The 54,047-nt window shown below is 60.4% G+C and carries 58 protein-coding genes (1 of these 58 only partly in view); 34 read left to right on the top strand and 24 right to left on the bottom strand.

Annotation, left to right across the window (positions count from 1 at the left end; all coding sequences use genetic code 11):
* The 5 genes from ASD70_RS14250 to cysB form a co-directional block, all read left to right on the top strand.
* Window positions 1–154, top strand: partial view of a hypothetical protein gene (locus tag ASD70_RS14250; RefSeq protein ID WP_046071586.1) — the 3' portion only. It extends 233 nt beyond the left edge of the window; the window shows 154 of its 387 coding nt (coding positions 234–387); its start codon lies beyond the left edge, outside the window; the stop codon is at window positions 152–154.
* Complete coding sequence (locus tag ASD70_RS14245) at window positions 151–1,113, top strand: putative 2-dehydropantoate 2-reductase (RefSeq protein ID WP_056846762.1); 963 nt, start codon at window positions 151–153, stop codon at window positions 1,111–1,113. Before ASD70_RS14250 ends, ASD70_RS14245 begins: the two co-directional genes overlap by 4 nt.
* A gap of 14 nt (window positions 1,114–1,127) precedes the next feature.
* Window positions 1,128–2,045: a 5'-nucleotidase gene (locus tag ASD70_RS14240; RefSeq protein WP_056846761.1), complete on the top strand. Its 918-nt coding sequence runs from the start codon at window positions 1,128–1,130 to the stop codon at window positions 2,043–2,045.
* Between the two features lie 48 nt (window positions 2,046–2,093).
* Window positions 2,094–2,594, top strand: a complete 501-nt coding sequence (locus tag ASD70_RS14235; RefSeq protein ID WP_046071589.1) for a universal stress protein — start codon at window positions 2,094–2,096, stop codon at window positions 2,592–2,594.
* Window positions 2,595–2,698: 104 nt separating this feature from the next.
* The gene (gene cysB / locus ASD70_RS14230; RefSeq protein ID WP_003189876.1) at window positions 2,699–3,673 is read left to right on the top strand and encodes an HTH-type transcriptional regulator CysB; all 975 of its coding nucleotides are present in this window, start codon (window positions 2,699–2,701) and stop codon (window positions 3,671–3,673) included.
* A gap of 117 nt (window positions 3,674–3,790) precedes the next feature.
* Here cysB and ASD70_RS14225 read toward each other — a convergent pair whose 3' ends face one another.
* Window positions 3,791–4,273, bottom strand: a complete 483-nt coding sequence (locus ASD70_RS14225; protein ID WP_046071590.1) for a GreA/GreB family elongation factor — start codon at window positions 4,271–4,273, stop codon at window positions 3,791–3,793.
* 5 nt (window positions 4,274–4,278) lie between these two features.
* Window positions 4,279–4,647 carry a hypothetical protein gene (locus ASD70_RS14220; RefSeq protein WP_046071591.1) on the bottom strand — a complete coding sequence of 123 codons (369 nt, stop codon included), beginning with the start codon at window positions 4,645–4,647 and terminating at the stop codon, window positions 4,279–4,281.
* 131 nt (window positions 4,648–4,778) lie between these two features.
* Between ASD70_RS14220 and earP the strand changes: the two genes are divergently transcribed.
* A complete protein-coding gene (gene earP / locus ASD70_RS14215; protein ID WP_056846760.1) occupies window positions 4,779–5,912 on the top strand; it encodes an elongation factor P maturation arginine rhamnosyltransferase EarP in 1,134 nt (377 codons plus the stop codon).
* 49 nt (window positions 5,913–5,961) lie between these two features.
* Window positions 5,962–6,534, top strand: coding sequence for an elongation factor P (locus ASD70_RS14210; protein WP_003172723.1), 573 nt, complete (start codon window positions 5,962–5,964; stop codon window positions 6,532–6,534).
* A 66-nt stretch (window positions 6,535–6,600) separates the two neighbouring features.
* Here ASD70_RS14210 and ASD70_RS14205 read toward each other — a convergent pair whose 3' ends face one another.
* The 3 genes from ASD70_RS14205 to ASD70_RS14195 all read right to left on the bottom strand — a co-directional run bounded on the left by ASD70_RS14205 (window position 6,601) and on the right by ASD70_RS14195 (window position 8,793).
* Window positions 6,601–7,020 (bottom strand): organic hydroperoxide resistance protein, encoded by a 420-nt coding sequence (locus tag ASD70_RS14205; protein ID WP_046071593.1) that lies wholly within the window; start codon window positions 7,018–7,020, stop codon window positions 6,601–6,603.
* A gap of 289 nt (window positions 7,021–7,309) precedes the next feature.
* Entirely contained in the window at window positions 7,310–7,762 is a 453-nt protein-coding gene (locus ASD70_RS14200; RefSeq protein ID WP_046071594.1) for a MarR family winged helix-turn-helix transcriptional regulator, read from the bottom strand.
* Between the two features lie 80 nt (window positions 7,763–7,842).
* Window positions 7,843–8,793 carry a LysR family transcriptional regulator gene (locus ASD70_RS14195; protein WP_056846759.1) on the bottom strand — a complete coding sequence of 317 codons (951 nt, stop codon included), beginning with the start codon at window positions 8,791–8,793 and terminating at the stop codon, window positions 7,843–7,845.
* Between the two features lie 108 nt (window positions 8,794–8,901).
* Between ASD70_RS14195 and ASD70_RS14190 the strand changes: the two genes are divergently transcribed.
* A complete protein-coding gene (locus tag ASD70_RS14190; RefSeq protein ID WP_046071596.1) occupies window positions 8,902–9,651 on the top strand; it encodes a sulfite exporter TauE/SafE family protein in 750 nt (249 codons plus the stop codon).
* Here ASD70_RS14190 and ASD70_RS14185 read toward each other — a convergent pair.
* Window positions 9,641–10,522, bottom strand: a complete 882-nt coding sequence (locus tag ASD70_RS14185; protein ID WP_056846758.1) for a LysR family transcriptional regulator — start codon at window positions 10,520–10,522, stop codon at window positions 9,641–9,643. The two genes, ASD70_RS14190 and ASD70_RS14185, sit on opposite strands and share 11 nt — an antisense overlap.
* A gap of 70 nt (window positions 10,523–10,592) precedes the next feature.
* On the opposite strand from ASD70_RS14185, the gene ASD70_RS14180 reads away from it, so the two are divergent.
* Together ASD70_RS14180 and ASD70_RS14175 are read left to right on the top strand one after the other, a co-directional pair.
* Window positions 10,593–10,799: a DUF1127 domain-containing protein gene (locus ASD70_RS14180; protein WP_046071598.1), complete on the top strand. Its 207-nt coding sequence runs from the start codon at window positions 10,593–10,595 to the stop codon at window positions 10,797–10,799.
* Window positions 10,800–10,844: 45 nt separating this feature from the next.
* Window positions 10,845–12,056 (top strand): winged helix-turn-helix domain-containing protein, encoded by a 1,212-nt coding sequence (locus ASD70_RS14175; protein ID WP_056846757.1) that lies wholly within the window; start codon window positions 10,845–10,847, stop codon window positions 12,054–12,056.
* A gap of 89 nt (window positions 12,057–12,145) precedes the next feature.
* Here ASD70_RS14175 and ASD70_RS14170 read toward each other — a convergent pair whose 3' ends face one another.
* Entirely contained in the window at window positions 12,146–13,492 is a 1,347-nt protein-coding gene (locus ASD70_RS14170) for a class II 3-deoxy-7-phosphoheptulonate synthase (protein WP_056846756.1), read from the bottom strand.
* A 123-nt stretch (window positions 13,493–13,615) separates the two neighbouring features.
* Between ASD70_RS14170 and ASD70_RS14165 the strand changes: the two genes are divergently transcribed.
* A complete protein-coding gene (locus ASD70_RS14165; protein WP_056846755.1) occupies window positions 13,616–14,371 on the top strand; it encodes a spermidine synthase in 756 nt (251 codons plus the stop codon).
* Between the two features lie 143 nt (window positions 14,372–14,514).
* Here the strand turns inward: ASD70_RS14165 and ASD70_RS14160 are convergent, their stop codons facing one another.
* The gene (locus tag ASD70_RS14160; protein ID WP_056846754.1) at window positions 14,515–15,306 is read right to left on the bottom strand and encodes a crotonase/enoyl-CoA hydratase family protein; all 792 of its coding nucleotides are present in this window, start codon (window positions 15,304–15,306) and stop codon (window positions 14,515–14,517) included.
* A gap of 410 nt (window positions 15,307–15,716) precedes the next feature.
* Between ASD70_RS14160 and ASD70_RS14155 the strand changes: the two genes are divergently transcribed.
* A complete protein-coding gene (locus tag ASD70_RS14155) occupies window positions 15,717–17,390 on the top strand; it encodes a DEAD/DEAH box helicase (protein ID WP_043050461.1) in 1,674 nt (557 codons plus the stop codon).
* 83 nt (window positions 17,391–17,473) lie between these two features.
* On the opposite strand, the gene ASD70_RS14150 is transcribed toward ASD70_RS14155, so the two are convergent.
* The gene (locus tag ASD70_RS14150; protein ID WP_056846753.1) at window positions 17,474–18,241 is read right to left on the bottom strand and encodes a DODA-type extradiol aromatic ring-opening family dioxygenase; all 768 of its coding nucleotides are present in this window, start codon (window positions 18,239–18,241) and stop codon (window positions 17,474–17,476) included.
* Window positions 18,242–18,344: 103 nt separating this feature from the next.
* Between ASD70_RS14150 and ASD70_RS14145 the strand changes: the two genes are divergently transcribed.
* Window positions 18,345–19,001 (top strand): thiopurine S-methyltransferase, encoded by a 657-nt coding sequence (locus ASD70_RS14145; RefSeq protein WP_056846752.1) that lies wholly within the window; start codon window positions 18,345–18,347, stop codon window positions 18,999–19,001.
* 56 nt (window positions 19,002–19,057) lie between these two features.
* Here the strand turns inward: ASD70_RS14145 and htpX are convergent, their stop codons facing one another.
* Both htpX and ASD70_RS14135 read right to left on the bottom strand, forming a co-directional pair.
* Window positions 19,058–19,945 (bottom strand): protease HtpX, encoded by an 888-nt coding sequence (htpX, locus tag ASD70_RS14140; protein WP_043050458.1) that lies wholly within the window; start codon window positions 19,943–19,945, stop codon window positions 19,058–19,060.
* Window positions 19,946–20,248: 303 nt separating this feature from the next.
* Entirely contained in the window at window positions 20,249–21,460 is a 1,212-nt protein-coding gene (locus ASD70_RS14135) for a pyridoxal phosphate-dependent aminotransferase (protein ID WP_056846751.1), read from the bottom strand.
* A 202-nt stretch (window positions 21,461–21,662) separates the two neighbouring features.
* Between ASD70_RS14135 and msrB the strand changes: the two genes are divergently transcribed.
* Together msrB and ASD70_RS14125 are read left to right on the top strand one after the other, a co-directional pair.
* Window positions 21,663–22,055, top strand: coding sequence for a peptide-methionine (R)-S-oxide reductase MsrB (gene msrB / locus ASD70_RS14130; RefSeq protein WP_046071605.1), 393 nt, complete (start codon window positions 21,663–21,665; stop codon window positions 22,053–22,055).
* Between the two features lie 89 nt (window positions 22,056–22,144).
* Window positions 22,145–22,630 (top strand): glutathione peroxidase, encoded by a 486-nt coding sequence (locus tag ASD70_RS14125; RefSeq protein WP_043050455.1) that lies wholly within the window; start codon window positions 22,145–22,147, stop codon window positions 22,628–22,630.
* A 19-nt stretch (window positions 22,631–22,649) separates the two neighbouring features.
* Here the strand turns inward: ASD70_RS14125 and ASD70_RS14120 are convergent, their stop codons facing one another.
* Window positions 22,650–24,959 (bottom strand): hybrid sensor histidine kinase/response regulator, encoded by a 2,310-nt coding sequence (locus ASD70_RS14120; protein ID WP_046072686.1) that lies wholly within the window; start codon window positions 24,957–24,959, stop codon window positions 22,650–22,652.
* A 165-nt stretch (window positions 24,960–25,124) separates the two neighbouring features.
* On the opposite strand from ASD70_RS14120, the gene ASD70_RS14115 reads away from it, so the two are divergent.
* Window positions 25,125–26,015, top strand: a complete 891-nt coding sequence (locus tag ASD70_RS14115) for an ATP-binding protein (protein ID WP_043050454.1) — start codon at window positions 25,125–25,127, stop codon at window positions 26,013–26,015.
* A complete protein-coding gene (locus ASD70_RS14110) occupies window positions 26,012–26,494 on the top strand; it encodes a GAF domain-containing protein (RefSeq protein ID WP_056846750.1) in 483 nt (160 codons plus the stop codon). Before ASD70_RS14115 ends, ASD70_RS14110 begins: the two co-directional genes overlap by 4 nt.
* A gap of 66 nt (window positions 26,495–26,560) precedes the next feature.
* Here the strand turns inward: ASD70_RS14110 and ASD70_RS14105 are convergent, their stop codons facing one another.
* The 7 genes from ASD70_RS14105 to ASD70_RS14075 all read right to left on the bottom strand — a co-directional run bounded on the left by ASD70_RS14105 (window position 26,561) and on the right by ASD70_RS14075 (window position 34,205).
* Complete coding sequence (locus ASD70_RS14105) at window positions 26,561–30,196, bottom strand: transporter substrate-binding domain-containing protein (protein WP_056846749.1); 3,636 nt, start codon at window positions 30,194–30,196, stop codon at window positions 26,561–26,563.
* 8 nt (window positions 30,197–30,204) lie between these two features.
* The gene (locus tag ASD70_RS14100) at window positions 30,205–30,831 is read right to left on the bottom strand and encodes a response regulator transcription factor (protein ID WP_046071609.1); all 627 of its coding nucleotides are present in this window, start codon (window positions 30,829–30,831) and stop codon (window positions 30,205–30,207) included.
* A gap of 248 nt (window positions 30,832–31,079) precedes the next feature.
* Complete coding sequence (locus ASD70_RS14095; RefSeq protein ID WP_046072687.1) at window positions 31,080–31,481, bottom strand: response regulator; 402 nt, start codon at window positions 31,479–31,481, stop codon at window positions 31,080–31,082.
* Window positions 31,482–31,645: 164 nt separating this feature from the next.
* Window positions 31,646–32,977 carry a deoxyguanosinetriphosphate triphosphohydrolase gene (locus ASD70_RS14090; protein WP_046071610.1) on the bottom strand — a complete coding sequence of 444 codons (1,332 nt, stop codon included), beginning with the start codon at window positions 32,975–32,977 and terminating at the stop codon, window positions 31,646–31,648.
* A gap of 165 nt (window positions 32,978–33,142) precedes the next feature.
* Window positions 33,143–33,484, bottom strand: a complete 342-nt coding sequence (locus ASD70_RS14085; protein WP_046071611.1) for a hypothetical protein — start codon at window positions 33,482–33,484, stop codon at window positions 33,143–33,145.
* Window positions 33,481–33,885: a phage holin family protein gene (locus ASD70_RS14080; RefSeq protein ID WP_043050447.1), complete on the bottom strand. Its 405-nt coding sequence runs from the start codon at window positions 33,883–33,885 to the stop codon at window positions 33,481–33,483. The genes ASD70_RS14085 and ASD70_RS14080 overlap by 4 nt, the downstream gene beginning before the upstream one ends.
* Window positions 33,886–33,890: 5 nt before the next feature.
* Window positions 33,891–34,205, bottom strand: coding sequence for a DUF883 family protein (locus ASD70_RS14075; protein ID WP_046071612.1), 315 nt, complete (start codon window positions 34,203–34,205; stop codon window positions 33,891–33,893).
* 344 nt (window positions 34,206–34,549) lie between these two features.
* On the opposite strand from ASD70_RS14075, the gene ASD70_RS14070 reads away from it, so the two are divergent.
* Window positions 34,550–35,758, top strand: a complete 1,209-nt coding sequence (locus tag ASD70_RS14070) for an ammonium transporter (protein WP_056846748.1) — start codon at window positions 34,550–34,552, stop codon at window positions 35,756–35,758.
* Here the strand turns inward: ASD70_RS14070 and ASD70_RS14065 are convergent.
* On the bottom strand, window positions 35,745–37,481 hold the full coding sequence (locus ASD70_RS14065) for a cation:proton antiporter (protein ID WP_046071614.1): 1,737 nt from the start codon (window positions 37,479–37,481) through the stop codon (window positions 35,745–35,747). The genes ASD70_RS14070 and ASD70_RS14065 overlap by 14 nt on opposite strands.
* Before the next feature lie 154 nt (window positions 37,482–37,635).
* Between ASD70_RS14065 and ASD70_RS14060 the strand changes: the two genes are divergently transcribed.
* From ASD70_RS14060 to ASD70_RS14050, 3 genes are all read left to right on the top strand, one after another.
* On the top strand, window positions 37,636–37,872 hold the full coding sequence (locus tag ASD70_RS14060) for a glutaredoxin family protein (RefSeq protein WP_046071615.1): 237 nt from the start codon (window positions 37,636–37,638) through the stop codon (window positions 37,870–37,872).
* A 74-nt stretch (window positions 37,873–37,946) separates the two neighbouring features.
* Window positions 37,947–38,282: a hypothetical protein gene (locus ASD70_RS14055; protein ID WP_003189932.1), complete on the top strand. Its 336-nt coding sequence runs from the start codon at window positions 37,947–37,949 to the stop codon at window positions 38,280–38,282.
* 69 nt (window positions 38,283–38,351) lie between these two features.
* On the top strand, window positions 38,352–39,242 hold the full coding sequence (locus ASD70_RS14050) for a pseudouridine synthase (RefSeq protein ID WP_046071616.1): 891 nt from the start codon (window positions 38,352–38,354) through the stop codon (window positions 39,240–39,242).
* A 55-nt stretch (window positions 39,243–39,297) separates the two neighbouring features.
* Here ASD70_RS14050 and ASD70_RS14045 read toward each other — a convergent pair whose 3' ends face one another.
* Both ASD70_RS14045 and mobA read right to left on the bottom strand, forming a co-directional pair.
* Complete coding sequence (locus ASD70_RS14045) at window positions 39,298–39,519, bottom strand: YgdI/YgdR family lipoprotein (protein ID WP_005786486.1); 222 nt, start codon at window positions 39,517–39,519, stop codon at window positions 39,298–39,300.
* Window positions 39,520–39,598: 79 nt separating this feature from the next.
* Entirely contained in the window at window positions 39,599–40,201 is a 603-nt protein-coding gene (gene mobA, locus ASD70_RS14040; RefSeq protein WP_046071617.1) for a molybdenum cofactor guanylyltransferase MobA, read from the bottom strand.
* 76 nt (window positions 40,202–40,277) lie between these two features.
* On the opposite strand from mobA, the gene moaB reads away from it, so the two are divergent.
* Together moaB and ASD70_RS14030 are read left to right on the top strand one after the other, a co-directional pair.
* Window positions 40,278–40,817 (top strand): molybdenum cofactor biosynthesis protein B, encoded by a 540-nt coding sequence (gene moaB / locus ASD70_RS14035; protein WP_010211803.1) that lies wholly within the window; start codon window positions 40,278–40,280, stop codon window positions 40,815–40,817.
* Window positions 40,801–42,027 carry a molybdopterin molybdotransferase MoeA gene (locus ASD70_RS14030; RefSeq protein WP_056846747.1) on the top strand — a complete coding sequence of 409 codons (1,227 nt, stop codon included), beginning with the start codon at window positions 40,801–40,803 and terminating at the stop codon, window positions 42,025–42,027. The genes moaB and ASD70_RS14030 overlap by 17 nt, the downstream gene beginning before the upstream one ends.
* 125 nt (window positions 42,028–42,152) lie before the next feature.
* Here the strand turns inward: ASD70_RS14030 and ASD70_RS14025 are convergent, their stop codons facing one another.
* Both ASD70_RS14025 and fliK read right to left on the bottom strand, forming a co-directional pair.
* Window positions 42,153–42,482 (bottom strand): EscU/YscU/HrcU family type III secretion system export apparatus switch protein, encoded by a 330-nt coding sequence (locus tag ASD70_RS14025; RefSeq protein WP_046071619.1) that lies wholly within the window; start codon window positions 42,480–42,482, stop codon window positions 42,153–42,155.
* Window positions 42,479–44,056: a flagellar hook-length control protein FliK gene (gene fliK, locus ASD70_RS14020; RefSeq protein ID WP_056846746.1), complete on the bottom strand. Its 1,578-nt coding sequence runs from the start codon at window positions 44,054–44,056 to the stop codon at window positions 42,479–42,481. The genes ASD70_RS14025 and fliK overlap by 4 nt, the downstream gene beginning before the upstream one ends.
* 200 nt (window positions 44,057–44,256) lie before the next feature.
* Between fliK and ccmA the strand changes: the two genes are divergently transcribed.
* From ccmA to phnN, 11 genes are all read left to right on the top strand, one after another.
* On the top strand, window positions 44,257–44,892 hold the full coding sequence (gene ccmA, locus ASD70_RS14015; protein ID WP_046071621.1) for a cytochrome c biogenesis heme-transporting ATPase CcmA: 636 nt from the start codon (window positions 44,257–44,259) through the stop codon (window positions 44,890–44,892).
* On the top strand, window positions 44,889–45,557 hold the full coding sequence (ccmB, locus tag ASD70_RS14010) for a heme exporter protein CcmB (RefSeq protein ID WP_046072688.1): 669 nt from the start codon (window positions 44,889–44,891) through the stop codon (window positions 45,555–45,557). The genes ccmA and ccmB overlap by 4 nt, the downstream gene beginning before the upstream one ends.
* 88 nt (window positions 45,558–45,645) lie before the next feature.
* The gene (locus ASD70_RS14005) at window positions 45,646–46,401 is read left to right on the top strand and encodes a heme ABC transporter permease (RefSeq protein WP_046071622.1); all 756 of its coding nucleotides are present in this window, start codon (window positions 45,646–45,648) and stop codon (window positions 46,399–46,401) included.
* Window positions 46,398–46,574: a heme exporter protein CcmD gene (gene ccmD, locus ASD70_RS14000; protein WP_003172771.1), complete on the top strand. Its 177-nt coding sequence runs from the start codon at window positions 46,398–46,400 to the stop codon at window positions 46,572–46,574. Before ASD70_RS14005 ends, ccmD begins: the two co-directional genes overlap by 4 nt.
* On the top strand, window positions 46,571–47,038 hold the full coding sequence (gene ccmE, locus ASD70_RS13995; RefSeq protein ID WP_056846745.1) for a cytochrome c maturation protein CcmE: 468 nt from the start codon (window positions 46,571–46,573) through the stop codon (window positions 47,036–47,038). The genes ccmD and ccmE overlap by 4 nt, the downstream gene beginning before the upstream one ends.
* 3 nt (window positions 47,039–47,041) lie before the next feature.
* Complete coding sequence (locus ASD70_RS13990) at window positions 47,042–49,027, top strand: heme lyase CcmF/NrfE family subunit (protein ID WP_046071623.1); 1,986 nt, start codon at window positions 47,042–47,044, stop codon at window positions 49,025–49,027.
* The gene (locus tag ASD70_RS13985) at window positions 49,024–49,560 is read left to right on the top strand and encodes a DsbE family thiol:disulfide interchange protein (protein WP_046071624.1); all 537 of its coding nucleotides are present in this window, start codon (window positions 49,024–49,026) and stop codon (window positions 49,558–49,560) included. The genes ASD70_RS13990 and ASD70_RS13985 overlap by 4 nt, the downstream gene beginning before the upstream one ends.
* The gene (locus ASD70_RS13980; protein WP_056846744.1) at window positions 49,557–50,030 is read left to right on the top strand and encodes a cytochrome c-type biogenesis protein; all 474 of its coding nucleotides are present in this window, start codon (window positions 49,557–49,559) and stop codon (window positions 50,028–50,030) included. The genes ASD70_RS13985 and ASD70_RS13980 overlap by 4 nt, the downstream gene beginning before the upstream one ends.
* The gene (gene ccmI, locus ASD70_RS13975) at window positions 50,023–51,207 is read left to right on the top strand and encodes a c-type cytochrome biogenesis protein CcmI (protein WP_056846743.1); all 1,185 of its coding nucleotides are present in this window, start codon (window positions 50,023–50,025) and stop codon (window positions 51,205–51,207) included. Before ASD70_RS13980 ends, ccmI begins: the two co-directional genes overlap by 8 nt.
* Window positions 51,208–51,222: 15 nt before the next feature.
* Window positions 51,223–51,618, top strand: coding sequence for a lipoprotein (locus ASD70_RS13970; protein ID WP_046071627.1), 396 nt, complete (start codon window positions 51,223–51,225; stop codon window positions 51,616–51,618).
* A gap of 615 nt (window positions 51,619–52,233) precedes the next feature.
* The gene (gene phnN / locus ASD70_RS13965; protein WP_046072689.1) at window positions 52,234–52,806 is read left to right on the top strand and encodes a phosphonate metabolism protein/1,5-bisphosphokinase (PRPP-forming) PhnN; all 573 of its coding nucleotides are present in this window, start codon (window positions 52,234–52,236) and stop codon (window positions 52,804–52,806) included.
* Window positions 52,807–54,047 lie beyond the last annotated feature (1,241 nt).

The raw sequence follows: 54,047 nt of genomic DNA, 5'->3' as shown, positions 1-54,047 counted from the left end.
TGCGGTCGAACGCTACCAGATCTTTCATTTGCCGGCGCTGTTCCTGGTGTGCGAGGGTCAGTTCCTCGGGCAATTACAGACACGTCTTACAGCATCCGACCTCGCCGAATGCGTAAACCAGGCGCTTACCCGCCTACCAGAGGATTTGCCATGACAGCAGTTGCATCCCCGTCGCCACGCATTGGCATCATCGGCACCGGTGCCATTGGTGGTTACTACGGATTGATGCTGGCGCGTGCCGGGTTCGATGTGCATTTCCTGTTGCGCAGCGAATATGCAGCGGTCAGTGAACATGGCCTGCACCTCAACAGTACGGTGCATGGCCACCTGCATCTGCAACCGGTACAGGCCTATGCCCGCGCCGCCGACATGCCACCGTGCGACTGGTTGTTGGTCGGTACCAAATCCACCGGCAACGTTGACCTGGCCCCGACCATCGCCCAGGTCGCGGCACCGGATGCCAAGGTGGTGCTGCTGCAAAACGGCCTCGATGTGGAGGACAGCCTGCGTGAGCACCTGCCGTCGTCGCTGCACCTGCTAGGCGGCCTGTGCTACATCGGTGTACACCGCTCTGCACCCGGGGTGGTCGAGCATCAGGCGCTGGGCCGCGTCAACCTGGGTTATCACAGCGGTACGGCCGCCAATGATGAGGCGCAGCAAAAGGCAATTGTCGAAGCAGGTGCCGGGCTGTTCCACCACGCCGGGATCGAGTCGCAGGCCATGGCCAATGTGCATCAGGCGCGCTGGCATAAACTGGTGTGGAACGTGCCGTATAACGGCCTCTCGGTCTTGCTGGGCACGGGCACAACGGCCATGATGGCTGACGAGTCCAGCCGTGAATTGATCCAGGCGCTGATGGCCGAGGTGGTGCAGGGCGCCCGTGCCTGCGGCCATGAAATTCCCGCCAGCTACGCGGGGCAGATGTTCGCCATGACCGAGACCATGGACGACTATTTGCCCAGCATGTACCACGACTATATGCACAAGCGCCCGTTGGAGTTGGCGGCCATCTACGCCCGCCCCTTGGCCGCTGCCAGGGCGGCCGGTTGCGAACTGCCGCGTATGCAGGCGCTGTACCAAGCCTTGAGTTTTATGGATCGGCACAACCGCTGATTGGGGGAGACACCATGGCAAAGGGACTGGGTGACAAGCTGGTACTGGCGATTTCTTCGCGGGCACTGTTCGACCTGAGCGACAGCCACAAGGTGTACCTGAGCGAAGGGGTGGAGGCTTACCGCAAGTACCAGATCGAGCACGAGGAAGAAACCCTTGAGCCGGGTGACGCTTTCCCGCTGGTCAAGAAACTGCTGAGCCTCAATGCCAGCCTGGGCCGTGCCCGGGTCGAGGTGGTGCTGGTATCGCGCAACAGTGCCGATACCGGCCTGCGGGTGTTCAACTCGATCCAGCATTACGGCCTGGATATTTCCCGCGCTGCCTTCGTAGGAGGGCGTAGTCCCTACCCATACCTGGCCGCCTTTGGTTGTCATCTGTTTCTTTCGACCCATGCAGAAGACGTGCGCAGCGCACTCGACGCCGGCTTTGCGGCGGCAACGATTCTGTCGGGTGGTGCGCGTCGGGCATCGAGTGAAGAATTGCGCATTGCATTCGACGGCGATGCGGTGCTGTTTTCCGACGAGTCCGAACGCGTCTATCAGTCCGGCGGGCTGGCCGCTTTTCAAGCCAGTGAGCGCGAGTCGGCGCGCCAGCCTTTGCACGGTGGCCCATTCAAGGGCTTTCTGGCGGCGCTTAACTTGTTGCAGCGCGAGTTTGCCGATGACGCCTGTCCGATCCGCACGGCGCTGGTCACCGCCCGTTCGGCACCGTCCCATGAACGGGTGATTCGTACATTGCGCGAATGGGATATCCGCCTGGACGAGTCGCTGTTCCTCGGTGGCCTGGAAAAATCCGCGTTCCTGGAAGCCTTCGCCGCCGATGTATTTTTCGATGATCAGGCCGGTCATTGTGAGAAGGCCAGGGAGGTGGTCGCCACCGGGCACGTGCCCCATGGCATCAGTAATGAGTTGAAAATCCAGACCGAGAGCTAGCTGCTAAGCTCATTCAATCGCCGCCATCCTGGCAGTCCAGGAGGTTCTATGATTCGTTCGATGCTGTATGCCACGGACCTGGGTCTGTATGCACCGTATGTGATGCAACATGCACTGGCGCTGGCGCGAACGTTCAAGGCTGACCTCTACGTGATCCACGTGGTCGAGCCCATTGGGCTGTTCGCCGAATCGGTGCTACAGAGCTACCTTGATGAGAAGGCCTTGAGTGAATGGCAGAGCCGGGGGTTGAGCACGGTCATGGCGACGATTGAACAACGGGTGCTGGACAGCTTTCGCGAGGAGTTGGGGGAGGGCGAGCAGGACTTGCAATTGATTCGCTCGGTCAGGGTGATCCAGGGGGACCCCTGCGAGGTGATTCTCGACCAGATGCGAAAACTTTCCGTCGACTTGCTGATCGTAGGTAGTCATAGCCAGGCAACCAGGGTGACCGTGCCCCTTGGGCGCACCGCTGCACGGGTATTGCAGCTGTCCCCGGTACCGGTCTACCTGGTGCCGTCGCTGCAACATCGGCGCAGTGAGGATAGTTGATCGGTAGAAAAGGATAAAAAGTTCTAGATTTATCCGTCTAACCTTTAATATAGTTATATACCGTCGCTGATACCCGTGGCGTCTATCTGCTTTGAGGGATTCATATGAAGCTTCAACAACTGCGCTACATCTGGGAAGTGGCGCACCACGACCTCAACGTTTCCGCTACCGCTCAAAGCCTCTACACCTCGCAACCTGGTATCAGCAAGCAGATCCGCCTGCTCGAAGACGAGCTGGGCGTAGAGGTGTTCGCCCGCAGCGGCAAGCACCTGACCCGTGTCACCCCGGCTGGCGAGCGCATCATCACTACCGCCGGCGAAATCCTGCGTAAAGTCGAGAGCATCAAGCAGATTGCCCAGGAATTCTCCAACGAGAAGAAAGGCACCCTGTCGATCGCCACCACCCACACCCAGGCGCGCTATGCACTGCCGCCGGTAATCCGTGATTTCATCAAACAATACCCTGACGTGGCCCTGCACATGCACCAGGGGTCACCGATGCAGATCGCCGAGATGGCCGCCGATGGCACTGTCGATTTCGCCATCGCCACCGAAGCCCTGGAACTGTTCGGCGACCTGGTAATGATGCCGTGCTACCGCTGGAACCGCTGCGTGGTGGTGCCTCAGGGTCACCCGTTGGCGAAGCTGCCGAAGCTGACCCTGGAAGCCCTGGCTGAGTACCCTATCGTGACCTACGTGTTCGGCTTTACCGGCCGTTCCAAGCTCGATGAAGCCTTCAGTCACCGTGGCCTTACGCCAAAGGTGGTGTTCACTGCCGCCGATGCCGACGTGATCAAGACCTATGTACGCCTGGGCCTGGGTGTGGGCATCGTCGCCAAGATGGCGGTCGACACCAACCTCGACAAAGACCTGGTGGTGCTGGATGCCAGCGAACTGTTCGAGTCCAGCGTGACCAAGATCGGTTTCCGCCGTGGCACCTTCCTGCGCGGATTCATGTGCGATTTCATCGAGAAATTCGCACCCCACCTGACCCGCGAAGTCATGGCCAAGGCGATCCAGTGCCACAACAAGCAAGAGCTGGAAGAGCTGTTTGACGGCGTCGAGCTGCCGGTTCACTGATCACGCTTGCCCCTGTAGGAGCGAGCTTGCTCGCGAAAATCGCCAACGATAATGCGGGGCGCCAGGGTTGACGTGGTGCCCATGCGTTCTTCGCGAGCAAGCTCGCTCCTACAGGCGTTATTTGGCCTCGGTAACCGTAAAAAGTTGCCGGGCGCCTGCCACCAGAATCTGCACCTCATCCCCTTCAAACTTGCCCAGCAGGCTTTTGCCCAGGGGCGAGCGCGGGGTGATGACGGTCACCGGTTGCCCGACCACATCGACTCTCAAGCCTGCGGCGTCCGGCGCCAGGAACAGCCATTGCTGGCGGCCATTCTCGTCTTCCAGGCCCAGCAGCGTGCCAATCTCTATACCTCGCTGATCATCGAAAGCACGTAGCTGCAGGTTCTGGCACAGCGCCAGCGACTGCTTGATTTCCTCGACCCGCTTGGCTTGCCCGGCCGCCAGGTAAGACGCCTCCAGCCCCAGGGTGTCGTATTTGTTTTCGGCGATGTTTTCTTCGTGAGTCGCGGTTTCGTAGGCAGTCTGCGCGGCACGTTGGGCGATATCGAGGTCGACGGCGAGTTTTTCCAGGATCAACTGGAGGACGGCGTGTTTATTCATGGTCTTCAATCGCAAAATTGCAGGACATTGGCCCGAGACTTTTCATTAGGGGCGTTCTGGTCCTGTTGCAGCCAGAACTGGCATTTGGGGTTGGACAGGTTGCGCGCATTATTCCGGGCCTGGTCCAAGGCCTGCTGCTGTTCCTGCTTTTGCAGGTTCTGCTGGTATTGCTCGAACATGCGGTTCGGCGGCTCCGGCACAGCGGCGGCCGGCTTGCCCAGCTGCTCAACCGCCTGGGCCACGGGTGCCAGGCTTTGGGGGAACAGGTAGCGAGACGCCAGCCAAGTGGTCAGCGCAATGGCGATAAACCCCAGCCACAGGCCTGCTGCAATGGCGAGGCAGAGCTTGAACAGCGAAAACGGACGGGCAGACATGATGGCCTCCTGGCGAGCGGTAACGGCGTGATGGCGATTGTCGCACAGCCGCTATGCAGAAAATCGCGAACAAGCCTTCTGCATCGGTGCATTTATGCGGACAATCGAGTCTTTGATCGATGGAGCCCGGAATGAAAGCCCGCTGGGATATTTTTTGCAGCGTCGTCGACAACTACGGCGACATTGGCGTGACCTTGCGCCTGGCCCGGCAGTTGGTAGTGGAACATGGCTGTGAAGTGCGCTTGTGGGTCGATGACCTGCGGGCTTTCGAGCGCATGTGTCCGCAGGTTGATGTGCAGGTGAGCCAGCAGTGGCAGGAAGGTGTCGAAGTGCGCCACTGGCCGGCGCAATGGCCAGGTGCGCAATCAGCCGATGTGGTGATTGCCGCGTTCGCCTGCCAGCTGCCGCCGGAGTACATGGAGTGCATGGCCGAGCGTGAGCAACCGCCGTTGTGGATGAACCTGGACTATCTCAGCGCTGAAGACTGGGTAGTGGGCTGTCACCGTTTACCCTCGGTGAAGTTCAAGGGCGTGCAGAAGTACTTTTTCTTTCCCGGTTTTCGCCCGGGCACCGGTGGCCTTTTGCGTGAAGCCGGGTTATTGGAGCGGCGCCAGGCTTTTCAGCTAGATGACGTCGCGCAGCGACAATTCCTGCAAACCTTAGGGATAGCTCCGGCGGTCAATGCACGACTGATGTCGCTGTTCGCTTACGAGAACCCCGGATTGGCCGGCTGGTTGGACGTGCTTGCAGCAGACGGGCGCGCGACTCACTTGCTGGTGCCGGAAGGCCGCATCCTGGGGGATGTGCAACGCTGGCTGGGAGTGAGCAGCTTGTCGGCGGGCGACATCCAGGTGCGTGGTGCGCTGACGGTGCAGGTCATTGCCTTCGTACGCCAGGAGCAATACGACCGGTTGCTCTGGTGTTGCGCGTTCAACGCGGTGCGCGGCGAAGACTCCTTCGTGCGCGCTCAGTGGGCGGGGAGGCCGTTGTTATGGCATATCTATCGCCAGGACGAAGACATCCACCTCGACAAGCTCGATGCCTTCCTGGAGCTGTACACCGTCGCACTGTCGCCGGCCGCCAAAGCGGCTGTCATCGCACTTTGGCAAGCCTGGAACACCGAGGGCGATATGGCGCAGGCCTGGAAAATGCTCCTGGAACACTGGACCGAGGTGAACGAGCACGCTCAGAAGTGGTGTCTGGAACAAGGCTTGCAGGCCGATCTTGCGACGGCGCTGGTACAGTTTTATGAAAGTTGGATATGATACGCCACCTTGATTTTTGTAAATCCCATCCAAATTTCGGATATATGCAATGAAAACTGGTAAAGAACTGAAACCCGGTACAGTGATCCGTCTCGAAAACGACCCTTGGCTGGTTCAGAAAGCTGAGTTCACCAAGTCTGGTCGTAACAGCGCAATCATGAAGACCAAGCTGAAGAACCTGCTGACCGGTTACAAGACCGAGATCGTCTACAGCGCCGATGACAAACTGGACGACGTGATCCTCGACCGCAAGGAAGCGACCCTGTCCTTCATCAGCGGCGACACCTACACGTTCATGGACACCACTGACTACACCATGTACGAGCTGAACGCTGAAGATATCGAAGCCGTTCTGCCGTTCATCGAAGAAGGCATGGAAGACGTCTGCGAAGCTATTTTCTTCGAAGAGCGCCTGGTTTCCGTGGAGCTGCCGACCACTATCGTGCGTAAGGTTGCCTACACTGAAGGTTCCGCTCGCGGCGACACTTCGGGCAAGGTGATGAAGCCTGCCAAGCTGAGCAACGGTACCGAACTGCAAGTAGCCGATTTCATCGAAATCGACGACCTGATCGAGATCGACACCCGCGAAGGTGGTTCGTACAAAGGTCGCGCCAAGAAGTAATTCTGGCCCCACCGATACGAAAAAAAGCCCGACCTTGAGTCGGGCTTTTTTGTGGCCGCCGGTTTATCAGACCGTTACGTGCAGGCGCACATCCACATTGCCACGGGTGGCGTTGGAATACGGGCAGACTTGGTGGGCGGCATCGACCAGGCTCTGTGCGTCATCCTGGGCCAAGCTCGGCAGGCTGACGTGCAGGTCGATGTCCAGGCCAAAACCGCCGGGGATCTGGCCGATGCCGACATGAGCGGTGATCGAGGCATCGTCCGGGATCTTACGTTTTGTCTGGCTGGCAACGAATTTCAGCGCGCCGATAAAGCAGGCGGAGTAGCCGGCCGCGAACAGTTGCTCCGGGTTGGTGGCCTGACCACCGGCACCGCCCAATTCCTTGGGGGTAGAGAGTTTGACGTCGAGGATGTTGTCGCTGGAAACAGCGCGACCATCACGGCCGCCAGTGGCGGTGGCTACTGCGGTATAGAGCGTTTGCATGGGGCGTTCCTCTTGGGTTGTCGCGCTAAATGTTTGCGTGCTAAGTAGTTGGTGAAACCAATGTATAGCGCTAATGTTTAGCGCGCAATATAAATTTATAAATGTTTTCGAGGCTGGCGAGAAACAATGTGGGAGGAGGCAAGCCAGTTAAGCGAACGAAATGCTCAAAGCGGCGAAGATCAAATGTGGGAGGGGGCTTGCCCGCGAAGACGTCGGCTCAGCAAACATTGATGTTGGCTGACCCACCGCTATCGGGGGCAAGTCGAATCGTCGCACCGCCCCTCCCACTTTAGATCGCGCTCTGCAGGTTGCCGCGTAGCGCGATCAAGTCGGCCTGCAGCTTGCGCAATTGCGCAAGCTGCATCCCGCTCGCGCCCAGGATGCATTGGGGCACATCCTTGGCCTTGCCCTGCAAGACGCGGCCGGCGTCAGTCAGCTCTACCACTACCACCCGCTCATCTTCCCGGCTGCGGGTGCGGCTGAGCAGACCTTCGGCTTCCAGGCGCTTGAGCAGAGGCGTCAGTGAGCCAGGATCCGTCAGCAGGCGGCTGCTGATTTCGCCGACAGTCAATCCGTCCTCTTCCCACAGCACCATCATGGCCAGGTATTGCGGGTAGGTCAGGCCGAGGGCTTGGAGCAGGGGCTTGTAGACCTTGGTCATCAACAGCGAAGTGGAGTGCAGGGCGAAGCACAGCTGGTTATCCAGCAGCAGCGATTCGCAGGGGGCTGGGTTTTTGCTCATGGTGGTGCCTCGAAAAAGCATGTCTGCACTTGAATCTAGCGGGCGAATCTTTAATGCGCCAGGTAATTCTGCCCGGATGGTCAGACTAGCCCGCTTTGCAACGCCAGATCCCAGGGCGGCACCGGGCTGAAACGGGATTTGAGGTATTCGAGCAATAACCGGCTACGTGCGTTGGGCTGCTGTTCGAGGCGCAGCGCGTAAATGCCGGCGGTTTCCGGGCTGGGCAAGCCGTTTTCACAAAACAGCGGCAACAGCTCGCCACGCACCAGGTATTCACTGGCCAGCCAGGTCGGCAGGTGCGCGATGCCCAGCCCGGCCAGTGCGCCCGAAAGCAGCGCCTCGGCGTTATTGGCGCTCATGCGGATGCGCCGGGGGCGATAGGTCGTGCGGCGCCCGTCCAGTTCAAAACGCCAGGCGAACATCGGCGCCAGGCCATCCCAATCGAGGCCGTCATGCTCGTTCAGTTCCCGAGGATGGGTGGGTGTGCCGCGGTTTTTCAGGTAGGCCGGGCTGGCGCAGGCAATGCGCACGATGCTCGCCAGGGGTGTAGCGATCCGGCGAGTGTCGACGATATGCCCGGCGCGCAGCACCAGGTCGACCTTGCCCAGGTGTGCGCCTTGCATATCGACAAAACTGTCGATCAAGTGCAGGTGCACATCCAGCCCTGGATACACGTTCAAGAAGTCCGCGATCACCGGCGCCAAGTGGCGGCGACCAAACGCTGCCGGTGCATCCAGCCGGATCAAGCCTTCCGGCGCATGGCTCAGAGACACCGCTTCGGCCCGCGCCAATTGCAATTCACTGACAATCCGCCGCGCGCGTTCGGCAAAGGCCAGGCCGGCAGGTGTAGGCACCACTGCGTGGGTGCTGCGCTGGAACAGGCGGCTACCCACTGAACTTTCCAGGCTGTCGATTCGACGGGCGACTGCGGAGGGCGTCAGTGGATGACGCCGTGCGGCAGCGGAAAAGCTACCGGTTTCCATCACATCGAGAAACAGGCTCAGTTGATCGGTCAGAGTATTAGGGTTCATAGACAAGCGCTTGTGCGGGATCGGCATAGCCATTGTGCGTTGCTGTGCGTTTCCGCGCCAGGGCCGACTGCGTAGCATGTCAGCCTTGGGATTGCGGAGTAGCGAGCGGTGTTGGATTTAGTGATGTACCTGATATTGGGTGCGGCTTTGGGCACCGTGGGCGGGCTGTTTGGCATTGGTGGCGGGCTGATAGCCATTCCGGTGCTCGGCGTGTTGTTCGGCCTGGACCAGCAAATAGCCCAGGGCACCGCGTTGGTCATGGTGGTACCCAATGTAATGCTCGCCCTGTGGCGTTATCACCAGCGTAATCGCATCGAGCTGCGCCACGCCTTGCCGCTTGGCGTGATGGGCTTTTGTTTTGCCTGGCTGGGGTCGATCTGGGCGGTGGGGCTGGATGCCGGGGCAATGCGCATCGGCTTTATTGTTTTCCTGGTGGCCTTGTCGGCCTACAACCTATTGCGCATGTTCACCCGCAACGCGCCGCCAACGGCGCAGATGCGGTACTCCTGGCCCTGGCTGGGCGTGTTGGGCGCAGCGTCCGGCTCCATGGGCGGATTATTTGGGGTAGGGGGCGCGGTAGTCGCCACGCCAGTGCTCACCAGCGTGTTCGGCACCACTCAAGTGGTGGCCCAGGGTTTGTCGCTGGCCTTGGCGCTGCCCAGCACCAGCGTGACCCTGGTCACCTACGCCTGGCACCACGAGGTGGACTGGATGATCGGCCTGCCGCTGGCTGTGGGGGGCCTGCTCAGTATCAGCTGGGGCGTGAAAGTGGCCCATGCATTGCCGGAGCGGCTGTTGCGCGGGTTGTTTTGTGGTTTCCTGGTGGTGTGTGCGGTGATGCTGACGTTTAAAGTTTGAAGCCTTCGACGATGTACTCGGCCAGGCATTCGGTGATCGGTGACGTCATCTGTGGATTGCGCAGCAAGCGCAGGTTCATTGACGGCAACGGTGGAAAGCCTTCGTCGCTGCCCAGCACCCGCAGGTCGTCGGTGACCAGGCTTTCCATGCTGACCATCGCCGCCAGGCCAGCACTGACTACCGCCTGGATCGCCGCTCCGTTGGAGCTGTGGTAGGCCAGGCGGTACTCGCGTCCAGCTGCGTCCAGTGCGGCTCGCGCCCAATGGGTGTACAGGCAGTCATCGCCGGAAATCGCCAGGGGCAGCGCGTCATGCTCATCCACGCAGAAGCAGGGTGATGCTGCCCAGACCATGCGTTCAGTGCGCAGTAACTCGCCAATATCATTACCAGGCTCGCGGCTGATCACGGTCAGCGCCAGGTCTCGCCGCTGCATCAGTACGGAGGACGCCTCACAGTGCATCTCAATCTGAATCAGTGGGTAGGCTTTGGAAAACTGCTTCAGGATCCCCGGCAGGAAACGCATCACATAGTCATCTGGCGTACCGATGCGTACGAGCCCCACCATATGGGGCTCGCGCAGGGTATTGAACACTTCGCTGTGCAGTTTCAGGATACGCCGCGCATACCCCAGCAGCACCTGGCCTTCGGGCGTAAGCCGTACCTGCCTACCATCACGCTCGAACAACTTGCGCTGCAGTACATCTTCCTCCAGGCGCTTCATCTGCATGCTCACTGCCGATTGGGTGCGGTTGACCAGCTCTCCGGCGCGGGTAAAACCACCTTGATCGGCGATGGCCACGAAGGTGCGTAGCACTTCTGTGTCGATGCTCGGGTAGCCAGCCAATTGATCAATCTCCGAGATGTATTGCATAAGAAACATTCGTTGGATTGATCATAGCGCCAGGCCCACACTTTCGTCATCCCCACTGGAGGGCGAGAAGATGAAAGGTCAAAAAGGTTTTGTATTGTTGGACAAATGGCCGTTTGCCGGCCTGTTCCATACGTTCGCACGCTGGCAACTGCTGCATCAGGAACGCCAGTTGCTGGCGACTTTGAGCGATGATGCGCTCAAGGACATTGGGCTCAACCGTGCCGACGTAGCGCAGGAAACCCATCGGCATTTCTGGGAAGACCCGCTGCGCAAATAAGCCAGGATGCAGTAGGGTAGAGGGCGAGTTTCCATGGAGAGCCCCATGCCCGCCGACCTGTCTTATTCACTCAAGCAAGCTCGACGAATGGCGCTGGCCGCCCAGGGTTTTTCCGGGCGCCAGGCGCCTGCACAGATAAAAGCCATGCACCTCAATCGGCTTATCGACCGCCTGGGTGTCGTGCAGATCGACTCGGTAAACGCACTGGTGCGTTCCCATTACCTGCCGTTGTTTTCCCGCCTGGGCCATTATTCCCCGTTGATCCTTGAACAAGCGGCCTGGAGCCTGGGCAGGCGGCGTTCGCTGTTCGAGTATTGGGGGCATGAGGCCTCGCTGCTGCCCATGACGTTGTACCCGCTGATGCGTTGGCGCATGGAGCGGGCCAGGCAGGGGCACGGGATCTATGCGCAGATGGCGCGTTTCGGCCGTGAACAGCAGGCGACTATCCAGCGCGTGCTGCACATTGTCGAGCAGCAAGGCGCCCTGGGCGCGGGCAGTTTATCGACCCGTGAGGAGCGCGCCGGGCCCTGGTGGGATTGGAGTGATGAAAAGCACGCGCTGGAATGGTTGTTCGCCGCCGGTTTGGTCACCGTCGCAGGGCGGCGGGGGTTTGAGCGACTGTATGATTTGCCGGAGCGTGTTATCCCCGGCGAGATTCTCCAAACCATCATCACCGAGGCCGACGCTCAGCGTGGCTTACTGTTGCATAGCGCAACGGCGTTGGGCGTCGCCACCGAGAAGGACCTGCGCGATTACTTCCGCCTCGACCCCGCCGACAGCCGCAAGCGCGTGGCCGAGTTGGTCGAGGATGGTCGCCTGCTGGCGTGCCAGGTGCAGGGCTGGAAACAACCGGCGTACTGCCTGCCGGTGCCGAAGGTGCCACGCAAAGTCGCGGCCAGCGCCTTGCTGTCACCGTTCGATTCGTTGATCTGGGAGCGCAGTCGTACGGAGCGTTTGTTCAATTTCCGCTATCGACTGGAGATCTACACCCCGCAAGACAAGCGGGTGTACGGTTACTACGTACTGCCGTTTTTGCACAATGAGCGGATCGCCGCCCGCGTTGATCTGCGGGCCGAGCGTGGCCATGGGCGCCTGACGGTGCATGCGGTGCATGAGGAGGAGACGGGCCTGGATGACGCAGGCATGTCGGCGCTGGCCTTGAACCTGCGCCAGATGGCCAATTGGCTGGGGCTGGAGCAGGTTCAGCTCAATTGCCAGCGCCCCAGTGCCGCCCGGTTAAGGGCGGCCCTGGTGTAGGAGCGAGCTGGCTCGCGAAAAACTCAAGGGTGCCTCGTTAATCCGACGTTTCGCGTCATCGTTAACGGCCTTCGCGAGCAAGCTTGCTCCTACCTTTTGACCTGCTTCAAGGTCTCGGCAATCAGGAACGCCAGCTCCAGCGACTGATCGGCGTTCATCCGCGGGTCGCAATGGGTGTGATAACGGTCCGAGAGGCCGTCTTCGGTGATCGGCCGTGCGCCGCCGATGCATTCGGTGACGTTCTGTCCGGTCATCTCGATATGAATCCCGCCCGCATAGCTGCCTTCGGCCTGGTGCACCTGGAAGAACTCTTTCACTTCGCCGAGGATCTGCGCAAAGTCGCGGGTCTTGTAGCCGCTGCTGGCCTTGATGGTGTTGCCATGCATTGGGTCGGAGCTCCACAGCACCTGCTTGCCCTCGCGCTGCACGGCGCGAATCAGGTTGGGCAAGTGGTCGCCGACCTTGCCTGCGCCCATGCGGGCGATCAGGTTGAGGCGGCCAGGGTCGTTGTCCGGGTTCAGGATGTCAATCAGGCGGATCAGGTCATCCGGGTTCATGCTCGGCCCGACCTTCACGCCGATCGGGTTGTTCACGCCACGCAGGAACTCGACATGGGCGCCGTCCAGTTGGCGAGTGCGGTCGCCGATCCAGAGCATATGGGCCGAGCAATCGTAGTAGTCGTTGGTCAGGCTGTCGCGGCGCACGAAGGCTTGTTCAAAGTTGAGCAGCAATGCTTCGTGGGCAGTGAAGAAGCTGGTTTCGCGCAATTGTGGCGAGCTGTCCATGCCGCAGGCGCGCATGAAGGCCAGGGTCTCGTCGATGCGGTCGGCCAGTTGGCTGTACTTCTCGGCCAGGGCGGAGTTGGCGATAAAGTCCAGGTTCCACTTGTGCACCTGGTGCAGGTCGGCAAAACCGCCCTGGGCAAACGCGCGCAGCAGGTTGAGGGTTGCGGTGGACTGGTGGTAGGACTGCAGCAGGCGGTCCGGGTCCGGCACGCGGCTTTTTTCGTCGAAACCGATGCCGTTGACGATGTCGCCGCGGTAGGCGGGCAGGGTGATGCCGTCAATGGTTTCATCATTGGCCGACCGTGGCTTGGCGAATTGGCCGGCCATGCGTCCGACTTTCACCACCGGGCAACCGGCGGCGAAGGTCATAACAATGGCCATCTGCAGCAGCACCTTGAAGGTGTCGCGGATTTTCGCGGCGGAAAACTCGGCAAAGCTTTCGGCGCAATCGCCGCCTTGCAGCAGGAATGCGCGCCCCTGGGTCACCTCGGAAAACTGACGGCGCAGCTCACGGGCTTCCCCGGCGAACACCAACGGCGGGTAGCTGGCCAGGCTCTGCTCCACTTGCAGCAAGTGCGCAGCGTCCGGGTACTGGGGTTGTTGCTGGATCGGCAAGGTACGCCAGCTATCGGGGCTCCAGGGTTGGCTCATCGTGAACTCGTGTGATGGGTGGCTGTTAGGGCACTAATGTTAGCAGCAATTAGTGCGTGACCTGCTGCGGCCGCTGGCCGACAATCGCGCCTTTGTCGTGCGGTAAACCCTTTAGGAGTAGTGATGACCGAGGAGCGTGTCGAGCGCCTGCTGGCCGAAGTCCATGATGATTTCGGCATGATCCGTGTGCTTGAAGTGGCCGATTACCGGTTTCTCGAGTTTGGCGACGCCATTGAGCAAAGCTGCGTGTTCACTGCCGACCCGAGCTGGCTGGAGTACGACTACACCCGCGCCATGTTGATCGGTGCGTTGTGCCATGAGCAACCTGAGAGCGCGTTGTTCCTTGGCCTGGGGGCCGGCACGCTGACCCAGGCGTGCCTCAAGTTCCTGGCACTGGAAGATGTCGAGGCCATTGAGCTACGTCCTGACGTACCGCGCCTGGCGATTGAATATCTGGGGCTGGACGACGACCCGCGCCTGTACATTCGCATCGGTGACGCGCTGCAGTTGCTCGACACCGCCGAGCCGGCCGACCTGATTTTCGTCGACCTGTATACCGATGTCGGCCCGGGTGTGGGCCACTTGGCCTGGACCTTCCTGGAAAACTGCCAGAAGAAACTCAACCCCGGCGGCTGGCTGGTGATCAATCAGTGGGCCACCGATGATGGCAAACCGTTGGGCGCGGCGTTGCTGCGTGGGTTGTATCACCGGCACTATTGGGAGCTGCCCGTGAAGGAGGGCAATGTGATTCTGTTGGTGCCTTTGGAGTTGGATCAGGAGTTGAACCTGGAGGCGCTTTCGGCTCGTGCCGAAGCCTTGGCGCCGCGGTTGGGTTACTCGTTGCAGCCATTGATCAAGGTTATTCGGCCGGCAACCTAGTTGTCTGCTCTGGCGCCATCGGGGCATGGGTATCTACACAACTGCTTGCTCTTGCGCTGTTGCTGTTGCTCTGGTTTTTGATCTTGATCTCAGGCGCCCCGTCAAACACGCTGGCCGAACGCAGGCTTGAATCCGTGGGTAACTCAAATGCCCTTGAACACCCCCGGCCGCTTCTCCACCATTGCCCGCACACCTTCCCGGGCGTCTTCGCTGTTAAGCAGTTTATCCACCATCGGCGGCAACGCGGCGGCGGCGGCGGCTTCGCCCTCCATGCGTGCCTGGCGGGCCGACATCAACGTCGCTTGCACGCCGAGCGGCGCCTGGCGGGCGATTCGGTTGGCCAGCTCGATGGCGCGGGGCAGCAGGTCCTCACTGGCCATCACTTCCTGCACCAGGCCCAGGCGCAAGGCTTCATGGGCATCGAACTCGTCGCCAGTGAGCAGCCAGCGCATTGCATTGCCCCAGCCGGCGACCTGATGAAAACGCAATGTGGCGCCGCCAAACGGAAAAATCCCACGTTGCACTTCCATCTGCGCAAAGCGGGTATTACTCGCGCACAGATTGATATCCGCAGCGAGCATCAACTCGATACCGATGGTCAGGCAGTAGCCCTGGGCGGCGACGATCACCGGTTTACTGACCCTGTGGCCTGCAAAAACGCCCCATGGGTCGCAACCTCCCAGCGGCGGTTGCCAGCCTCCAGCCATCACGCCGCTGACGTTGGCCAGATCCAGACCGGCGGTGAAATGGTCGCCGTGGGCAAATACTACGGCCACCCGTGCTTCGTTATGCCGATCAAATTCGCCATAAGCCAGGCTCAGCTCATTGAGCAAGTCCAGGTCAAAGGCATTGCGCTTGTCGACTCGATCCAGGCCTAAAAGCAGGACGTGGCCCTGCAGTTCACGGCTGACACGGCTGCTGCTGGCTTGATTCATCGGGTTTGCCCTCGGGCGGGGAAAGGTTTCAGACCAATGGAAGGTGAACCGTTTAAGCGTCATCACCAACAGGACCGGGCTTTTGAAAAATAGACCCTGGCGCCAAGATCTGCAAAAACCGTGACGCAGCGCGGTTTATCGGTGCCTGGCGATAAAAAAAGCTCCCTTTTTCAGCTATTTCCGGTATAGTGCGCGCCGGCCTTTAACCGGGCCGCGTTTAGGTAGCGCAATTCCCCGAAGTCAGCTTCGGCTGCACGTCCGCACAGCGGACTCTTCCTTGACGAATCTTTTTCATTCATTCGTTTTCGCAAATCCCCGCCGACAAAGCAGCCAGGGCGACTCTTGAGTCTCAACACGGCATGCGCAGCTTTGGAGCATGGGTCTTTGCGGATGCACTTAGAGGCAGACCCATGACCCAGGAAACCGGCGGCTTCGCCGCTTTTAATCTTAACCCGAACATTCTCGCTGCCGTCATCGCGACTGGCTACGAAGAACCTTCGGCTATTCAGCAGCAATCGATCCCGATCATCATGGCCGGCCAAGACATGATTGGCCAGGCGCAAACCGGTACCGGTAAAACCGCCGCGTTCGCCCTGCCTATCCTGCACTGCATCGATCCTGCCAAGCGCGAGCCGCAAGCCCTGATCCTGGCGCCAACCCGTGAGTTGGCGCTGCAAGTAGCAACCGCTTTCGAAACCTACGCCAAGCAAATGCCGGGCGTTACCGTTGTGGCCGTTTACGGCGGCGCGCCTATGGGCCCACAACTGAAAGCCATCCGCAATGGCGCACAGATCGTTGTCGCCACCCCTGGCCGCCTGTGCGACCACCTGCGTCGTGACGAGAAAGTGCTGTCGACCGTGAATCACCTGGTTCTGGACGAAGCCGACGAAATGTTGAAGCTGGGCTTCATGGATGACCTGGAAGTCATCTTCAAGGCGCTGCCTCCAACCCGTCAGACCGTACTGTTCTCGGCCACCTTGCCGCAGTCGATCCGTGCCATTGCCGAGCGCCATCTGCGCGATCCGCAACACGTGAAGATCCAGACCAAGACCCAGACCGTTACCGCGATCGAACAGGCTCACCTGTTGGTTCACGCTGACCAGAAGACCTCGGCTGTATTGAGCCTGCTGGAAGTCGAAGACTTCGACGCCCTGATCATGTTCGTGCGCACCAAGCAAGCGACCCTGGACCTGGCCAGTGCCCTGGAAGCCAAAGGCTACAAGGCCGCTGCGCTGAACGGTGACATTGCCCAGAACCAGCGTGAGCGTGTGATCGACTCCCTCAAGGATGGCCGCCTGGACATCGTTGTGGCGACCGACGTTGCTGCCCGTGGCCTCGACGTTCCACGTATCACCCACGTGTTCAACGTTGACATGCCGTACGATCCAGAGTCCTACGTTCACCGTATCGGCCGTACCGGCCGTGCGGGTCGCGAAGGTCGTGCACTGTTGTTGGTGACTCCACGTGAGCGCCGCATGCTGCAAGTGATCGAGCGTGTAACCGGTCAGAAAGTTGCCGAGGTCCGCCTGCCGGATGCCCAGGCCGTTCTCGATGCCCGCATCAAGAAACTGACCAACAGCCTGGCACCCCTGGTGGCTGACGCTGAATCGACCCACGGCGACCTGCTGGACCGCCTGACCGCCGATATCGGTTGCACCCCACGTGCCCTGGCTGCAGCCCTGCTGCGCAAAGCCACCAACGGTCAGGCCCTGACCCTGGCCGCCATCGAGAAAGAGCGCCCACTGGTGCCGAACAGCGCGCCACGCGGTGATCGTCCAGAGCGTTCCGGCGACCGTCCGGACCGTGGTGATCGTGAGCGTCGCGCTCCGGTGCCATTGGCTGAAGGCCGTGCACGTTGCCGTACCGCGCTGGGTGCGCGTGATGGTATCGCTGCCAAGAACCTGCTGGGCGCTATCCTCAATGAGGGTGGCCTGGCGCGTGAAGCCATCGGTCGCATTCAGGTGCGTGACAGCTTCTCCCTGGTGGAGCTGCCGGAAGACGGCCTGGAAAAACTGCTGGCCAAGTTGAAAGACACTCGCGTTGCCGGTAAGCAGCTCAAGCTGCGTCGCTACCGCGAAGATTGATCCGCCCTTTGGCTGATTGATCGCAAATAAAAAATCCCCGACTGGTTCGGGGATTTTTTTTTGCCTTGAATTACTGGTCTCAGTCAGCCGAAGCGATAGATGTCCATGCCCAATGCCCCCATCGTGAACCCCTGATGAGCCAAACCAAATTGCCCGCCTGCCCCCCGGGCAAAATACAGCGGCAATAAATGCTCATCGCTGGGATGGCTGCGCACGGCATGGGGCGCCTGGCGGCGATAGTCATGCAGGGCGGCTTCGTTATCGGTCGCAAGTTTGTCTACCACCCAGTCGCGAAACTCTCGCGCCCACGGTGTGATCGTCTCCGGCCCGGCGCGCCAGTCCAGCTCACCGAGGTTGTGGGTGATGCTGCCGGAACCGATCAACAGCACCCCTCGCTCGCGCAGGCTGCGAAGGGCATGCCCGACCCGGGTTTGCAGGGCAGGGCCCATGCGGCTGGGCAACGAGACTTGCACCACCGGAATGTCGGCCGCTGGATACATCAGCGACAGGGGTACCCAGGTGCCATGGTCGAAGGGGCGTTGGTTATCGATGTGTGCGTCCAGGCCGTCTGCTTGCAGCAGCTCGACAATCTCGCTCGCCAATTGTGGGTCACCCGGCGCAGGGTATTGCACGGCAAACAGTTCGCGAGGAAAGCCGCCAAAGTCATGCCAGGTTTCGGGCGCGGCGCCGCCACTGACCAGCAGTTCCTGGCTTTCCCAGTGCGCCGATACCACCACGATCGCCTTCGGTCGTGGCAGCTCGGCCGCCAGACGCTGCAATGCAGGGCCGCTGGCACCGGGTTGCAGCGCCAGCATGGGTGAGCCGTGGGAGATGAACAGGCTGGGGAGCATAGGAAGCGTCCTGAAGGTTAATATCGAGCTATCTTTAATCAGAATGTTTATCTAGATCTAATATAAGTTTTAGTGTCTTTTGATCGATTTATCAGGAGGGTGCATGGACGCAAAATTTTGGCAGGAACGCTGGGCCACCAATCAGATCGGTTTTCATCAGGTCGAGGTTAATCCCTACTTGCAGCAGTATTGGTCAACGTTGGCCGTGGCCGGGGGCTCGAAGGTCTTCGTGCCATTGTGCGGCAAAAGCCTGGACATGATGTGGCTGGCGGGGCGCGGGCATCGTGTGATGGGCGTGGAGGTGTCGGAGCAGGCGGTGAAGGCGTTCTTCAGCGAGCGGGCGCTCACGCCGCAAGTCGATCAAAGAGGCGCGTTCAAGGTGTATCAGGCGGGCCTGATCGAAGTGTGGTGCGGTGATTTCTTCGCCCTAGACGCTGGGGCCGTGGCCGACTGCAAGGCGCTGTATGATCGTGCGGCACTGATTGCCTTGCCACAGCAGATGCGGCCGCAATACACCGAGCATCTCGACAGCCTGCTGGCCCGTGGCTGTGAGGGCCTGCTGATCGCTGTCGACTACGACCAGGCGCAAAGGGCTGGCCCGCCTTTTTCTGTCCCGGATGAGGAAGTGCAGTCGCTGCTGGGGCCGCACTGGAACGTTGTCACGCTGCAAGAGCTGGACATTCTGAGTCAGAGCCGCAAATTCATGGCGGACGGCGTCGCCCGCCTTGAGGAGCGCGTTTATCGGCTGACCAAGAGGTAAATCGCGGCCACGAAAAAGGGGCGATTCAATCGCCCCTTTTTCGTGTTGCCGGGTTATCAGCCCCGACGACGCAGTGCGTCGATCCGCTCTTCCAGCGGCGGGTGGCTCATGAACAGGCGAGCCATGCCCTGCTTGATGCCACCGTTGATGCCAAAGGCGGTCAGGCTGTCCGGCATGTGCACCGGTAGCCCCTGTTCGGAGCGCAAGTGTTGCAGCGCTGCGATCATCGCCCCGGTGCCGGCCAGGCGGGCACCGGCTTCGTCTGCGCGGAACTCGCGTTTGCGCGAGAACCACATGGTGATTGCGCTGGCCAGGAAGCCCAGTACCAGTTCAGCGAAGATAGTCGCCACGAAGTAGGCGATGCCACGGCCTTCTTCGTTCTTGAAAATTACCTTGTCGACAAAGTTGCCGATGATGCGCGCGAAGAACATCACGAAGGTGTTCACCACGCCTTGAACCAGCGCCAGTGTCACCATGTCGCCGTTGGCTACGTGGCCGATCTCGTGAGCCAGTACGGCTTTCACCTCGTCATACGAGAAGCGTTCGAGCATGCCCTGGCTGACGGCAACGAGCGCGTCGTTCTTGTTCCAGCCAGTGGCAAAGGCATTGGCTTCATAGGCCGGGAAGATCCCGACCTCGGGCATCTTGATACCCGCTTCGCGGGACAGCTGCTCGACGGTCTGCAGCAACCATTGCTCATGCCGGGTGCGTGGCTGGGTGATGACCTGGGTGCTGGTACTCATCTTCGCCATCCATTTGGAGATGAACAGCGAAAACAGTGAGCCGGCGAAACCAAAGACCGCACAGAAGACCAGCAGCTGATTGAGGTTCAGGTCAACCCCGTTGGCCGCCATGAACCCGTTGAAGCCGAAAAGGCTCAGGGTGATGCTGGCAATCAGCACGACCGCCAGGTTAGTGGCCAAGAACAGCAGGATGCGCATCATGGTTGTAGGGTTCTCCTCATGCTTAATATGTCGCGTACTGCGGGGTATATAAGGTGCGGCATGGGGTGATTCAACCGAGCGACTATTTCAAACTGTGTCCTACAGCTTGAATGTAGTGGCTTGAAGGGATTTTCCGACCTGTATTGTAAGCCATGACCCACACTAGTTTGCCTTGCCGCCCCGTGATTATAGGGGGTACGCCTCGGGCGGGGGGGAAGTGAAATACCACAACACGTAAGCGACAAAGAAGTGTTGCAGATAATCGCTGTACGACCCGAAGCGGGCCGCACAGGGTCAATTCCCTTACTGGCGATAGGACTTGAGGAAGTTGCCGATGCGACCAATCGCCATCTCCAGGTCATCCACTCGAGGCAACGTCACCACGCGGAAGTGATCCGGCCACGGCCAGTTGAACGCGGTGCCCTGGACCACGAGCAGCTTTTCCGACAGCAGCAGGTCGAGCACGAACTTTTCGTCGTTGAGGATCGGGCACACTTTCGGGTCGATCCGCGGAAACGCATACAACGCGCCCATGGGCTTCACGCAGCTGACGCCGGGAATAGCGTTGAGCAGCTCCCAGGTGCGATTGCGCTGCTCCAGCAGGCGCCCCTGGGGCAGGATCAGGTCGTTGATGCTCTGGTAGCCACCGAGGGCGGTCTGGATGGCGTGTTGGCTCGGTACGTTGGCGCACAGGCGCATGTTGGCCAGCATGTCTATGCCTTCGATATAGCTCTGGGCGTTGTGCTTGGGGCCGGAGATGGCGATCCAGCCGGAGCGGAAACCCGCCACGCGGTAGGACTTGGACAGGCCATTGAAGGTCAGGCACAACAGGTCCGGGGCCAGGGATGCGGTGCATATATGCACGGCGTCATCGTAGAGGATCTTGTCGTAGATCTCGTCTGAGAACACCACCAGGTTGTGCTGGCGTGCGAGTTCGAGCATGCCCAGCAGCACTTCCCTGGAGTACACCGCGCCGGTGGGGTTGTTCGGGTTGATGATCACCAGGGCCTTGGTGTTCGGGGTGATCTTGGCCTTGATGTCGGCCAGGTCCGGAAACCAGTCGGCACCCTCGTCACACAGGTAGTGCACCGGGTTGCCGCCAGCCAAGGTCACGGCGGCGGTCCACAGTGGGTAATCCGGTGCCGGCACCAGCACTTCGTCGCCATTGTTGAGCAGCGCCTGCATCGACATCACGATCAGCTCGGACACGCCATTGCCCAGGTAGATGTCCTCGATACCGACACCTTCAACCTGCTTTTGCTGGTAGTACTGCATCACCGCCTTGCGCGCACTGAACAGGCCCTTGGAATCACTGTAGCCCTGGGCAGTCGGCAGGTTGCGAATCACATCCTGGAGGATTTCGTCCGGCGCTTCGAAACCAAACGGCGCCGGGTTGCCAATGTTCAGCTTGAGGATGCGATGACCTTCCTCTTCCAGGCGCTTGGCGTGCTTGAGCACCGGGCCGCGAATGTCGTAGCAGACGTTGGCGAGCTTGTTCGATTTGCTGACCTGCATGGCGATGTGATCCTGAAAATGAACGATCCAGACGGCGCGGGCACTACCCTGGGGTGAATCCTGCGCGGTTCGCACCCATAAATACGTTTGAATGCCGGAGGCGCGGGTGCCAGACTGGCGTTTTGAAGAGGCGCAATCATACGTGCCGCCTGATCCATGGAAAAGACACAGATCAGGGTTTTTCAGTTGCCGAGGTGTACCAATGGAAAAGTTGCAGAAAACCGTTGATGAATGGAAAGCCATGCTTGATCCCGAACAGTACAACGTGTGCCGCCTCAAGGGCACCGAGCGACCGTTCAGCGGCAAGTACAATGCCACCAAGACCGATGGCGTTTACCACTGCATCTGCTGCAACGAGCCACTGTTCGATTCCAGCGCCAAGTTTGACTCCGGCTGCGGCTGGCCCAGCTTCTACGAGCCGATTGCTGACAGCGCGATGATTGAGATCCGCGACGTCAGCCACGGCATGATCCGTACCGAGGTCACCTGCGCCAAGTGCGACGCGCACCTGGGGCATGTGTTCCCGGACGGCCCGCCGCCAACCGGGCTGCGCTATTGCATCAACTCGGTGTGCCTGGACCTGGTGCCGCGCTAGGCTTGAAGCTGTAAACAGGCCTACACGGATCACTGTAGGAGCGAACAAGTTCGCTCCTACAACTTCTTCCCCTGACTTGAGGCTCTGCCATGAGCGAATCCCTGCTGAGCATCCCTTGCACCACTATCAAGGGCGAGCAAAAGACCTTGGCCGACTTCGCCGGCAAGGCCATTCTGGTGGTCAACACCGCCAGCAAATGCGGCTTCACGCCACAATACAAGGGCCTGGAGCAACTCTGGCAGCACTATAAGGATCAAGGCCTGGTGGTGCTCGGCTTTCCCTGCAATCAGTTTGGCAAGCAGGAACCGGGCAACGAAGACGCGATATCCGAGTTCTGTGAGCTGAACTTCGGTGTCAGTTTTCCGCTGTTCAAGAAGATCGATGTCAATGGCAGCGATGCCCACCCTCTGTTCGTGCAGTTGAAAAAACAGGCCCCGGGGCTGCTGGGTTCCAAGAACATCAAGTGGAACTTCACCAAGTTTCTCATCGGCCGTGATGGCAAGCAGGTCAAGCGTTTTGCGCCGACGACCAAGCCCCAGGACTTGACCCAGGCGATCGAAGCCCTGCTCAAGTGAGATGCAGTGCGCAGGCAGATCAGAGACTTGAGATCGTCGGTACCCATAGCTCCAACAGGGCATGGAGTTCTTCGCGGCGAAACGGCTTGGCCAAGTAGTCGTTCATGCCCGCCGCCCGGCAGCGCTCGCGCTCTTCGGACAGGGCGTTGGCGGTCAAGGCGACGATGGGCAGGTCCGGCCAGCGCCCGCTGCGGCGAATCTGTCGGCTGGCTTCGTAGCCATCCATCACCGGCATGTTGCAGTCCATCAGCACCATGTCGAAGCGCTGGTCCTCAAGCATCGTCAAGGCTTCGCCCCCATGGGCGGCCACGATGACCTCACATCCCAGCTTGCTGAGCATACCCTTGGCCACCAGTTGATTGACCGGGTTGTCCTCAACCAACAGGATACGTGCCCGGTGAGCAAGCGGTGCGGACTCCATCTGAATCGGATCGAGGATCAGTTCTACGTCGCTGCGCAGGTTGCGTTGCAGGATCTGGTAAAGCGCATTGCGGCTCAATGGTCGTGCTTGTTGCTGCAGCGGTGCCAGGGCCGCTACCTCTTCGCCAGGCATGAAGTTGCCGTAGGCAGTGATCAGCAAGATCGGGGCGCGGATCCCAGGGCGCAAGCGAAACAGGCACTCCGGACAATCGGTGATCAACAGGTCGGGGGCCAGTGCGCTCAAGTCATCGTCCTGGGAATAACAGCGTGGCGTCAGCCCCCAGGAAGGCAGCAGAGTGGTGAGCAACTCCGTCAAGCCGCCGCCGGCGTGGGTGATGGCAATCACGTCACCTGTGAGTGGGCTGTGGCGCGTGGCAGGTAGATGCGTGGGCAGCGGCAGATCGGCGCAGAACTGGCTGCCAAAGCCCACCTCCGAGCTGATGCTCAAGCGTCCTTGCATGGCTTCGCACAGGTTACGGGTCAACGCCAGCCCCAACCCTGTGCCGCCAAATTGGCGAGTGATGCCGGCACCGGCCTGGGTGAACGGCTGGAAGATCTTCGCCTGGGCATCCTGGGCGATGCCGATGCCGGTGTCACATACTTCAATGTTGACCCGGCCCTCCACGGCACGCAGGCGTACATCGACGCGTCCGAAGCGGGTGAACTTCAGGGCATTGGACAGCAGGTTACTGACGATTTGCCGCACACGAGTCGGGTCGCCGATAACCTGGGCGGGAAACTGTGGATCGATCAGGCAAGTCAGCTCCACGCTCGGCGCCGCGTTTTGCGACAGCAGGTTGGCGGTGTCTTCCACCAGCGAGCCCAGGTCGAACGGGATATGTTCCAGTTCCAGCTGGCCGGCGTCGAATTTGGACAGGTCGAGGATATCGTTGAGTAATTCGACCAGTACTTTGCCTGAATCATGGGCGATGGATAATTGCTGTCGTTGCTCGGCGTTCAGCGGGCTGTCCAGCGACAACGCAATCATCCCCAGCAGTCCATTGAGCGGTGTGCGGATTTCATGGCTCATATTGGCCAGGAAGGCCGCCCTTGCCTGGGCCATGGCCAGTGCAGTTGTCTTCGCCGCTTCCAGTTCATCGTTGGATCGGCTCAAGCGTTGGTTGCTGGCCTTGAGTTCAAGGGTGCGCGCAGAAACAATATTTTCCAGCTGGCCCAAGTATTCCGTCAGGCGGTCCTCGGCGTGCCGCCGTTGCTGGATTTCGGTCTCCATGTTTTCGAATTGCAGGTTGGCGACATTGACCAGCACACCGATTTCGTCATGTTCGTGTCCCGGTGGGCAATCCAGGCGCGCCTGTTTGCGTGCACTCAGCTCTCGGATAATGCGCACCAGCGGCTGGGTCAGCATCACGTAGAACAAGCCCAACAGAATTCCGGTCAGGAGCAGGCTGCGGACAAATCCATTAAGCAGGGTAATCTCGGCACGGTGCAGGAAGCGGCTGCCGAAGGCGTAGGTATCGACGTCAAGGCGCAGCACGCCAAGTGATTCGTCCGGCATATGGCCGAGGTACAGTCGGTCCTCGAATTGACGGTTGGCGCTGAACAAAAAATCACTGATGGGCCGGTAGTTGCTTTCCTTGCGCGGACGATCGACGTCGGCCAGGACCACGCCATTATTGTCGATCAACTGCGCCCGGGTGATGGCTGGGGAGTGCAGCAGCCCCAGGGCCAGCTCCTGGGCGAGTTCGGCATCGATGTTGTAGGCGATGCGGGAGGCGGGGTTATGACTGATTTCGATCAGTGAGCGTATTTCACGGTTGATGGATGCGTCTTCACTGGCATAATCAATGCCGATTTGGATCAGGCTGAGCAAGGTTCCCAAGACGAAACCGACCAGCACAGTCAATCTGGCTTGTTTATAAGACAAGCGGTGGGCGAACTTGATATCCATCGAGTGTTGAACCACTTCACGTTTCCCTTCGCCCGGCAAGCATAGCTGAACATCCACAAGCTCTGGCTCGCCCGGCATGAATCGTTGTTTTAATGCAGCCTCATGCGGTGTGTCGCAGGGTTGCTAATACGCCATCTTTTACAAGAACTTGCCAGAGGAATAGTCATGGATTCTCGATTGAATGCCTTCCTTGAGCGGGCCGATGCGGTACTCGCGCGCCTGGAACCCTTGTTGCCCGCCCTGCGCGAGGCCATCGACTGGGATCAATGCCTGGCCGCCCGTTGGCAGCGCGAAGGGCGCAGTGGCTTTCTGTTGCCGCTGCAAGTGAGCCTGGACATGCGCCTGTCGGACCTGATCGGCGTCGACAAGCAACGTGAACAACTGGCGCGTAATACCCAGCAGTTCCTCGATGGCTTGCCCGCCAATCATGCGTTGTTGTGGGGGTCGCGCGGCACCGGAAAATCCTCCATGGTACGCGCCTTGCTCGCCCAGCATGCCAAGGCGGGCTTGCGTTTGATCGAAATCGAGCGAGACCACCTGGCCGACCTGCCACGGGTGGTCGAGCAGTTGGTCAAGCTACCACAGCGGTTTATTTTGTTTTGCGATGATCTGTCGTTCGAAGCCGGCGAAGGCGACTATCGTGTGCTCAAGAGCGTGCTCGACGGTTCCCTTGAGCAGGCGCCGGAAAACGTGCTGCTGTACGCCACATCCAACCGTCGCCACCTGGTGCCGGAAAACCAGAGCGACAATGACAATTGGAAACGCGTGGATGGCGAGTTGCACCCGAGTGAGGCGGTAGAAGACAAGATTGCCTTGTCGGACCGTTTTGGCTTGTGGCTATCGTTCTACCCATTCACCCAGGAGCACTTCCTGGATGTGGTGGAACATTGGATCGGCGAGTTGGCCGGCAAGGCTGGCTTGCAGTGGCAGCGCGACGAACAACTCGATGTGCTGGCGGTGCGTTGGGCTACCGGCCGCGGCAACCGCAATGGCCGCTGTGCCTATCAGTTCGCCCGTTACTGGGTGGGTCTTAAATTGCTGGAACGTCAACCATGATCGATTTACAACAGGCCGGTACCGGCCTAGATGGCTATGCCATGCTGTGCGCGCAGCTTGAGTCGTTGCTCGCCGATGAGCGGGACTTTATTGCCAACAGTGCGCAGTTTTCCGCGTTCCTGTTCAATCAGTTGGATGACTTGAATTGGGCAGGCTTCTACCTCAATCGCAATGACGAACTGGTGCTTGGGCCATTCCAGGGCCAGATCGCTTGTGTGCGAATTCCCTTCGGACGCGGGGTGTGTGGCGCGGCGGCGGCATCACGGCAAACCCAGCGCGTGGAGGATGTGCATGCTTTCCCGGGGCATATCGCCTGTGACAGCGCTTCCAACAGCGAATTGGTGGTGCCGTTGGTCAAGGACGGTCAACTGGTCGGCGTCCTCGACCTCGATAGCCCGTTGCCGGGCCGTTTTACACCTCAGGACCAAGTGGGGATTGAACAGCTGGCAGCCATCTTCCTGCGGTTGACCGATTGCTGAGACAAGCGCGCTGATGCCGTGTTCTGTAGGAGCGAGAGTTTGCTCGCTCCTACAGCGTTCAGGCGCTTACAGACTGTCCAGGTCATCCAGTTGAATTTGCAGGACCCTCTCCAGTTCCAGCATGAGTTTTTCCAGGGCCTTGATACCGGTTTCGATCGCAGCCCAATGCTCATTGCGCGAGCAGGCTTGTTCCAGTGCTTCGCATTGCCCGGCCAGCGAAGTGGCTTGAACGATACGGGCAGCTCCCTTGATTTTGTGGGCCTGCTCAATGATGTCCGTCAGCGAGGCTTTACCGCTCAGCAGGTCCATGAGTGCCTGGCGGTCTTGACGGCTGCTGCTCAACAGCTCTTCCAGCAAGCGTCGACTCAATTGCGGATCGCCGCCGGTCAGGGCCTCCAGGCACCCCAGGTCCAGTCGTGTGCTTGCCGGTTGAGGGGCGATCTGCGCCAACTGCCGCTCCAGCACGGTCAGGCTGATGGGTTTGAACAGGCAGTCATCCATGCCGGCCTGCACGCACCGTAGCCTTTCCTCCGGCTGGGCATTGGCGGTAAAACCCAGCACCACACAGGCAGGTAATTGTTCCCGTTGCTCGTATTCGCGGATTGAACGGCTCAGCTCGTAGCCATTCATGATAGGCATGTTGCAGTCGGCGATCACCAGGTCGAAACGTTCCTGGCGCCAGGCCTGGAATCCGGCTGCGCCGTGCTCGGCGGCGGTGAATTGATGGCCCAGGTAGCCCAGTTGCTGGCACATCAGCAGGCGGTTCGCCGGGTGATCGTCGACCACCAGCACGTTCAGCACGGGTGTGCGGGCCGGCGTCTCAGGCGTGTGCTCTCCCAGCGCCTGGACCGGGCTCAGGCGCGGCATCCTGAGGTTGACGTGCACTTGGGTGCCTACCAGGGGCACGCTACTGAGGCTTAATTGACCGCCCATCATTTCGCACAGGCTGCGGCAGATGACCAGTCCCAACCCCGCACCGCTCCTGGCCAGGTGACCAGAGTTGTCGGCTTGGGCAAAGGGTTCGAACAGGCGCAACTGGTCTTCCCTGTTGATGCCGATGCCGGTGTCCTCCACGACGAGCTTCAACTCGACCTGCTCCGGCGCCTGGGTAGGCTGTATTTCTACTTTGATTTTCACCTGTCCGAGTTCGGTGAATTTGATCGCGTTGCTGACGAGGTTCGAGAGCACTTGCTTGAAGCGCAGGGGGTCTATCAGCACCTCGATGTCATTGAGGTCGGGCTTGAACTCCAGCAACAGGCTCAGGGTTTTCTGGCGTGCAAGGCCATCGAAGACGCGCACGACCGACTCGATTACCTCCCGCAGGTTGACGCGCTCCGGGGCCAGGCTGAGACGACCGGACTCAATACGCGCGATATCGAGGATATCGCCGATCAATTCCAGCAGGTCCTTGGCCGAGTTGTATGCCACTTCAATCGCCGGGCGATCAAGGTGCCCTTGGTCGGCGCGCTTGAGCGTCAGTTCGAGCATGCCGATCACCGCATTCATCGGCGTGCGGATCTCATGGCTCATGGTGGCAAGGAACGTACTTTTGGCGCGATTGGCCTCGTCGGCGCGCTCCTTGGCGGCTCGTAGCTCATCGAATAACTGGCGCCGGTCACTGATGTCGATCCAGCCACCGATGATGCCCTGAACCTCGCCGGTGGAGTCCCGGTAGGGCAGGATCCAGTGGTAGATGGTCAGTTTCTTCTTATGGATATGCAGGCTGCGGTCCAGGATCAGTGGGTTCCCCTCGGCCACCACGCGCTGATAGTCCGCGTGGTATTGCGCCGCCTCCGACTCCAGGGCCATGCTCATCTGGGTCACGCTTTTGCCGATCACGTCTTCGCGCTTCACACCGAATACCTGCAGGTAGCTGTCGTTGCAGGTCTGCAGAAGGCCATTGCGGTCGCGCACGTAGATCGGGTGTGGCGTCTCATTGACCAGTGCGCGCATGAATTCGAACTGATCATTGAGGGCGCGCTCGGCCATTTTGCGGTGCTTGATCTGGCGGCGCATGTAGGCGTTCCAGGTCAAGGAGATCAACAGCAGGAGCCCGGTGCCGATGATGATCCGCGCTATCAGTTGGTGGTAGTTGCGCCAGTAGCTGTCGGACGCGGCGGTGTAGCCACGCCAGCGGCTGTTGATCACGCCCATTTCATCCGGGGCGATGCTGAGCAGCGCCTTGTCGAGGATTGAACTCAATTCCGTGGCTTGGCGCGATGTGGCCAAGGTGAATGTGGCGGGGGTCGTGCCGATGCTGGCGCTGATTTGCAGCCTGTCCTGGAAAACCTGGGAAGACAGGAAGTAGTTGGCGATGACCAGAGTGTTCACGGCACCGTCCACTTGCCCCTGGGCGAGCAATTCCGCCGCCCGGAACGTATCGCTGGTTTCCACCAGGTGAATCTGTGGGAAGTCCGTGCTCAAGCTCGCGGCCAGGGGATTGCCTTGGGTTATCGCCAGGCGCTTGCCGGCCATTTGCTCCATATTCGAGGGCGCGCCGGGCTCTTTGCGCGTCAGCAGTACGTAGGAATTTTCAAGGTAAGGGCGGCTGAAATTGAGCTGCGAGTCTCTTTCGTTGCTCGGGACGATAGCGCCGATCATATCGACTTTCTGGCTGGTGACTTGCTCGATCATTGCATTGACGTCACGTCCGCGCTCGATCGAGAAACGCAGGCCGGTTCGCAGGCGTATCAGCTCCAGGAGGTCGGCGGTAATCCCGCGAAAATTGCCGTCCGCGTCAAAGAAGGTGAGTGGCGCGAAGGTTTCGTTCACGATCACCTTCACCACAGGATGCTCTTTGAGCCAGCGTTCTTCACGCTGGGTCAGTTGCAGTTTCTTATCGGTCAGCAGGATATCGCTGCCGGCGCTCCAGCGTTTGGCGATGCTATCCCGTTCGTTGACGGGCACGGCTGCCAGGACTGAGTCGACAATGCTCAGGAGGATCCGATTGTCTTGGCGCGTAGCAAAGCTGAAACCATAAGCTTCATGCTTGCCGAAGTTGGCCATGCGGATATTTTTGAGATAACCCTTGTTGATCATGTAATGGGTGGAAATGGTGTCGCCAAGAAACACATCCGCCTGGTCGAACGCCACTGCATTCAAGGCATTCTGATAAGACGGATAGGCGCGGATGACCGCATTGGGGTACAGCTTCTCTACTTCGTTGAGGGGCAGGTAATGGTAGACAAGGCTCAAGCGTAGCCCTTCCAGGCCTTCGTTCAGACTGCGGGTTTCTCCCTCGCGGGTGACCAGTACAGGCTGGTCCACGGCGTAGGGTTCAGACAGGATGAGATTGGGGGTTGCGGCTTCAAAGCCATTGGAGGAGCCCAATAAATCTATGTCCCCGGCCTCCAAAGCTCGAATGGCATCCTTGCGTGACGGGTAGCGCATGACTTTGATGGGCAAGGAGAGCGCCTTGGCCAGCAACCCAGCGTAATCAGCGGTGAGGCCTTCGTAATCATGACCGCTGGACGTGAGATCGAAAGGCGGGTAGTCAGGTGCGGAGGTACCCAGCACCAGTTCACGTTTGTTCTGCAGCCACTGGCGCTGAGCCTTGTCAAAATGAGTGTCTAGTTGAATGGCTCCGGCACGACTCAAGAGGGTGAAGTGTTCCGGGCTGGTTTGGTGCTCCGCGAGCACAGTGGTGCTGAAGCACAAACCGGCACTCAATATAATCAGATAGTCCTTTATACGCCTGGGCATCCGCTTTCTCACACTAGCGCGTTTCGTTTTGCCATCTCGATGAGTTCTACCAAGGATTTGGCCTTGAGTTTCTGCATTAACCTCTTTTTATAAGTACTCACAGTTTTATTGCTCAGAAACATACCCTTGGCTATTTCCTTGTTGGTACGGCCTTGTGCAAACAGTTGCAGCACCATCAGTTCGCGGTCGTTGACTGTTTTGAAGAGTTCCAGCTCCTGGGCGTCCATGCCTTCGGTGCCGGGACTATTCAGCGCCTGGCTGGGGAAGTAGTTATAGCCCGATAGCACTGCGCGAATGGCGCTGAGCAACTCGCTCAGATCCCCCTCCTTGCACACGTACCCCTCGGCGCCCGAACGCATGCATCGCGTCGCAAAGAGCGTAGGGCACTGGGCCGTCAGCACCAGCGTCTTCATCGATGTGTTCATCGCGTTGAAGCGGCAGAGGACTTCAAGGCCATCAAGTTTGGGAATGCTGATGTCGAGAATCACCAGGTCCGGAAGGCATTCACGCACCATCTGTATGGCATCGCATCCGTTATCTGTTTCGCCAACGACCTTGTAACCCTCGTGTTCCAGCAACATTCGAATGGCGAGTCGTATAACCGGGTGGTCATCGATAATAAAAACAGAGTTCATAATCACATTCCATGCAGGTGCAAATAAAGCGGGCACATTAGCTCAGAAGGTGAGGGGGCAGCATGAAGCCTTAGGGCGGTAGAGGCAAAACAGGAAAGTTCCTACGCTAGAAAAGGCATGCACCTACAAGTTGCTAGGTGTGATGGAGGTGTATGTAAGCATTTTGGACATGATGGCGTCATGTAATGGCGCCTTGGTATTTGCGATTAGCCTCACGTCGGTTTTCTCTAGTGGAAATGTTTAATTTCCTACATTCGATAAGTGAAAGTCGAGGCAATCAAGTGTTCAAGTTGATCTTTGTTCAATGGTTTTGATAAGTAGCCAAGAAGCGGGAGATTTCGTTGCAAGGCTTGCATCTTCAGATTAATCAGTTCCGCCGGGGGTAACCCGCTCAACAGAATCGCACTGGTTATAAAGCGCTGGCGGCTGGCGATTTCTACCAGTTCAAGCCCGGGCAAGTCAGGCAGGCATTGGTCACATAGCATCAGATCGAAGGGGTGTTCGGACTGGCTCATCAAGCGTATGGCCTGCTCGGCATTTTCCACGGGCGTCAGTTGGTCGAAACCGAAGCTTTTGAGCAGGCATTGGGTGGCCAGGAGCTGAAAGGGGTGATCCTCCACCAAAAGAATACGAAGAGGGTATCTGGGCATAGAGAACACACAGTGAGTCAAGCGTCGATGGGGGAGGAGTTGCTCGGCTGGTCCGTTAAGAGCGTGCGTGATTATTCTTCGGGTGTATGTACGAATTCGATCAGGCCGCTCTGTTCCCATCGTAGGGCGATTCTCTTCAGGGAACAGGATGCGTGGTCGAGTTGTTATTGAGGGCTGGAGCGCCCGGTCATTTCCCGCGCCATTTCTGTGGCGTAGCTGTCGGTCATGCCGGCGATGAAGTCGATCATCCGCAGGAACGAAGCATGTAATGGCCAGGCCGGGTCCGGTGCGCTATTGCCCAGTAAATCGAGAATGCGCCTGTTCTTGAACGACGGGGTACGCCCGCCATGTTGTTCCAGGGCCGCACCGCAGAAGGCGTTCAGCAGGATTTCCAGGGTGGTGTAGGCGCCGATTTCATGCAGCGTCTTTCGTTTATCCTGGAAGATTTTCTTGCGCGCCATGTCCTTGGCATCGAGTACGCAGCGTTTTGCCGGGCCGTGCATGTGCTCGACCAGGTCGCCCGGCAGTGTGCCGGCGAGCAGGGCGTCCTGCTGTTCGACAAACGCCCTTGCTGCCGCGTTGGTCAGGTGTTCGATGGCCTTGCCACGCAGGATCGCCAGTTTGCGGCGCCGCGAGTCCAGCGGGCCCAACTGGCGATAGGTTTGTGGCAGGTCATCGCCGACCAGGTCCAGCAGTAGCGACTCGACCTCGGCGTACTGCAGCAGCTCCATTTCCAGGCCGTCTTCCAGGTCAATCAGCGCGTAGCAGATGTCGTCGGCGGCCTCCATCAGGTAAACGAGGGGGTGACGGGCCCAGCGTTGCTCTTCCAGTTGGGGCAGGCCGAGCTTGTGGGCGATCTGCTCAAGAATCGGCAGCTCGCTCTGGTAACAGCCGAACTTGTGTTTCTTGTAGCCCAGTGAGTCGGCGTGGCGGGCAGTCCAGGGGTATTTGAGATAAGTCCCCAAGGTGGCATAGGTCAGCCGCGTGCCGCCGTCGAACTGATGGTATTCAAGCTGGGTCAGTACCCGAAAGCCCTGGGCATTGCCTTCGAAGTTGAGGAAGTCATTGCGTTCGGCGCTGGTCATGTCATCCAGCCAGCCGCGCCCGGCGGCCTGCTGGAACCAGTGGCGAATGGCGTCTTCACCGGAGTGTCCGAACGGCGGGTTGCCGATGTCATGGGCCAGGCAGGCCGATTGCACCACCATGCCCAGGTCGCTCGGGTCGCACCAGTCGGGCAGGGCGCTGCGCAGGGTTTCGCCCACGCGCATGCCGAGGGAACGCCCGACGCAACTGACTTCCAGCGAGTGGGTCAGACGCGTGTGGATATGGTCATTGCTCGATACCGGGTGCACTTGTGTCTTGCGCCCCAGGCGCCGGAATGCACCGGAGAAGATAATGCGATCGTGGTCCTTGTGAAAGGGGCTGCGTCCCAGTTCTTCCGGGCTGTGCAGCGGCTTTCCAAGGCGTTCGCGGGTCAGCAGGGTGGGCCAATCCAAGGCGGGTACTCTCCGTACGGTGAATGACAGGTCCAGCTTCCCGGTTCGGCCTCGCTGGGGCAAGCGAATCCAACGGTCGCCAGTGTCGATATCAATTAACAGGCAGCGCAAAAAACCGCAATGACCAGGACATATCGGGTCATTACGGTCTTTGACTCACGCAGGTCAGTTTTTGCGCGAAGCGCCTTGCATAGCCAGTTTGATCAGCGGGATCAACCCGGCACCTAACCGTACCAGTCGCGTCACGCTGCTGATACTGCCACCTTTGGCGCCCTTGCCGGTAAAGAAGCCCATCAGCGTCACCGCCGCTACGCCCCACAGTGGCGCGTGCTTGATGCCCAGGCTGTCCTGCCAATTGTGGCGCATATTGCGCATTTTTTGCAGGGGCGCCATCAGTTGCTGGGACTCATGGCGGATTTCCTGGCGGTGCATTTCCATGCGCAGGCGGATCAGGGCCTTGCGCATTTCCCGGCGGGAGGTGTTTTGCGGGATCTCAGTCATGCTCATGGCAGCAGGCGCTCCCGGTCATTGGCCAGCTCTTCAAGCGTGGCGTGGAAGGGCGTGGACTCATCGAACACCGCCGCTTTCAAGCGCACCCCGCAGAACGCGGCGGCCAGGCTGTAGAACACGCAGAGACAGATGATCCCGGTCAGTCGGTAGCCGGTGTCCCATACCAGGATCATCACCAGCGTCGACAGCCCCACCAGCAACAGCAGGGCAAACACCAGCGCCAGCCCGGCAAACAGCAACAGGCTGACGGTGCGGGCCTTTTGCTCCTGCAATTCGATGCCGAACAATTCCACATGGCTGTGCAGCAAGCCCAGCACAGCAGCGCCCAGGCGTCGGGAGGTGGAACTGGTTCCTGAAGAGTGTGCGCTCGTTGATGAGCTGGATTCGCCGATAGACATGATAGTTAGCGCCTTGTAGCCAGCAGACCGATCAAAAAGCCCACGCCGGCAGCGATACCGACCGACTGCCATGGGTTGGCTTGTACGTAGTCTTCAGTGGCAGTGATCGCCGCCTGACTGCGCTCACGCAGCGAGTCTTCGGTCAACTGCAGGGTCTCGCGAGCCTTGAGCAGGCTCTCGTGGATCTTGGTGCGCAGCTCATCGGCCTGGTCACCGGCCAGCACAGCGGTGTCGTCCAGCAACCTTTCGGTGTCACTTACCAGGGTTTGAAAATCCGCCATCAGTATCTCTTGAGCAGTCTTTGCTGTTTTACCGGCCATGGTTGTCTCCGTGTGTGGCTGATCTGTACGTGTGGTTTCGAGTCGCGGGGTTCGCCGAAGGTTCAGTGCAATTGTGTGGTACAGCTTTTGCTTTGCCTTGGTGCGCAGGCCCTTGAGCCTGCGCTGAATCCGGGCGGTCGTGGCGCAAGCCTTGAAAAACCTTACCCTAAATCACTCAAACCCGCGGAAAAACCCTGTCGGCAACGGCCTGTGTGTTGATCGCTGCGCTAAAGCGGTTCACGCCCTCTTATCAAGGGTGGGGTTACCGGTGCCAATTTAGTGCGCAAAACCCTGGCTTGAACCGCTTTGGTGCTTTTTGCCTTGATGCAGGCCTGCCAACCTCCATGGAAAATTTGCAAAGTGCGGTGGACACCCTTGTCCATAGCTCCAACACCCTGTTCATCCTGATTGGTGCGGTCATGGTCCTGGCCATGCACGCCGGTTTTGCCTTCCTGGAAGTCGGCACGGTGCGCCAGAAAAACCAAGTCAACGCCTTGTCGAAAATTCTCAGTGACTTCGCGATCTCAACCCTGGCCTATTTCTTTATAGGCTATTGGATCTCCTATGGCGTGAACTTCATGCAACCAGCAGCCGTGATCAGTGCCGATCATGGCTACGGCCTGGTGAAGTTTTTCTTCCTGCTGACCTTTGCCGCGGCGATTCCGGCCATCATTTCTGGCGGTATTGCCGAGCGGGCAAAGTTTGCTCCTCAGCTGTGCGCCACCGCGCTGATCGTGGCGTTCATCTACCCCTTTTTCGAAGGCATGGTGTGGAACGGCAACTTCGGCCTGCAAGCCTGGCTGCTCGCAACCTTCGGTGCCGGCTTCCACGACTTTGCCGGTTCCGTGGTGGTACACGCCATGGGCGGTTGGCTGGCGCTGGCAGCCGTGTTGCTGCTGGGCCCGCGCAACGGGCGTTATCGAGAAGGGCGCCTGGTGGCGTTTGCGCCGTCGAGCATCCCCTTCCTGGCGCTGGGGTCGTGGATCCTGCTCGTGGGTTGGTTTGGCTTTAACGTGATGAGTGCGCAAACCCTGGATGGGGTCAGTGGCCTGGTGGCGGTTAATTCGTTGATGGCCATGGTCGGCGGCATCGTTGCTGCGCTGGTGATCGGGCGTAACGACCCGGGCTTCCTGCACAACGGCCCATTGGCCGGGCTGGTGGCGATCTGCGCCGGTTCCGACCTGATGCACCCGGTGGGCGCGCTGGTCACGGGGGCCATTGCCGGAGGGTTGTTTGTGTGGTGTTTTATCGCTGCCCAGGATCGTTGGAAGATCGACGACGTGCTGGGTGTATGGCCCTTGCATGGCTTATGTGGGGTGTGGGGCGGTATCGCCTGCGGCATCTTCGGGCAGACCGCCCTGGGTGGGCTGGGCGGCGTGAGCCTGATCAGCCAGTTGATCGGCACCGGCCTTGGCGTGGTGGTGGCCTTTGGCGGCGGCTTGCTGGTGTACGGCGCGATCAAGCGCATGCACGGCCTGCGCCTGAGCCAGGAAGAAGAGTATTACGGTGCCGACCTGTCGATCCACAAGATTGGCGCAGTCAGTCAGGATTGATTGGCGCCTCTTCGTCCGTGCGGGGCTGCGGATCGAATCCGTGCAACAGGCGATAGTGGTTGTGCCGCACTTCATCGACCCGCGCCTGTACCTGTTGGTCCGGCAGGCCCAGCAGGATCAGCGCGTGGGAGGCGAGCATCAGGCTTGATTCCAGCAGCTCAGGCACCACCTCACTGGCACCGGCGGCCTTGAGCTCAGCCAACTGGCTGTCATCGCGAGTGCGCACCAGGATCGGCACCTCAGGGTTGATCCGCCGCGCTTCCTTGAGCACCAGCAGGGCGACATCGCTGTTGTCTACGGCGATCACCACCAACCGCGCCCGCTCCAGGCCGACGGCACTGAGCAAGGCGCCACGGCGGCAGTCGCCGTAATGCACGCTGCTGTCCTCGGTGGCGGCTTCGTGTACGCGTGCGGGGTCGTCATCCAGGGCGATAAACGCCTGGTGTTCGCGGCGCAAAAAACGCCCGATGGATTGGCCCACCCGACCATAACCACAAATCACCACATGCCCGTGCAGTTGCGCATTGAGCGCGGTGATCTGCTCCAGTTGCACCTGCTGGTTGGGCTTGCGGTGCAGGCGCAGGGCAATGGCCGGCGCGGCGCGCAACAGCAATGGCGTCAACAGCATCGAACAGAACGTGGCGGCCAGTAGCAGCCCGTTGAATTGATCTGGAATCAGCCGGCTCTGTTGCATCTGCGCCATCAACGCAAAACAGAACTCGCCACCCTGGGCCAGGGCCAGGCCGCTGCGCCAGGCGGTCTCAGTGTCGCTGCCGCGCAGCTTGACGAGTGTGGCGACTACGCAACCTTTGACCAGCATCAGCGTGAGGGTCAGGCCGAGGATCAACAGGCTATGGCTGATGAACAGCTGCAAGTCGATCAACATGCCGATGCTGACAAAAAACAGCCCCAGCAGAATGTCTCGGAACGGTCGGATATCCGCTTCGATCTGGTGACGATAATGACTTTCACCCAGCAACATGCCGGCCAGGAACGCCCCAAGGGCAGGGGACAGGCCGAGCAGATGGGTGAGCCAGGCCGTGAGCAACACAATCACCAGCGCCAGCAATACAAACAACTCCGCCGAATGGGACGCCGCGACTTCACGAAACAACCGCGGCAGCAACCAGCGGCTGGCGAATAACAGGCCCACGAACAACACCACAGTCTTGCCCAGGGTCAGTGGCAGCGCCCAGTACCAGGCTTGGTCGCTGCTGCCGGCGAACACTGGCACCAGCGTCAGCAGCAATACCGCCACCACGTCCTGGAACAGCAGCACGCCAATCGCATTCTGGCCATGGCTGCTGAAGATCTCACCGAGGCTGGTCAATTCCTTGCTGACGATGGCCGTGGACGACAACGCCAACCCTGCACCCAGCAACAGCGCGATGCCCGGCGCCAGGCCAAAGCCCATCAGTAGGCCACCCAGCAGCGCCCCGCAGCCCAGCACCTGCAAACTGCCCAGGCCAAACACCACGCGGCGCAGAGCAAACATTTTCGACAGGGAAAACTCCAGGCCCAGGGAAAACAGCAGGAACACCACGCCCATCTCGGCCAGGTCCGGCAGGTCCTCGTTATCGTTCACCCAGTCCAGAGCAGTCGGACCCACCGCCAGGCCCACGCACAGGTAGCCCAGCACGGGCGGCAGTTGCAGCCGGCGAAACAGCGCAATCACCACCAGGGATGAGGCCAGAATGATCAGCAGGTTGGCAAACACAAGCATCTCCGTTGCAGGTGAGCGGGCAAAAAAGCCGCGAGAATCGCTGAATCAGTTATAGGCCATGGTGACCTGGGTCAGGTGTTTTGTCGGCAATGGGATTTCATGGGGCGAGCGGGTTTAGAATGATCACTTGTTTTTCTGACCGGGTTCTTTCGTCATGCCTCCTGAATGCCAGCTGTTCGGCACCCTGGGTTGCCACCTTTGTGAACTTGCGGAAGAGGTCCTCATGCCGTTGGTCGACCACGGTCTGATGGTTGAATTGATCGATATCGCCGATCCAGAAGACCTGACCGAAGCCTACGGCCTAAGGATCCCGGTACTGCGACGGGTCGACACCGGGGCGGAACTGGACTGGCCATTCGACAGTGATCAGGTCGTCGCCTTCCTGCGCTGATATTTATGCGATGGCGAGTTTCCAAATATTACGTTACTGTATATTCGTACAGCGATTGAATAGAGGGAACGCCCGTGGTGAATGTTGAACAACTGAAGAGCAGCGTCAATCGCATGTCCGCCGACGTCGTGCGCGACGCGGTAAACGAGCTGCGCCTCGATGGCCTGGTCACGGAAGGCAAGACGCCGTTTAACAAGGTGCATTTCAACACCTGCTTTGCGGAAATCGAGGCGCTGTTCCAGCGTGCCGGTTATCACAAGCAGCTGGATGTGGTGGGTTACCAGGGCTTGCTTTACGCACTGTATGATCCAGGCCGTTGGGAAGCGGTGGACGTATTGCGCTGGCTCAAGGAGTTTACCGAGGCCGCGAGCGCGTCGCCGGTCCTGCGGGCGCAATTGGCCAAGGCCTGAGATAGGCCCTAGGCAATCGTGCGCCATGCGGGATAATGCCCGCCTGTTTCCCAGGCTTCGAGCATCTGCATGTCCACTTCCGGTTTTTCCCCTTCCCAGCACCAAGCCAGTACGTTGTATCTGCCCCCAGGCCCATGGGCGACGGTGCTCGATTGCCTGTGCGAGCACTTCCCGGCCATCGGCCGCGAACAATGGCTGGACCGGATTGCGCGGGGCAGGGTTCTGGATATCAATGGCAGCCCGATCAGGTTGGACCTGGCCTACAAGGAAGGCCTGTGCATCTATTACTTTCGCGAAGTGCCCAACGAGAAAGTGATCCCGGTACAGGAAAGCATCCTGTACGCCGATGAACACTTGGTGGTGGCGGACAAACCGCATTTCCTGCCGGTTACGCCTGCTGGCGAGTACGTTGAGCAGACGCTGCTGCGTCGCCTGATCCGGCGCCTGGACAACCCCGCGCTGGTGCCCCTGCACCGTATCGACCGGCATACGGCGGGGCTGGTGCTGTTCTCGGCCAACCCGCAAAGCCGCTCGGCGTATCAGCAACTGTTTCCCACGCGGCGTATCGATAAAATCTACGAAGCCATCGCCCCAGCCTTGCCGAACCTCAGCTTTCCGTTGGTGCATAAAAGCCGGCTGGTGGATGGCGAACCATTCTTTCGCATGCAGGAGGGGCCGGGCGCCAGCAACACTGAGACAGCCGTTGAAGTAAGAGAGAAAAACGCTGGTTTATGGCGCTACGGCCTGTTCCCGGTGACCGGCAAGAAGCACCAGCTGCGCGTGCACATGACCGCGCTCGGCGCGAGCATCTGCAATGACCCGTTCTACCCCGAGGTGATCAAGGATGCTGAGGATGACTACGCCAACCCCCTGAAACTGCTGGCCCAAGGCGTGCGGTTTATCGACCCGGTGAGCGGTGAAGAACGCAGTTTCCGCAGCCGGATCACCCTCGACTGGTAACCCCCAGAAACAACAAGGCCCGCGCGAGGCGGGCCTTGTGTGCAAGCGTCGAGGCTTACAGGTCTTTAACGGTGCGAACCTGATCTTTGTTGATGCGGGTGCGCTTGCCGTCAAGCTGTTGGAATTCGTAGAAGCCCGAATCTTCGTCAAATTTCGGGGTGTCGACGGCCTGGATTTCGCGACCGTCATTCAGGGTGATCACTGTTGGCGAAGCGCAACCGGCGAGGGTGGCGAGGCCCAGTGCAAGCATGAGAGCGGCGATGGTCCGTTGAGTCATGAGTTTGTCTCCGAGAGAATACTTTTAAAATGCTGACCTTGTGACGTATGGGACGTCGGCAAAGTTCCTTGTGCAAGGCTCATTCTGACACGCCAGCCCGTGGGTGCAACAGCTCGGGTGTATTAAGATTGGCCAGGCGCGGGTCATCGGGCGGGCATTGCAGGGCCACGCCACCCAGTTCCAGCAAGATCTTGCGCGGGCTGCGCTCACCCGCTTGCCAGGCCTGCTCCACTTGGTTTTTCAGGCTGGTCGGGATGATGCACAGAAGGGGTTCCCAGAACTCGCCCTGGCGTACCATCACCGGCAACTGTCGGTTGCGTTGGGCGGTCTCACGCAAGTCGGCGAGCAGTCGCCCATCGATCTGCGGCACATCGCACGGCAGGATCAGCAGATGCTCATGGCGTGCCGCGAGCAGTCCGGCGCGGATACCGGCAAGCGGGCCGGGGAAGTCCGGGTTGTCATCGCTCACCAATTGATCGGCATAGGGCGCGTAGCGTTCATGGTTACGATTGCACGAGATGATCAGGTCATCGGTGAGCGGCCGGGCCAGCCGTTGCAGGTGGGCAATCAAGGGTTCGCCCTGCCATTGCAGCAGCCCTTTGTCCTGGCCGCCCATGCGTTGGCCGCGACCACCGGCCAACAGCAGGATCGAACAGGGCAGGGGTGAAGATTCAAGAGACATGGTGGTTCCGCTGCGGCACGTAAATGGGGGCCTGTGATATAACATCGGGCTGTTCCTTCGACAACCGGACCGTGCCATGAAAGCCAAGGCCGATGCGCCCTTCGTACCCCTGAATATTGCAGTATTGACCGTCAGCGACACCCGCACCCTGGACACTGACACCTCCGGCCAGGTGTTCGTTGACCGCCTGACTGCCGCCGGCCACCACCTGGCCGAGCGCGTACTGCTCAAGGACGACCTCTACAAGATCCGCGCCCAGGTTGCCCACTGGATCGCAGAAGACGTTGTGCAAGTCGTGCTGATCACCGGCGGCACCGGCTTCACTGGCCGTGACAGCACCCCTGAAGCCGTGAGCTGCCTGCTCGACAAGCAGGTCGATGGCTTTGGCGAGCTGTTTCGCCAGATCTCCGTGGCCGATATCGGCACTTCCACTGTGCAATCCCGTGCCCTCGCTGGTCTGGCTAATGGCACCCTGGTGTGCTGCTTGCCGGGCTCCACCAACGCCGTGCGCACCGGTTGGGACGGCATCCTCGCCGAGCAACTGGATAACCGTCACCGCCCGTGCAACTTCGTCCCGCATCTCAAGCAGGCTGAACCCTGTGAATCCCGTGGGTAAGCCGGGCAAGACCGGCGCACTGATGCCGGTGGAAGAAGCCTTGCAGCGTTTGCTGGCCATGGCCCAAGCCGCGCCGATCAGCGAGCAGCAAGCGCTGCCCCTGGATGAGTGCGATGGCCGGGTGCTGGCCCAGGACCTGATCTCCACACTTGACCTGCCGCCCTGGCCCAACAGCGCCATGGACGGCTACGCCGTGCGCCTGGCGGATTGGACCGGCGAACCGCTGGTAGTGAGCCAACGCATTTTCGCCGGCAATGCGCCCGAGCCCTTGGCGCCCGGCACCTGCGCCCGTATCTTTACCGGCGCGCCGGTGCCTCAGGGCGCGGACTGCGTGCAAATGCAGGAAAACGCCGTGGTGCATGCCGACCAGCGCGTCAGTTTTACCGAGCAGATGCAAGCGGGCGACAACATCCGCCCCCAGGGCCAGGAAACCACGGTCGGTGAATGCGTGCTCACCGCCGGTACCCGACTGGGTCCCATCGAGCTGGGCCTGGCCGCGTCCCTCGGGCGTGATCGTCTCGACGTGGTGCGCCGCGTGCGTGTAGCCGTACTGTCGACCGGCGATGAGCTGATCGAGCCGGGGTTGCCGCTGGGCCCCGGGCAGATCTACAACAGCAACCGCCGCGTCCTGTGCAGTTGGCTGACACGCATGGGCTGTGAAGTGATCGATGCCGGGATCCTGCCGGATGACCTGGAACAGACCCGCACGCGCCTGGCGGGCCTGGGCGGCGTCGACCTGATCCTGTCCACCGGCGGTGTGTCGGTAGGCGAAGCGGACTTCCTCGGTATTGCCCTGCGTGAAGACGGCGAGCTGGCACTGTGGAAGCTGGCGATCAAGCCAGGCAAGCCGCTGACCTTCGGGCATTTCCGTGGCGTGCCGGTTATCGGCCTGCCAGGCAACCCGGCCTCGACCCTGGTGACCTTTGCGCTGCTGGCGCGCCCCTATCTGCTACGCCGCCAAGGTGTGACGCAGGTAGAGCCGCTGCGTTTCGAGGTGCCGGCAGGGTTCAACTGGCCCAAGCCTGGCAATCGCCGCGAATACCTGCGGGGGCGTATCGAGCAGGGCAAGGCGGTCATCTACCACAACCAGAGTTCCGGCGTGCTGCGCAGCGCGGCGTGGGCGGAGGGGTTTGTGGAGGTGATGGAAGGCACGACGCTGGATATCGGTGACCAAGTCAATTTCATCCCCCTGAGCGAAGTCCTGAACTGACCACAGATCAAAAAATGTGGGAGGGGGCCCGATAGCGGTGTATCAGCCCCCAGATATGTAGGCTGTAATAACGCTATCGGGAGCAAGCCCCCTCCCACAGTAGATCTTGGTACGCCTGCGGCTACTCAGTAATCGTCGCCACGCTCAGTGACATCCCGCTCCACCGGCCCCGCATCCGGGTCGTACCCTGCCGGGAACTTGCCTTTGAGCGTCCATGCAAACGCAATGATCTCGGCAATCGTGCGGTACAGCTCTTCTGGAATGCTATCTCCCAGTTCCATGCGCGCCAGCAGCTTCACCAGCTCGGCGTTTTCATAGATGGGTACTTCGTTTTCCCGGGCCAGCTTGAGGATGGCTTCGGCCAGGGCGTCATCGCCCTTGGCGGACAGGGTGGGGGCTTGTTGGCCGTCGTACTTGAGGGCAATGGCCTGGCGGGGCGGGACGGCGTTCTTCATGCGGTTTCATCCACCCAGCGTTGTTCCAGTCCGGTTTTGGGGCCGCGTGGCGGGGTGCCCAGGTGGCAATCCAGGTCGCCGACGTCAAGCCCCGACGACACCAGGCGTTCGCGCAGGCTGCCCAAGTGGCTTTCGATCAGGCTGGCCGTGAATGGGCGGCTGGCCCACAACTGGCTGGACAGTTTGCCCTGGGTCAATTGCGCCTGGACTTGCAGCGGCCCCAGCGGCTCCATGTCGAAGGCCAGTTCGACGCGCCAGAGCATCTGTTTCGGCTCCTTTTTGTCCTTGCGCTCGGGTTGATCCTTGTCCGGCGCCGGCTCCTCGCGCTGAAACTTGACCTGCAACGGTACGATGTCCTGCAGGGTGCGCATGGGGATTTCCAGCTGCCAGGTGGTTTGCAGGCGACCGTCGGCGGTGGTGCCGGTCTGTTCCAGGCTCGACAGCTGATGGCTCTGCAAGCGGGAGATCGCGCCGGCGGCAAGGCGCAGCAGGTTCTCCAGGTCGCCTTCACCTTCGAGTTTGGCCATGAGCCGCTCGGGCAGCGGGAAGCTTGCCGGTATCTGCCGGGCACCGACCTGGCCGAGGGTGTTCAACGGGCTGCGGACAAAATTTGGCAGCACCTGGGCCAGGGTATTGGCGGCGAGGATGGCATTCAGGTTGGTGCTGGCGGGCAGGGTGGGCAGCAGGTCCGCGACCAGCCGCAACAGCGCGCCTTTCATATCCAGCGGCGGGATCTGCGGGTTCTGCCCGGCGAGCAGCCTGGCTTCCAGGAAAGCACCGCTGTTCTGGATCACCTGCGCCAGTACCTTGGGGTTGCTGACCTGCGCCAGGTCGGGCAATGCCGCCAACAAACGCTCGGCAGCGGCCCGCAGGTCGGCGGAGGTGCTGTCGCCACGGGGCAGGTTTTGCAAGGCGCTGAATACGGCATCCAGCGAGCCTTGGCGACTCTGCTGGGTAGCAAGCTGTTGCGCCACGGCCAGTTGGTCCTTCAAGCCGCTCAATGGCACGAAGCTCAGGGTTTGCGCGTTCTGCACCGCGGCGCTGAGCAAGCTGCCAACCCGCAGGGGCTGAGGGCTTTCCAGCGTCAGGGTGGCGCCGGCCAGGGCGTTATTGAGCACGCTCACCAGCGAGCGATAGATCGCCGGCTGCCCCGTGCCCTGGGGCAGCATCTGCGTGGTCAGCACCTTGGCTTGCAGCAGCGTGCCCACCGGCATTTGCGAGGTATCGAGGCGGGTGAGGGCGGCGACGTTGGCGCTCATGGTCTGCTGCAAGGTGATGGCCAGGTTGCCCGCAGGCGCCTGGCTCACCGCCACATTGCTGCCCAATGGCAAGGGCTGGGCGCTGCTGGCCTGTACCAGGGTCTGGCGACCGCCTTCGAGGGTCAATTTGAGCAACAACTGGAAGGCTTCGCTGCCCTGTTTCAGCGCGATGACCTCGGCGTTCACAGTTTTCCCTGGGCCGATCAGGCCGGCCTGCGGCTCCAGCAGCTTTAGCAGCTCACCCGCCGCAGGCAGCGGGGCAGGTTTGGGCGCTGGGGCTGGAGGCAGTGGAGGTAGGTTGATCTCGCCGGTCATCGTGCACGTCGTCTCTGGGGAAATTGCCCTCTTTAGAGTAGGGCATCGCATGTATAATGCCGCCCGTCTGCAAAGAGAGCGGTAAAAACCTCACAACTATTTGATCCAGCTCTCTAAAATCGGTCGCCAAAGCCGTTATTGTGCATTTCTCTATAACGGCCGCTGCACCGCCGACTTGAACCGTAAAGGCCCGCGATCTCTTGACCAGCCCTCTTCTTGAAGCCGTAGCGCTTGCCTGTGAACGCGACCTGCGCCTGTTGTTCGAGCAACTCGAGCTGCGGTTGGCGGGCGGCGACATGGTGCAAATCAGCGGGCCCAATGGCAGCGGCAAGACTAGCCTACTGCGGCTGATGGCCGGTTTGATGCAGCCCACGGCAGGTGAAATCCGACTCAACGGCAAGCCTTTACACGAACAACGTACCGAACTGGCGCGCAACCTCATCTGGATCGGCCACGCCGCCGGTATCAAGGACGTGCTCACCGCTGAAGAAAACCTCAGTTGGCTCAGCGCCCTGCATCACCCCGCTTCCCGCGACGCGATTTGGCAGGCCCTGGCCTCAGTGGGCCTCAAGGGTTTCGAAGACGTTCCCTGCCACACCCTCTCTGCCGGCCAGCAGCGCCGCGTGGCCCTGGCGCGTTTGTACCTGCCCGGTCCGCCGCTGTGGATCCTCGACGAACCCTTCACCGCCCTCGACAAACAGGGCGTGGCCCAACTCGAAGAGCACCTGGCCCAGCACTGCGAGAAAGGCGGCCTGGTGGTACTGACCACCCACCACACCCTGACGCGCCTGCCCGCGGGGTTTCGCGAGCTGGACCTCGGGCGGTGGTCGGCATGAGTGTGTTTGCCCTGTTGGTCGCGCGTGAAGCGCGGCTGTTGTGCCGTCGCCCGGCCGAGCTGGCAAATCCGCTGGTGTTCTTTGCGATTGTGATCGCGCTGTTCCCGCTGGCGGTCGGCCCGGAGACTAAACTGTTGCAAACCTTGTCCCCAGGGCTGGTGTGGGTAGCGGCGCTTTTATCGGTCCTGCTCTCGCTGGACGGGCTGTTTCGCAGTGATTTCGAAGACGGTTCCCTGGAGCAGTGGGTCCTTTCGTCGCACCCCCTGCCACTTCTGGTGCTGGCCAAGGTACTGGCACACTGGGCTTTTTCCGGCCTGGCGCTGGTGCTGCTCTCACCCTTGCTGGCGATGATGCTAGGGTTGCCCAGCGAGTGCCTGCCGGTGTTGCTTCTATCCTTGTTGCTCGGCACGCCGACCCTGAGCCTGTTGGGAGCCGTAGGGGCGGCGCTGACCGTAGGCTTGAAGCGCGGTGGCCTGTTGCTGGCCCTGCTGATTCTGCCTTTGTACATCCCGGTATTGATCCTCGGCAGCGGCGCTTTGCAAGCCGCGCTAATGGGCATGCCGGCGACCGGTTACCTCTTATGGCTCGGTAGCCTGACCGCCCTGGCGGTAACCCTGACACCCTTTGCTATAGCCGCCGGCCTGAAAATCAGCGTCGGCGAATAATGAGGTCTGACCCGGCGTTGATGACGTTGAGTCAGTAAAGACCCTGAGCTTCTCGCCACGACGAAAAGCACCCGTGATGGAAACTGCAATGAACTGGACCTGGTTTCACAAGCTCGGCTCGCCCAAATGGTTTTATGGCATCAGTGGCAAGTTGCTGCCGTGGTTGAGCGTCGCCGCCGTGTTGCTGATCGGCATCGGCCTGGTCTGGGGCCTGGCCTTCGCGCCGCCCGACTACCAGCAAGGCAACAGCTTTCGCATCATCTATATCCATGTTCCTGCCGCGATGCTGGCCCAGTCCTGCTACGTGATGCTGGCGGTATGCGGCATCGTCGGCCTGGTCTGGAAGATGAAGCTGGCCGACGTGGCCCTGCAATGCGCCGCGCCGATTGGCGCGTGGATGACCGCCGTGGCGCTGGTCACGGGTGCAATCTGGGGCAAGCCCACCTGGGGTTCATGGTGGGTGTGGGACGCACGCCTGACCTCGATGCTGATCCTGCTGTTCCTGTACTTCGGCCTGATTGCCCTGGGCAATGCCATCAGCAACCGCGACAGCGCCGCCAAGGCCTGCGCGGTGCTGGCAATTGTCGGCGTGATCAACATCCCGATCATCAAGTACTCGGTGGAGTGGTGGAACACCCTGCACCAGGGCGCCACCTTCACCCTCACCGAAAAACCGGCGATGCCCGTGGAAATGTGGGCGCCACTGCTGCTGATGGTGCTGGGGTTCTACTGCTTCTTCGGTGCCGTACTGTTGCTGCGCATGCGCCTTGAAGTGCTCAAGCGTGAAGCCCGCACCAGTTGGGTAAAAGCCGAAGTGCAAACCAGCCTGGGAGTGCGTGGATGAGTTTTGCTTCTTTCAGTGATTTTCTCGCCATGGGCCACCATGGCCTGTATGTCTGGACGGCCTATGGCATTTGCCTGGCGGTGCTGGCCCTCAACGTCGCCGCGCCGATCCTGGCCCGCAAGCGTTACCTGCAACAAGAGGCGCGACGTCTGCGCCGGGAGACCGAAAAGTGAATCCGCTGCGTAGAAAGCGTCTGTTGATCATCCTTGCCATCCTGGCCGGTGTGGGTATTGCCGTGGGCCTGGCGATGAGCGCCCTGCGGGAGAACATCAACCTGTTCTACACCCCGACCCAGATCGCCAATGGCGAAGCCCCGCTGGACACGCGCATCCGCGCCGGCGGTATGGTGGAGCAGGGTTCGTTGAAGCGCTCCGGCGACTCCCTGGATGTGACCTTCGTGGTCACCGATTTCAATAAGGCCGTGACCATCACTTATCGCGGCATCCTCCCCGACCTGTTCCGCGAAGGCCAGGGCATCGTCGCCCTGGGCAAACTCAATGCCGATGGCGTGGTGGTGGCTGACGAAGTACTGGCCAAGCACGATGAGAAGTACATGCCGCCAGAGGTCACCAAGGCCTTGAAAGACAGCGGCCAATCCGCGCCTGGCGCGAATTCGCAGCCTGCCAAGGAGGGCTAAGTGATGACGTCCGCACTGTTTATTCCGGAGCTGGGCCAGTTGGCGATGATCCTCGCCCTGTGCTTTGCCGTGGTCCAGGCCGTGGTGCCATTGCTTGGCGCCTGGCGCGGTGACCGCCTGTGGATGAGCCTGGCGCAGCCGGCCGCCTGGGGCCAGTTTGCCTTCCTGTTGTTCGCCTTCGGTTGCCTGACCTACGCCTTCATGACCGACGACTTTTCCGTCGCCTATGTCGCAAACAACTCCAACAGCGCCTTGCCCTGGTATTACAAGTTCAGCGCCGTGTGGGGCGCCCACGAAGGTTCGTTGCTGCTGTGGGCGTTGATCCTCGGTGGCTGGACCTTCGCCGTATCGGTGTTTTCACGCCAACTGCCGCAAGTCATGCTGGCGCGGGTGCTGGCGGTGATGGGCATGATCAGCATTGGCTTTTTGCTGTTCCTGATCATGACCTCCAACCCGTTCAGCCGCATGCTGCCGCAGATCCCGGCGGACGGGCATGACCTCAACCCGCTGTTGCAGGACATCGGCCTGATCGTGCATCCGCCGATGCTCTACATGGGCTACGTCGGTTTCTCCGTGGCCTTTGCCTTCGCCATCGCCGCCTTGCTCGGCGGGCGCCTGGATGCGGCGTGGGCGCGTTGGTCGCGACCATGGACCATCGTTGCCTGGGCCTTCCTCGGTATCGGTATCACCTTGGGCTCATGGTGGGCCTACTACGAACTCGGCTGGGGCGGCTGGTGGTTCTGGGACCCGGTGGAAAACGCCTCGTTCATGCCCTGGCTGGTGGGCACTGCGCTGATTCATTCCCTGGCGGTCACCGAAAAGCGCGGCGTGTTCAAGAGCTGGACCGTGTTGCTTGCCATCGCGGCGTTTTCCCTCAGCCTGCTCGGCACCTTCCTCGTGCGTTCGGGCGTGCTGACCTCGGTGCATGCGTTTGCCTCTGACCCCGAGCGCGGTGTGTTCATCCTGATCTTCCTGCTGTTTGTGGTCGGCGGCTCGCTGACCCTGTTCGCCCTGCGTGCACCGGTGGTCAAGAGCCAGGTCGGCTTCAACCTGTGGTCGCGGGAAACCCTGCTGCTGGGCAATAACCTGGTGCTGGTGGTGGCCGCGTCGATGATCCTGCTCGGTACCCTGTACCCGCTGGTGCTGGATGCCCTCAGCGGCGCCAAACTGTCCGTGGGCCCGCCGTACTTCAATGCCTTGTTCATCCCGCTGATGGGCTTGTTGATGGTGGTGATGGCGGTGGGCGTGCTGGTGCGCTGGAAAGACACTCCGGTGAAATGGCTGGTGGGCATGCTCGCTCCGGTGCTGCTCGGCAGCGTTGCGCTGGCCGTGGTCGCCGGTATTGCCTACGGCGACTTCAACTGGGCAGTGCTCGCCACCTTCCTGCTCGCCGCCTGGGTATTACTGGCCGGTGTGCGTGACATCGTCGACAAGACCCGTCACAAAGGTTTGCTCAAAGGTCTGCCGACCCTGACCCGCAGCTACTGGGGCATGCAGATCGCCCACATCGGCATCGCGGTGTGCGCCCTCGGCGTGGTGCTGTCCAGCCAGAACAGCGCCGAGCGCGACCTGCGCCTGGCGCCGGGCGAATCCATGGACTTGGCCGGTTACCACTTCATCTTCGAAGGCGCCAGGCACTTCGAAGGGCCGAACTTTACCTCAGACAAAGGCACGGTGCGCGTGGTGCGCAATGGCAAGGAAATCGCCGTGCTGCACCCGGAAAAACGCCTGTACACCGTGCAGAGTTCGATGATGACCGAAGCGGGCATTGACGCCGGTTTCACCCGTGACCTGTATGTGGCCCTCGGAGAACCCCTGGGCGACGGCGCCTGGGCCGTGCGGGTGCATGTCAAACCCTTCGTGCGCTGGATCTGGTTCGGCGGTCTGCTCACCGGTTTTGGCGGTTTGCTCGCGGCGCTGGACCGGCGTTATCGGGTCAAGGTTAAGAGCCGGGTGCGTGAAGCACTGGGTATGGGAGCTGCGGTATGAAGCGTTGGTTGATGGTGGTGCCACTGGCGTTGTTCCTGCTGGTGGCGGTGTTCCTGTATCGCGGTTTGTACCTGGACCCGGCCGAGCTGCCTTCGGCGATGATCGGCAAGCCGTTCCCGGCGTTCAGCCTGTCGACGGTGCAGGGCGACAAGATCCTGACCCAGGCAGACTTGCAGGGCAAACCGGCGCTGGTCAATGTGTGGGCGACCTGGTGCATTTCCTGCCGCGTCGAGCATCCGGTGCTGAACAAGCTGGCCGAGAAGGGCGTGGTGATCTACGGCATCAACTACAAGGACGACAACGCAGCCGCGTTGAAATGGTTGGCCGAGTTTCACAATCCGTACCAGCTGGATATCCGCGATGAGGACGGCAACCTCGGTTTGAACCTTGGCGTGTACGGCGCACCGGAAACCTTCTTCATCGACGCCAAGGGCGTGATCCGCGACAAGTACGTCGGCGTGATCGACGAGGTGGTGTGGCGCGAGCAACTGGCCGCCAAGTACCAGGCCCTGGTCGATGAGGCTAAGCCATGAAGCGTCTGTTAGCCGCCGCTGTCTTGGCCTTGGGCCTGGCCGGTGTGGTCCACGCTGCCATCGACACCTACGAATTTGCCAACGACGCCGAGCGCGAGCGTTTCCGCGACCTGACCAAGGAACTGCGCTGCCCCAAGTGCCAGAACCAGGACATCGCCGACTCCAACGCACCCATTGCCACCGACCTGCGCAGAGAGATCTTCCGCATGCTGGGGGAGGGCAAGGACGACCAGCAGATCATCGATTTCATGGTCGACCGCTACGGTGATTTCGTGCGCTACAAACCGGCCCTCACCGGCAAGACCGCGCTGCTCTGGTTCGGCCCTGCCGGCCTGCTGCTGGCCGGCGTCGTGGTGATGGCGGTGATCGTGCGTCGCCGCCGCGCCGCGCCGACCGATGGTTCCGATGCGCTTTCCCCTGAAGAGCGCAAACGTCTCGACCAATTGCTGGACACCAAGACTGATGATTGATTTCTGGCTCGCAGCCGGCTTGCTGCTTCTGATTGCCCTGAGTTTTCTGCTCATCCCGGTACTGCGCGGCCGCCGTGCCCAGCGTGAGGAGGATCGCACCGCGCTGAACGTGGCGCTGTATCAGGAGCGCGTTGCCGAGCTGCAAGTGCAGCAGGACGAAGGTGTATTGAACGCCGCGCAACTGGACACCGGCCGCGCCGAAGCCGCCCGTGAGCTGCTGGCCGATACCGAAGGCGTGGAAAAGCCCCGTGAATCGCGCTTGGGTAAACCCTTGCCGTTTTTGGCGGCGTTTCTGGTGCCCGTACTCGGCGTTGTGCTGTACCTGCATTATGGGGCGAGCGACAAGGTCGAACTGACCCGTGAGTTCTCCCAGCCGCCGGTATCCATGGCCGACATGACCCAGCGCCTGGAACGTGCCGCGGCAGCCCAGCCGGACTCGGCCGAGGGCCTATACTTCCTGGGCCGCGCCTACATGGCCCAGGACCGTTCCGCCGATGCCGCCAAAGTCTTCGAGCGTACCGTGGCATTGGCCGGGCGCCAGCCTGAATTGCTCGGCCAGTGGGCCCAGGCGCAATACTTTGCCGACAACAAACAGTGGTCGCCCAAGGTGCAGGCGCTGACCGACGAGGCGTTGAAGCTCGACCCCAAGGAAGTCACCAGCCTTGGCCTGTTGGGTATCGCCGCCTTTGAAGGCCAGCGTTACCAGGAGGCGATCGACTACTGGAACCGCCTGCTGGCGCAACTGCCGGCGCAAGACAATTCCCGTGTGGCGCTGCAAGGCGGTATCGATCGCGCTGCCGAGAAGCTCAAGGAAAGCGGCGGTACGGTCGCGCACAAGGCAGTCATGACAGTGCGTGTGGACCTGTCCGCCGAGGCGAAAGCCAAAACCTTGCCGACCGACAGCGTGTTCATCTTCGCCCGCGCCGTCTCCGGCCCACCGGCACCGTTGGCGGCCAGGCGCGTCACCGTCGCCGAACTGCCCATCACCGTTGAACTGGGCGATGCCGATGCAATGATGCCGCAGTTGAAACTGTCCAACTTCCCCGAAGTCCAACTGGTTGCGCGCATATCCCGGGCAGGTGTTCCGACCACTGGCGAATGGATCGGCCGCACCCAACCCCTGGCCAGCAGCACCACTGCGCCGCAGCAGCTGACCATCGACAGTCCGGACAAGTAAATCGAGGAAACGCCCATGACCGCATTTGCACGCATCACCCTGCTTAGCCTGGTACTTGGCTTGAGCGCTTGTGCGGTCCACCGCCCACCGCCGTCCCCCACCGGCCCGACCATCCCGCCGTCGGGACCGTCGACCCAGCCGAGCACCAAGCCGTCTGGCCCGGTGACCCCGCCGCCGAAGCCATTGCCAACCAAATCGCCCACCTTCGCTCCACCCCCAGGCGCCGCCAGCCACTGGGACGGCAAGATGCAGGTCTACGTGCTCGACGACCAGCCCGACACCTTCTACCGCCAGCGCACTTATTATCGTTGGAGCAACGGCTGGAGCCGCTCCATCAGCCCCAACGGGCCCTGGGAAGAAACCAACGTACAAGGCGTACCGCCGGGCTTGAGCAAGCAGTACGCACAATGACAAAAGGCGACCCTCGGGTCGCCTTTTTCATGGCCTTGAAATGCACTCTGGCAATCACCGCCGGGCAAATGTGGGAGGGGCCCTGCTCCCGTAGCGTTAGGTCAGTCAATGATTAGCTGAATACACCGCGAACGGGAGCAAGCCCCCTCCCACAGTAGATCTGTGCGCCATCAAGCAGCCGGGCGGCGAAGTCGGGATTGGTGGGGCCATCCTGAAAGCGCAGGGGATTACATCGTCGTGGGCTGAAAAACGGTCTGCCAGCCCCGATTGCAGTGGTTCAGTCACTGATGGGGTGGGTCAAACAGGGCGAGCTGTGCGCAGGCGGTCGACCAGGGATGGAAACCTGGTTGGGGCACGGCCTCCTGCGCACAGCTCGTTCGGCATAATGGAGATCTTGCGGATGGTTGGCCGTAGGTAAAGTCCTTTATTGCGCGTGGCGCATACGTGGTGCGCGGTGAGTCGCACTCGGGTAAGGTGGCCGCCGCCGGTCTGGTCGTCGCGCGATTGCTGGATATACTTTCCAGTGACTACTCCCCGACCAACCTGATGCAAGCCAGGAGCCGCGAAGGGTTGTCGGTGGTACAACAAGTCTGGATAAGCCAAGAGGGTGTTTTGATGGCAGGCAGGTTGATCTATCTCATCGGGCCATCGGGTTCGGGCAAGGACAGCCTGCTGGATGCTGCGCGCCCGCACTTGGTCGAGCGCGGCTGCCACATGGTGCGCCGGGTGATCACGCGCTCGGCGGAGGCAGTGGGCGAAGCGGCGCAAGGGGTGAGCCCGGAGCAGTTTGCGGCGATGGATGCCCAGGGCGCGTTTGCCTTGAGCTGGCAGGCCAATGGCTTGTCCTATGGAATTCCTCGTGAGATCGACGACTGGCTGGCAGCGGGGGACGATGTGCTGGTCAATGGCTCCCGCGCCCACCTGGCGCAGACCCGCAAGCGTTATCCGACGTTGCTGGTGCTGCTGCTGACGGTGGATCAGGCCGTGTTGCTCCAGCGCTTGATCGCACGGGGACGAGAGTCCCCGGCGGACATCGAAGAACGCCTGGCGCGCAACGCGCGGTTCACCGCCGCGCTGATCACCGGTAATGGCGCGGGCTTGTTTGTACTGGATAACTCGGGCCCATTGGAACATACCGTCGCCCGTCTGCTGTGCTGCCTGGACCACGGGCACTCGGTATGCGCCTGACCCTGCTCGGCAACGGCGATGCATGGCAAGTTCGGGCGTACGGTTGCGAATGCGCGGCATGCGGGTTGGCTTCGTCTGAATAGGAGGGGCTGGCGGTACGGGGTCGTGACCTCGGAGCTCACCGTATTCATTGGTAATCGCCAAGTGCGGTAAAAAGTCATTCGTGTTCGATTTTCCGTTTGTTGGGGAATGCTGTTGTGTGAGTGTTTATCCGTGTTGCGTCATTCTGAAATTTTCAAGATTATATGTTGCAAGGTTTTATAATTGTGCACGTTTTGTGAGGTTTTTAGTTGTGGGTAAATGTATTTTTGTGGTGTCGTGAAATCGGTCTAACGTACATGAAGTGACGTTTTAAGTTGAAATAGATGAAGTGTTGTCTGGTGTTTTTGATTGTGGGAATTTAACGCCGCGTTGATCGCGTGCTCGTATATTTTTACAGCGAATTTTGCCCTCGGCAGACTACATTGATTTTAATTATTTCAACTTGGATAGGCGGATTTGAAAATGCAGGTTAATGTTTCCAGTGTGGGGTCTCGAAGTGATGGCTTTTCCAGTGTCCCAAGACAATTTAATGCTCTGAGCAGAACGGGTGAAACGAATAAGTCCAACATGGATAGTGGTCGTCACACTGCCTCTATTCCATTCCCTCGTAATACCCCTGCATTCAGTCTGTTCTACAGCCCGTTGGAGAGTGAGGACTATCATGTCGATAGGCATCCCTCTAGAAGTACTAATAAGAGTGTTTTCAACGGCTTTCAAAGTCAAAGTAGCGTAGTAAACGGGCTGACGGAAAGTCTTAACGGATTCAGGCAGGTAATGAGTCGCTGTGGGGGATCTATCAACCCCAATCCGTGTCCACCTTCGAGGCCGTGGCCTGAACCCTGTCCAGAACCGCAGCCCAGACCTCGCCCGTGTCCACCGCCAAGGCCAGAACCCTGTCCGCGCCCGCAGCCGCCGCGGCCCGTACCATGTCCGCCGCCGCAACCGAGACCTGAGCCGTATCCTGAGCCAAGGCCCGAGCCGCGTCCGGCGCCGCAGCCGAGGCCTGAGCCGTATCCGCAGCCCAGGCCCGCGCCTTATCCGCAACCGGAGCCGAGGCCAGAACCCTATCCGCAACCCCAGCCAMGGCCGGAGCCGCGTCCGGCACCKCAGCCSAGGCCCGCGCCTTATCCGCAACCGGAGCCGAGGCCAGAACCCTATCCGCAACCCCAGCCAAGGCCGGAGCCGCGTCCGGCGGCACC

The sequence above is a fragment of the Pseudomonas sp. Root569 genome (assembly GCF_001427465.1).
GTDB classification, from domain to species: domain Bacteria; phylum Pseudomonadota; class Gammaproteobacteria; order Pseudomonadales; family Pseudomonadaceae; genus Aquipseudomonas; species Aquipseudomonas synxantha.
Note: the sequence above shows the minus strand (reverse complement) of the source record. Positions and strands in the feature narration are given on the sequence as shown.

What these genes read in the sequence shown, in the direction of transcription:
- ASD70_RS14220 (WP_046071591.1), bottom strand. Translation starts at nt 4,647, where the DNA reads ATGTCTGCCCGTCCGTTTTCGCTGTTCAAGCTCTGCCTCGCCATTGCA.
- ASD70_RS14145 (WP_056846752.1), top strand. Translation starts at nt 18,345, where the DNA reads ATGGACGCAAAATTTTGGCAGGAACGCTGGGCCACCAATCAGATCGGT.
- ASD70_RS14070 (WP_056846748.1), top strand. Translation starts at nt 34,550, where the DNA reads ATGGAAAATTTGCAAAGTGCGGTGGACACCCTTGTCCATAGCTCCAAC.
- ASD70_RS14120 (WP_046072686.1), bottom strand. Translation starts at nt 24,959, where the DNA reads ATGGATATCAAGTTCGCCCACCGCTTGTCTTATAAACAAGCCAGATTG.
- ASD70_RS14180 (WP_046071598.1), top strand. Translation starts at nt 10,593, where the DNA reads ATGAAAGGTCAAAAAGGTTTTGTATTGTTGGACAAATGGCCGTTTGCC.
- ASD70_RS14025 (WP_046071619.1), bottom strand. Translation starts at nt 42,482, where the DNA reads ATGAAGAACGCCGTCCCGCCCCGCCAGGCCATTGCCCTCAAGTACGAC.
- ASD70_RS14195 (WP_056846759.1), bottom strand. Translation starts at nt 8,793, where the DNA reads ATGAACCCTAATACTCTGACCGATCAACTGAGCCTGTTTCTCGATGTG.
- htpX (WP_043050458.1), bottom strand. Translation starts at nt 19,945, where the DNA reads ATGATGCGCATCCTGCTGTTCTTGGCCACTAACCTGGCGGTCGTGCTG.
- ASD70_RS14125 (WP_043050455.1), top strand. Translation starts at nt 22,145, where the DNA reads ATGAGCGAATCCCTGCTGAGCATCCCTTGCACCACTATCAAGGGCGAG.
- earP (WP_056846760.1), top strand. Translation starts at nt 4,779, where the DNA reads ATGAAAGCCCGCTGGGATATTTTTTGCAGCGTCGTCGACAACTACGGC.
- ASD70_RS14050 (WP_046071616.1), top strand. Translation starts at nt 38,352, where the DNA reads ATGTCCACTTCCGGTTTTTCCCCTTCCCAGCACCAAGCCAGTACGTTG.
- ASD70_RS13980 (WP_056846744.1), top strand. Translation starts at nt 49,557, where the DNA reads ATGAAGCGTCTGTTAGCCGCCGCTGTCTTGGCCTTGGGCCTGGCCGGT.
- ASD70_RS14205 (WP_046071593.1), bottom strand. Translation starts at nt 7,020, where the DNA reads ATGCAAACGCTCTATACCGCAGTAGCCACCGCCACTGGCGGCCGTGAT.
- ccmD (WP_003172771.1), top strand. Translation starts at nt 46,398, where the DNA reads ATGAGTTTTGCTTCTTTCAGTGATTTTCTCGCCATGGGCCACCATGGC.
- ASD70_RS14005 (WP_046071622.1), top strand. Translation starts at nt 45,646, where the DNA reads ATGAACTGGACCTGGTTTCACAAGCTCGGCTCGCCCAAATGGTTTTAT.
- ASD70_RS13970 (WP_046071627.1), top strand. Translation starts at nt 51,223, where the DNA reads ATGACCGCATTTGCACGCATCACCCTGCTTAGCCTGGTACTTGGCTTG.
- ASD70_RS14175 (WP_056846757.1), top strand. Translation starts at nt 10,845, where the DNA reads ATGCCCGCCGACCTGTCTTATTCACTCAAGCAAGCTCGACGAATGGCG.
- ASD70_RS14210 (WP_003172723.1), top strand. Translation starts at nt 5,962, where the DNA reads ATGAAAACTGGTAAAGAACTGAAACCCGGTACAGTGATCCGTCTCGAA.
- ASD70_RS14095 (WP_046072687.1), bottom strand. Translation starts at nt 31,481, where the DNA reads ATGCCCAGATACCCTCTTCGTATTCTTTTGGTGGAGGATCACCCCTTT.
- ASD70_RS14105 (WP_056846749.1), bottom strand. Translation starts at nt 30,196, where the DNA reads ATGCCCAGGCGTATAAAGGACTATCTGATTATATTGAGTGCCGGTTTG.
- ccmI (WP_056846743.1), top strand. Translation starts at nt 50,023, where the DNA reads ATGATTGATTTCTGGCTCGCAGCCGGCTTGCTGCTTCTGATTGCCCTG.
- ASD70_RS14170 (WP_056846756.1), bottom strand. Translation starts at nt 13,492, where the DNA reads ATGAGCCAACCCTGGAGCCCCGATAGCTGGCGTACCTTGCCGATCCAG.
- cysB (WP_003189876.1), top strand. Translation starts at nt 2,699, where the DNA reads ATGAAGCTTCAACAACTGCGCTACATCTGGGAAGTGGCGCACCACGAC.
- ASD70_RS14185 (WP_056846758.1), bottom strand. Translation starts at nt 10,522, where the DNA reads ATGCAATACATCTCGGAGATTGATCAATTGGCTGGCTACCCGAGCATC.
- ASD70_RS14075 (WP_046071612.1), bottom strand. Translation starts at nt 34,205, where the DNA reads ATGGCCGGTAAAACAGCAAAGACTGCTCAAGAGATACTGATGGCGGAT.
- ASD70_RS14235 (WP_046071589.1), top strand. Translation starts at nt 2,094, where the DNA reads ATGATTCGTTCGATGCTGTATGCCACGGACCTGGGTCTGTATGCACCG.
- ASD70_RS14135 (WP_056846751.1), bottom strand. Translation starts at nt 21,460, where the DNA reads ATGCAGGTCAGCAAATCGAACAAGCTCGCCAACGTCTGCTACGACATT.
- ASD70_RS14160 (WP_056846754.1), bottom strand. Translation starts at nt 15,306, where the DNA reads ATGAATCAAGCCAGCAGCAGCCGTGTCAGCCGTGAACTGCAGGGCCAC.
- ASD70_RS14045 (WP_005786486.1), bottom strand. Translation starts at nt 39,519, where the DNA reads ATGACTCAACGGACCATCGCCGCTCTCATGCTTGCACTGGGCCTCGCC.
- ccmB (WP_046072688.1), top strand. Translation starts at nt 44,889, where the DNA reads ATGAGTGTGTTTGCCCTGTTGGTCGCGCGTGAAGCGCGGCTGTTGTGC.
- phnN (WP_046072689.1), top strand. Translation starts at nt 52,234, where the DNA reads ATGGCAGGCAGGTTGATCTATCTCATCGGGCCATCGGGTTCGGGCAAG.
- fliK (WP_056846746.1), bottom strand. Translation starts at nt 44,056, where the DNA reads ATGACCGGCGAGATCAACCTACCTCCACTGCCTCCAGCCCCAGCGCCC.
- ASD70_RS14065 (WP_046071614.1), bottom strand. Translation starts at nt 37,481, where the DNA reads ATGCTTGTGTTTGCCAACCTGCTGATCATTCTGGCCTCATCCCTGGTG.
- mobA (WP_046071617.1), bottom strand. Translation starts at nt 40,201, where the DNA reads ATGTCTCTTGAATCTTCACCCCTGCCCTGTTCGATCCTGCTGTTGGCC.
- ASD70_RS14100 (WP_046071609.1), bottom strand. Translation starts at nt 30,831, where the DNA reads ATGAACTCTGTTTTTATTATCGATGACCACCCGGTTATACGACTCGCC.
- ASD70_RS14060 (WP_046071615.1), top strand. Translation starts at nt 37,636, where the DNA reads ATGCCTCCTGAATGCCAGCTGTTCGGCACCCTGGGTTGCCACCTTTGT.
- ASD70_RS13985 (WP_046071624.1), top strand. Translation starts at nt 49,024, where the DNA reads ATGAAGCGTTGGTTGATGGTGGTGCCACTGGCGTTGTTCCTGCTGGTG.
- ASD70_RS14080 (WP_043050447.1), bottom strand. Translation starts at nt 33,885, where the DNA reads ATGTCTATCGGCGAATCCAGCTCATCAACGAGCGCACACTCTTCAGGA.
- ASD70_RS14200 (WP_046071594.1), bottom strand. Translation starts at nt 7,762, where the DNA reads ATGAGCAAAAACCCAGCCCCCTGCGAATCGCTGCTGCTGGATAACCAG.
- ASD70_RS14240 (WP_056846761.1), top strand. Translation starts at nt 1,128, where the DNA reads ATGGCAAAGGGACTGGGTGACAAGCTGGTACTGGCGATTTCTTCGCGG.
- ASD70_RS14085 (WP_046071611.1), bottom strand. Translation starts at nt 33,484, where the DNA reads ATGAGCATGACTGAGATCCCGCAAAACACCTCCCGCCGGGAAATGCGC.
- ASD70_RS14225 (WP_046071590.1), bottom strand. Translation starts at nt 4,273, where the DNA reads ATGAATAAACACGCCGTCCTCCAGTTGATCCTGGAAAAACTCGCCGTC.
- moaB (WP_010211803.1), top strand. Translation starts at nt 40,278, where the DNA reads ATGAAAGCCAAGGCCGATGCGCCCTTCGTACCCCTGAATATTGCAGTA.
- ASD70_RS14165 (WP_056846755.1), top strand. Translation starts at nt 13,616, where the DNA reads ATGACCGAGGAGCGTGTCGAGCGCCTGCTGGCCGAAGTCCATGATGAT.
- ASD70_RS14110 (WP_056846750.1), top strand. Translation starts at nt 26,012, where the DNA reads ATGATCGATTTACAACAGGCCGGTACCGGCCTAGATGGCTATGCCATG.
- ASD70_RS14150 (WP_056846753.1), bottom strand. Translation starts at nt 18,241, where the DNA reads ATGCTCCCCAGCCTGTTCATCTCCCACGGCTCACCCATGCTGGCGCTG.
- ASD70_RS14245 (WP_056846762.1), top strand. Translation starts at nt 151, where the DNA reads ATGACAGCAGTTGCATCCCCGTCGCCACGCATTGGCATCATCGGCACC.
- msrB (WP_046071605.1), top strand. Translation starts at nt 21,663, where the DNA reads ATGGAAAAGTTGCAGAAAACCGTTGATGAATGGAAAGCCATGCTTGAT.
- ASD70_RS14155 (WP_043050461.1), top strand. Translation starts at nt 15,717, where the DNA reads ATGACCCAGGAAACCGGCGGCTTCGCCGCTTTTAATCTTAACCCGAAC.
- ASD70_RS13990 (WP_046071623.1), top strand. Translation starts at nt 47,042, where the DNA reads ATGACGTCCGCACTGTTTATTCCGGAGCTGGGCCAGTTGGCGATGATC.
- ASD70_RS14115 (WP_043050454.1), top strand. Translation starts at nt 25,125, where the DNA reads ATGGATTCTCGATTGAATGCCTTCCTTGAGCGGGCCGATGCGGTACTC.